Source organism: Siminovitchia fordii DSM 16014 = CIP 108821 (assembly GCF_000374565.1).
GTDB lineage: Bacteria > Bacillota > Bacilli > Bacillales > Bacillaceae_C > Siminovitchia > Siminovitchia fordii.
On record NZ_KB894693.1, the window covers coordinates 88,281 to 145,951 of the forward strand.

The window sequence follows — 57,671 nt, forward strand, 5'->3', positions numbered from 1 at the left end:
CCGCGAAAACGGGCATCTTTAGTCGGTCTTTGTGACCGGATAAGCTTAAAAGTTGGATTTACGGGCACCTTTAGAGGCTATTAGTGACCGAAATGGCGTATATACCGCGAAAACGGGCATCTTTAGTTGTTCATAGTGACTGGTAAAGCTTATAAATTAGATTCACGGGAACCTTTAGAGGCTATTAGTGACCGAAATGGCGTAAATACCGAGAAAACGGGCACCTTCTGTCGGTCTTTGTGACCGTACAAGCTTATTAATTGGATTCACGGGCACCTTTAGCCATTCACGGCACTTGAACAGGCTTAAAAATCGAACATCACTTTTCTATTGTTCGGTATGGGCAGAATATTAAAAAAAATGACAGAAATTAATGCCAAAAAGGCAATGAAGTAAAAGAAAAGAGATTCTTTTGGACAGAATCTCTTTTTTATGGCTTAACAGGGGTAGAAACAAATTTTCTTGTTCCTGAAAATTTCTTCTGAAAAGCCCTATACACTCTACCGTTCCAATAAAAGAAATAACTGATCATTCCTCCGTGTTTCATGATTTTCTTTGCAAGCGCCCTGACACTGGCCTGATTGTTCACCTTTCGATCGGAAAGATAAACTCCGAGCAAACCTCGGTTTATCAGCTTATGGAACTTTCGGTCCGGCAAATGTTTTGTATGCCTGTCGGCTTCCTTAAGAAAATGAATGAAACGGTTCAGCATTTCCTCTTCATTTTTATAATAAAAACAGAAATTCAAGTCTCCGCCTTCCCTGTCCTCATCCTGATCGATAAAATAGTCAAGCAAAATATGGAGACCCTGTATATACGGAAAATACCCTTCACGGATCATTTCAGCATGCTTCTGTTCGAAATCATCCCTTAAAGCATAAGACACGAGACAAAATATGCCGAGTGTCGATCCTGAGCAGGCTGAAAATTCGTGCCAGCCCATCTTTGGCAGGAGGCGTTCATGCTCTGCAAACCACTGTTTGAGACGCTCCTCCCTTTCTTCCTTGCAAACATGTTTATGTATTTGCAAATCACAATAATATGTACAAAGTTCAAGTAGATATGGTTTGATTATTTCATAATGAGGTACTCTCTCGAGAACGGATTGACAAGTCTTCATCAATTCGGCCAAGTATCCTCCATCATCTTTGTCCTCGCGTAAACGATAATAAAGCCTCTCTGAAGCTCCCAACGTCAATGCATCCTCCATGGATTCATGCAAAGCAGCAAAGTCCTTCGGATCCAAAGAAGTGCTCCTATCGCACAGGTTATCCAAATAATCGCTGATTGTTTGATAAGCTACGATAAATTTTATGGCGTCTTTTTTATGTTCCAAAGCGGCCAAGGCCATGATTGATCCACCTTCGCAATGAAAGGTCTTATACTGTATACTTGCCAGAGCCTGCCGTCTTAGCTCTTCGTTTGGAATCTCACCCGCCCGCTCTTTCCAGTAGGATAACTCCATATGAACTGCCGGCATAATTTCCCGGTAAACTTTATTCATGAGTGAAATAGGATGGGTTGGCAGCATAAATAATATCACCTAACTTACTAAATTTTATATGGTAGCAGCCGCAGCCGAAGCTCAGCAAAATTTTTTGCATAATCAAAAATCATTTCTCTTTCAGGCTCGTTGAATATCTCATGATAACACTTCGACCACTCTTTATAAAGCTTTTCGGATATTACAAGCTCGTCAAACCAATTTCGCACATCGGTTTTATTCACAATTTTATCATCTCCGCCCTGCATAACCAAAAGAGGGATATCCGGAAATTTTGAAATATTTGTGAAGGCTTCTTTCATTGCCTTTAATAATTCCCTGTACCAGCGGACCGAAACTTTCGTAATGAGCAGACTGTCATTTAGTGCGCGGTCTATCGCATCAGGATTGCGGGTGGCAAGATCCACATCCAAGTGGCTGTCAACTTTCAACTCAGGAGCAATCCAATTCAAACCAACTGACAAAGCGTTTACCGGCATGGGAGGATAGTTGACTAATCCAAGACATGGTGATGAAAGAATCACCCCTGCTATTTCCTGTTTTTCTTCTTGGAGCAACCTGATCACAGTCAATCCGCCCATACTGTGTCCCAGAAGGAAAACGGGCAAACGATATGTCACCGCTTCCTGTATCCATTTTTTCACTTCCATCACGTACTCATCAAATGAATCAATATGACCTCTGTGTGTTCTGGTCGTCAGTCCTTGACCTGGCAAATCCCCCATCACAACGTGAAAGCCACTCAACACCCACATATCTCTCAACCATCTATACCGTCCGTGATGCTCCATTGCTCCGTGTACAATGACAATGACCCCCCTGGCTTTTCCTTCCGCTCCCCATTTTCGCATTTTCCTGCCCCCTTTTCCCATTCATATATATAAATATTCTACCCTTTTTCCCCTCAAGAATCTCTTTACATATAGAGGCAGGAAGAGTTTTTCGTTATGATAGTGTTAGATGCCTGTTTTCAAAAAGTTGCCAAAATAGTAGAAGGTCAAAGTGGTGAAATTTCGAATAGCTGACTTTTCACAGTATATGAGGACTTCCGTTAGATATATGAGCAGCGCAAAGAAACTGGTCAACGTAGAAAATCGCCGAAGGTTATTTGGTACCTTCTACAAAAGTAAAGAAAGGATGTTTATTATGGCTGTCTACCCATACAAAGGAAAGGCTCCCCAAATCCCTTCATCGGTATTTATTGCCGATTATTCCACTATTACAGGAGATGTCATTATTGGTGAGAATTCCAGTATTTGGTTCAATTGCACGATCAGAGGTGATGTCGCACCAACCATCATTGGAGAAAAAGTAAATATCCAAGATAATTCCGTGCTACATCAAAGCCCAGGAAATTCTCTGATCATTGAAGATGAGGTCACGGTTGGGCACCAGGTGATTCTTCATAGCTGTGTCATTCGGAAAAAAGCATTGATCGGCATGGGGTCCATCATTTTGGACAAAGCAGAAATAGGTGAAGGAGCGTTCATTGGTGCAGGTAGTCTTGTGCCTCAAGGAAAGGTCATTCCCCCAAACACTGTCGCATTCGGACGTCCCGCCAAGGTGATCCGGGAAGTGAATGAGGAAGACCGTGCTGAAATGATCCGTATTTCAAAGGAGTATGCTGAAAGGGGACTCTATTATCAAGCCATGCAAAAAGATAAATAAGGTTCAAAGACTTTTCACAAAAAACAGTGGATATTTATGCTTTTATGTCGATGTAATTGATAACGGAGTATTTTACATAAGTGAAAGCGACCTTTACATTGAGCTGTTGGCTTAGGCGAAACCAGGACAGCCCACCATCTGGCTCATTCTGCGACGTCCTGTCGCTTCGCCTGCCACTAGGACATCCTGTCCGGCGTATCTAGACTAAAAAGGAGATCCAATATGAATGCATGGCCCATTTTCGTAGTTGTCTTTATCGGTTTTATGCTTATTCTTTTTTTGGGGAAGCGCAGCTCGTACAAAGCAGTCTTTGCCTTTTTTATAGCCGCGTGCATATTCACTTTTGTCCTTTTTAACACCATTAATGATTCTGAAGAGCAAAAAGCTACGGCATCTCAAGAAATACAGCAAAACGATGATATCCAGCTGATTAAAATAAAAGATAATGTAAAATTGGATTTCCCTGTAATTGAACAGTTACCAGAGCTTCCTCGCGGTTGTGAAGTCACTTCGCTTGCCATGCTCCTTGAAAGCGCAGGAACAAGCGTAGATAAGATGACGCTTGCTAAAGAAGTCAAACGAGATCCGGCCCCTTACGTTGTAAAAAATGGAAAAACATACTTCGGAAACCCCCATAAGGGATTTGTAGGGGATATGTATGATTTCAATAAACCAGGGCTTGGCGTTTACCATGAGCCGATCATGGAGCTGGGAGAAAAGTATCTTCCTGGAAGATTGATGAATTTGACGGGTGAAACATTTGAGGAATTAAAAATTCCACTGTCTGATGGGAGACCCGTTTGGGTTATTATCAATGCAGAATACCGCGAACTGCCAGATTCTTATTTTGAAACGTGGGAAACAGATTCTGGACCTGTAAAAATTACAAAAAAAGAACATTCTGTCCTGATTACGGGATATGATCAAAAATTTATATACTTCAACGATCCCCTCACAGGGAAGAAAAACAAAAAAGTACCCATTGGTGATTTTGAGAAATCGTGGGTACAAATGGGCAGCCAGGCGCTTACCTATAAGGTTGAGTAGCGGCTGCTTTTTTTCATTAAAAAGGAAAAATAGTCCTTGCGTGGCTTCCATTTAATGTTCGGTATCTCTGACAATCGAATACAGACAATATGATTTAAGCTCTGTTCAAAGGAGAGGTAAATGAAAATGAAGGGCATGATGTTCAACATTGTTGCCATTTGTAAATCTCTTCTCCCGTTAAAATATGACAGGCGCAAATTCATTTTTAGTTTATCGATCTTGATAACCGCCACTCTTCTTGCCTGCTCCAGAGATCAAGCGACTCCCCCTTCTGTGGATACACAACCTACAGAAACCCAAACGGACTCCCGTCCTATCCAAGTGAAACAAGAAAAGAAGCCTGAAATAAAAATAAAAGATAAAGTCTCAATTGATGCTCCTATTATCAATCAGCTTCCCGAGCTGCCTCGGGGCTGCGAAGTGACTTCTTTAGCTATGCTTCTTGAACATGCAGGAATTAAGACAGATAAAATGAAATTGGCCAAAGAATTAAAAAAAGACCCGGCCCGCCGGGTCATAAAAAACGGGAAGGTTCATTTTGGGAATCCGCATAACGGATTTGTAGGTGATATGTACTCATTCAGCAAACCGGGACTTGGTGTCTATCATGAACCGATCCAGGAGCTTGGAGAAAAATACATGCCGGGGAAAATAGTCAATTTGTCCGGCAAAACATTTCAAGATTTGAAAATCACTTTGTCTGAGGGAAAACCCGTATGGGTCATCATTAATGCTGAATACCGTGAACTTCCCGACTCTTACTTTCAAACATGGGAAACAGCTTCAGGGCCGATCAAAATTACCATGGAAGAACATTCAGTTTTAGTCACTGGCTACGATGATCAGCATGTTTATTTTAACGATCCCCTTACAGGAAAGAAAAACAAAAAAGCACCCATCGGCGATTTCGAGAAATCGTGGGTGCAAATGGGCAGCCAAGCGCTCACTTATAATGCTGAGTGAGCGGCTGCCATTTCTTTATCGAAGCTGTACCGTTCTTCTACAAATACTGCATGCCATACCATAAATACAAGCACCGTCCAAATCTTACGGCTGTAATCCATTTTCCCTTGGCAATGGTCTTCCAACAGTTTTAAAACATACTGCTTGTTGATCAAGTGGTCTGTTTCACTGTGCTTGATGATATCCTTTGCCCAGTCATACATTTCATCTTTAAGCCAGTGACGGATCGGCACAGGGAAACCAAGCTTCTTACGATTCAATACATGATCCGGGACAATACCTTCCGCTGCTTTCCGCAAAACATATTTTGTTGTTCCGTCTGCTGTTTTTAAACTCGTCGGAATTGTGGAGGCCAAGTCGAATACCTTCGTATCTAAGAAAGGGACCCTAAGTTCAAGCGAATGAGCCATCGTCATCCGGTCCGCTTTCAGTAAAATATCGCCCCTCATCCAAGTATGAATATCGATAAACTGCATGCGCTCAACAGGGGCGTATCCTGCCGACTCCGCATACAGGGGATTCGTTATATCAAGATGGTTGATATCCGGATGATAATGATTTAACAGATCCTTTTTCTCTTCCTCTAAAAACATTTTTGCGTTTCCGATATAGCGCTCTTCCATCGGTGTTACACCGCGCTCGATAAAGCTTTTACCTTTAACACCTTCAGGCAATGTTTTGGCGAGCGCCCTCAAAAGAGATTTGCCCACTTCCGGAATTTTATCGAACATTTCAAGGGATTGCGGCTCTCTGTATATATTATAACCGCCAAATAGCTCATCTGCGCCTTCTCCAGAAAGAACAACCGTTACATGTTTCCTTGCTTCCCTTGCAACAAAATAGAGCGGAACGCAGGCAGGGTCAGCCAGTGGATCATCCGCATGCCACATGATTTTGGGCAGCTCTTTCATATATTCCTCAGGGCTGATTACATAGCTGATATTTTCAACTCCAAGCCTGTCAGCCGTCTCTTTTGCCACATCGATTTCACTAAAGCCATCACGTTCAAATCCGACCGAGAACGTTTTGATATTCGGATGGAACTGTTTCGCGATTGATACGATGATGGAAGAATCGATTCCTCCTGAAAGGAATGAGCCGACCGGCACATCACTGCGCATATGGATATTGACCGAGTCAAATAAAACGTCCCTGATTTCCTTAATGAAATCTTCCTCAGATTTATTCTGGATCGGCTTAAAGTTTGCCCTCCAATAACGTTTAATGCTCATGGGTTCGCCAGGCTTCTTTGTAAAATAATGCCCTGGCTCGAGCTTTTTGATATGACGCGTCATCGTTTCCGGCTCCGGAACGAATTGATATGTCATATATTGCTGAAGAGCCTCTGTATTCAATTCTTTTTTCTCCAAAGCCAACAGGATGCTTTTCTTCTCTGAAGCAAAAAATGTACGATCATCTTCCTCTATATAAAAGAAAGGCTTGATACCAAAGGGGTCTCTTGCACCGAATAGTTCCTGCTTTTCTTTATCCCATATCAAAAAAGCGAACATTCCGCGAAGTTTTGCCACAGCTTTTTCTTGTAAATCACTATATAAAGCGATAATGACTTCAGTGTCCGAATCAGTTTCAAATGCGTATCCTTTTTTTGTCAGCTCTTCCCGGAGTTCGACAAAGTTATATACTTCTCCGTTAAAAATGATCCAATAGCGCTCATTTTCATAAGAAAGCGGCTGGCTTCCGCTCTCAATATCAATGATGCTCAACCTGCGGAAACCGAACTGGATAGATTCATCCTGAAAATAACCTTCATCATCAGGCCCGCGATGGGTGATTATATTGTTCATTTGTTGAAATAACTGCTGATCAGTTGTTGCTTCTTCTCTTGTATGATTATGCATACACCCGATAAAACCGCACATTATAAGTGTCACCTACTCTAATAAGATTCAAGCGCTGCGAGTAAAATCTGCACACCTTTTTTATATTATCATTAATTTACATGGATTGGCAGTTTTATTACGATAAAATCTTTTAGTTTTCACATGTAAAAGGACGGAGATGCCTTCCACACCCCCGCCCTTTTTATATAGGAATCAAAGTGAAGTAGAACGGATCAGCGCCTCAGCTTTGTCTGTTCTTTCCCATGGCAAGTCGATGTCTGTACGCCCAAAATGTCCATATGCCGCTGTATGGCGGTATATCGGTTTCCTCAGATCAAGCATCAATATGATGCCAGCCGGACGCAGATCGAAATTTTCTCTGATGGCCTTCACAAGTTTTTCTTCCGAAACTTTCCCCGTTCCAAACGTGTCAACCGAAATGGAAACCGGCTGTGCCACACCAATTGCATAGGCAAGCTGTACTTCACACTTATTGGCAAGCCCCGCTGCCACAATGTTTTTTGCGACATATCTGGCAGCATAGGCAGCTGAACGGTCAACTTTAGTGGGATCCTTTCCTGAGAAAGCTCCTCCCCCGTGCCGTGCATATCCACCATAAGTATCGACAATGATTTTTCTTCCAGTCAGTCCAGCATCACTTTGAGGACCACCGATCACAAAGCGCCCTGTCGGATTAATAAAGTATTTCGTAGCATCATCAAGCAATTCAGCAGGAACAACAGGTTTGATGACATGTTCCTTAATATCCGCTTTGATCTGCTCCAGTTCGATTTCAGGGTGATGCTGTGTGGACAAGACAATCGTATCAATTCTTGCTGGCTGATTATTTTCGTCGTATTCTACAGTAACCTGAGTTTTACCATCCGGTCTCAAATAAGGCAGAATAGACTCCTTGCGAACCTGAGCAAGCCTTCTCGAAAGCTTATGAGAGAGTGAAATCGGAAGCGGCATAAGCTCCTCGGTCTCATTACACGCAAAACCGAACATGAGGCCCTGATCGCCTGCGCCAATTGACTCAATCTCCTCTTCAGTCATAGTTCCTTCCCTTGCTTCCAGTGCCGTATCCACTCCTGCTGCAATATCAGGAGACTGCTCGTCGATGGATGTGATAACCGCACACGTTTCAGCATCAAATCCATATTTCGCACGGGTATATCCGATTTCTTTAATTGTGTCACGGACAATTTTGGGAATATCCACGTAAGTTGTCGTCGTAATTTCTCCGGCAACTAGTACCAGCCCTGTAGTCACCGAAGTTTCACAAGCAACCCGGGCATTGGGATCTTCTTTAAGAATCGCATCCAATATCGCATCTGATATTTGATCACAAATTTTATCCGGATGTCCTTCAGTAACAGACTCTGATGTAAACAAATGCCGATTATGAGACATCAAAGCTCCTCCTTTTACCAAAATAAATATTTATAAAAAACAACGGTACTCTGTCCTTTATAGTGCGTGTTCAAAAAGTGCCAAATTCGAAGCAGGAAGTCGAAGCTCATTTTCGAGCAGCGTACTTTCAATGGTTGTCATGACTTCAGTATTGCCCAATGAATGTGGGCGTTTTTAACCGAAATTCCTCTCTGCCTTACTAGAGCAGCAATCCAATGAAAAGTAAAGATTCGCCATTTATCATTTGGGCTTTTTGAACATCCTCTTAAATAGAAGCACATCCTGGAAATCGGACTTGATAAAATAAAAAACCTTTCCTGAAGTTGAGGAAAGGTTAGTTGATGTGTTCCGAGCCTTTCACTCTTATCGCCCAAGGCGGGTCGCCTTGCTACAGGTAAGCACCTTTCCGTCTGAAAAGCCGTTAGCTTCATTAGACAGCAGGTTGCCGGGCTTCAAAGGACCTGTTTCCTCCACCATCTCAGGATAAGAGTATCCGTTCAACTCAAAATCTTAACTTAAATAATAAATCAATGTCAACCGGGAAGGGTAATATTAATGAAATAGCCTACCTTTTTTTTATTGCTAAAAAGATGAAAAAAACAGGCATCTCGACTTATTTTTGGGATTTGTTCAAGTTATTTCATATCCTTCTGAGGATATCTGCATTTAGTCAAATCCTGTTCAAGAAATAATTCAAAATTAGTATAGACTAATGAATTAAATGTGTTATACTATTTCACAAGTAAACTTATAGCTTAAATATATAAACAAAGGAAGGGTAAACATATGAGTTCAGTAGGCATCAAAAGCGAATTAGTGCAATTATTGAATGGACAGAACGTTCATACGCAGTTATCAGTACCACAACTTGTCGAGAAAGTCCTGAGCCGTGAAGAAGGGGTTCTGACAACTTCTGGTGCTGTTCGTGCCGAAACTGGGAAATATACAGGCCGCTCTCCTGAAGACAAATTCATCGTTGATGAACCGTCTGTCACAGACAAGATCGATTGGGGTTCTGTGAACCAGCCGATTTCATCTGAGGTATTTGAAAAATTATATTCAAAAGTTGTTTCCTACCTACAGGAACAGGAAGAAATTTTTGTATTTAAAGGATTTGCAGGTGCAGATGAAAAATACCGCCTGCCCATTCAGGTAATCAACGAATATGCCTGGCATAACCTGTTTGCCCACCAACTGTTCATCCGCCCGAATGGAGAGGAATTGGCAGAACATGACGCAAAATTCACTGTCATTTCTGCACCGGGCTTCAAAGCAGATCCAAAAGTTGACGGTACAAAATCCGAAACTTTCATTATCGTCTCATTTGAACGCCGCATCGTGTTGATCGGCGGTACAGAGTATGCAGGCGAAATGAAAAAATCCATTTTCTCCGTTATGAACTATGAACTTCCGGAAGCTGATATTCTATCCATGCATTGCTCCGCAAACGTAGGCGCTGAAGGCGACGTTGCCCTCTTCTTCGGATTATCCGGAACAGGTAAAACAACACTTTCAGCTGACCCGAACCGCAGATTGATCGGTGATGATGAGCACGGCTGGTCTCCAAACGGCGTATTTAATGTCGAAGGCGGATGCTATGCAAAAACATCAGGACTATCATACGAAAAAGAACCGCAAATTTATAATGCCATTACTTTTGGTTCTGTTTTGGAAAATGTCATGGTTGATCCAGAATCACGCAAGCCTCTTTATGATGATACATCATTGACAGAAAACACAAGGGCTGCGTATCCAATCCAAGCTATCGACAATATCGTGGAACCAAGTATTGCGGGACATCCATCTGTCATTGTATTCTTGACAGCCGACGCATTTGGAGTGTTGCCTCCAATCAGCAAATTGACAAAAGAGCAGGCAATGTACCACTTCCTAAGCGGTTTCACATCCAAGCTTGCCGGAACAGAGCGTGGAGTTACTTCACCAGAAGCAACATTCTCCACATGCTTCGGTGCACCATTCCTGCCTCTTCCTGCAGCACGTTATGCAGAAATGCTCGGTAAGAAAATCGATGAGCATGGCGTTCAAGTCTTCCTTGTAAACACTGGCTGGACCGGCGGCTCATACGGCGTAGGTAAGAGAATGAATCTTGCTTATACTCGTTCTATGGTTCAGGCTGCTTTAAACGGTGAGCTTGATAACGTTGAAACAACGAAAGACGACGTGTTCGGGCTTTCGATCCCGCTTCACGTTCCAGGTGTACCTGACGAAGTATTGCAGCCAATCAAGACTTGGGACGACGAAGATGCCTACAAAACCAAAGCAAAAGAACTTGCAGAGAAGTTCAAAAATAACTTCAAGAAATTTGATCATGTCGATAAATCCATCTCTGAATTGGGTGGACCGACTGTAAAATAAAAAAACCGGGCAATTTGCCCGGTTTTTTTATTTTCATTTCTTACTGAAAAAAATAAGTTCACCCATTATTTTGGGTATTCGAATTATGGAGTGGAAAACATTGCATAACCTGATTTAATTGTGTTGCAAATCAACTGTATTACTACTTGAGCAGCAAGTAATGTTTCATTGACTTTATCTATAGTTAAAATTATAATACACCTATATTAACATAAGGAGGGTTGTTAAAAACTATGGGTGTAATTATTACTTTCCGTGCTTTGAACTGTTAATTTAATAAGTTCGAAGGCTCTGTTTTCGCTTACAGAGTAAACGGGATAAGTGTGCCCATTTTTAACAATCTTCATTAAAATATTTTTTGTTAATGAGAGGAAAGACTGATTATTCAATCTTTCCTTTTATATTGTTATGAGGACTTTCTTTAACTTTTAAGCAAAAAGTCTATTTTGTGCTATTTAGTTTTAATATGCCACAAATTCTTTTTGTCTTACTGTCAAATAACTGATCCTGTTTACTGCAAGCCACAGACGCCTATGTCTGTGGCTTTTTTGCGTTCAGGGCCGAAAGGTCAAATTAAGAAAGGGCTGTTTGAATAGTGACAAAAAGAAGGAAAAAGTATCAAAATAGAAAATTTACCTCTGGAAATCCTCCAAATTTTAGCGGGCAACATTTGATGCATAATAAAGCTTTAGTAAATGATATTGTAAACCTTGCTCACATTTCAGAAAATGATCTTGTATTAGAATTGGGGGCAGGAAAAGGGGCAATTACTAATGTTTTAAGTAATCGAGCTAGAAAGGTTCTCGCTGTTGAATACGATCAAAAGTTTATAAAGAAATTAAAACAACTTGAAATGAAAAATACAGTGATAATCGAGCAAGATATATTAAAAATTTCTTTACCTCGAGAGCATTTTGTAGTTGTTTCCAATATTCCCTATGCCATCACAACACCGATTATGAAAATGCTTCTTAATAATCCGTCAAGCGGGTTTCTAAATGGTGTTATAGTAGTGGAAAAAGGTGCAGCCAAAAGATTCACATCAAATTTTGTGAAAGATCCATACATCATCGCTTGGAAAATGTGGTTTGATATTCAGTATGTTAAAGGGATTTCAAGAAAGAATTTCTCTCCACCGCCAAGAGTTGATTCAGCAATGATTACAATAAACAGAAAAGCAAAACCGATTGTACCTATTAGCGATTATTTAATCTTTTGGGGACTGGCCGAACACGTACTTAAAGACCCACAATTATCTATCGATCTAGCACTAAAAGGTATATTTACACCACCTCAAATTAAGCATTTAAAAAGAAATCTTCGAATAAATAATGAGGTTTCAGTTGCAACTTTATCGGAACAGCAATGGGGTCTCATATTTGAAACAATGGTGAAACATGTTCCATCATTCAGATGGCCAAAAGTAAAAAAAGCGAAATTAAACCATCTTTGAAGATTTAAACAGCATAAACATTAAAATGGGCTTTGTATTTACTCTTAAAAACAAGAAAGGCATTTATATAAATAAATATACTTTTTTCCCCTTAAAGTAATGGACATAAAGGAGTTTGACGATGACTATCGTTTATTGGTGGAGTCAACTACTCCACCACCCTTCCACTGTCTCTTCTGCTTTCTTTAATAAGGTCAACATATCATCCATCTCTCCAAATAATTTTGAACTCAATACATTCATTACTTTCTCTTACAACCGCGTTAACGCAAGGCAAGCAAAAATAACAAATATGACTACAATTGTAGTTCCTACCGTTTTAATACTAACATTTTCTGCCCTTTTTCGTACCTCACTATGAACAATAAAGAATACTCCCACTAAACAGTAAATAATGGAAACATACTTAAAGGCTGTATTTCCAAAAAACGGTTCAAGATTATTTTTTTCAGCGTAAAATGCTAATCCGAGTCCTCCAACAATAATTGTCACAGTAAAAAAATATACGATAAAATTCCAAGTACGATCGCTCATAATACCACTCCTAAAAGAAGCTAGTTTAATAAGGTCTCTACCAAAAGTACTCTTTCTTCCAGTTAAAATAATTCTACCTTAAATTCCATAGAATACCATCCCTTCATTTTTTGGGTAATCGAATTATTGTGTAGCTAAATCTCGAAAAAGGCATGCATTGGATTATCGTTTTGAAAAACAACCAAGCAGCTTTTTTGATGTACTACTTTATTATCTTTAAAAATTTGATAAGAAGTGAAAATATCAAAAAAAGCATGTACATGAAAGAAATCAATATCAATATTAAAACTCTCCCCACTCCAAGCAATTAGCCCCCACATGTTTAAACCTAAGAAGTTTAAATTCTTTTCATCCCTGACATAATGTTGTCAGGGTGCTTCTGTATAATGATCCTTATATTATGGAAGCTTTACAGGAGTGGTTAATATGATTGAAAATCAATTTATTAAACTTATTGGCTTAAAGGAAAATAACTTAAAAAATGTAACTATAAATATTCCAAAAAAGAAAATCACTGTATTTACGGGTGTTTCTGGATCTGGCAAATCATCAATCGTATTTGACACAATAAGTAAGGAAGCCCAACGCCAGTTGAACCAGACTTTTACAACTTATATTCAAAACCGATTACCAACATACAGTCAACCAAATGCATTGTCCATTGAGAATCTTTCCCCCGCTGTGGTGATTGATCAAAGACGCTTAGGAGCAAATATACGTTCAACGCTTGGTACGGTTACAGATATTTACTCATTAATGCGATTACTATTTTCTCGTATTGGAAAGCCCTTTATTGGCGAATCTGATGTTTTTTCTTTTAACAATCCAAAAGGAATGTGTCCGAGGTGTCAGGGAATTGGACGGAGAATTGAGCCAAATATAGAGAAGTTATTCGATAAGATGAAATCGCTTAATGAAGGAGCGGTTTTGTTTTCCACTTTCGCTGTGGGAACTTGGTATTGGCATAAACATTTAATCTCAGGCATTTTTGATCCAGATAAAACGTTAAATAATTTTACCGATGAGGAGTGGCAGACGTTATTATATGGAAAGAACAAGAAAATCGTACTGCCTTTGAAAAATGAACCTATCAAGTATTTTGAAGGAGTTGTCGATCGGTTTAATCGTTTATACTTAAAAAAAGAAATTAACCAAATACCAAGTAATGTGAAGAATTATATAACCTTAAAACATTGTTCAGAATGTAATGGAACTAGATTAAGTAAAGGAGTATTAAATTGTAAAATCAATGGCTATAACATTGCTCAATTGGCCGCTATGGAAGTAACGGAGTTGATAAAATTAATAGAAATGATCAAGGATCCAATCGCAAAACCAATCGTTTCTAATCTTGAGAATCGATTACAATCACTTGTGAACATGGGGCTCGATTATCTCACGCTGGACCGTGAAACCTCGACTTTGTCCGGGGGTGAATCGCAGCGTGTAAAGATGATACGGCATCTTAATAGCAGCCTAACGGATATGATGTATATTTTTGATGAACCGAGTATCGGACTACACCCCCATGACGTGAAACGACTCAATCGGATGCTGCAAAAACTCCGAGACAAAGGAAATACTGTAATAGTGGTTGAACATGACAAGGATGTTATTGAAATCGCTGATCATGTTGTGGATGTTGGACCGGGCGCAGGTACAAACGGTGGCAGAATTGTCTATGAAGGACATCTTCTTGGACTATACGACGCTGATACACTAACCGGAAGATATATGAGGACTAAACAATCTTTTAAAAAAGAAACCCGTAAATTTAACGGATATCTTTCCATTGTCGACGCCTCAAAACACAACCTAAAGAACATTGCTGCTCATATTCCTTGTGGTGTTCTCACTGTCATTACTGGCGTAGCTGGTTCGGGGAAAAGTACATTGATTTTTGATGAGTTTTTAGACCAGCATCCAGATGCCATTGTTATCAACCAAAAGTCAGTGAGTACCTCGATTCGGTCAACCCCGGCGACTTATACAGGTATGATGGATGCCATTCGAGATTCCTTTGCCTCTGCTAACAAAGTAAGTAAGTCACTTTTTAGTTTTAACTCAGAAGGTGCATGCTCAGAATGCCAAGGAAACGGCTTTATTAATACGGACCTTGCATTCCTTGAGATTATTAGAACAACTTGTGAAACATGTGATGGGAAACGGTTCAAGGATGAAGTTCTTCAGTATAAGTTAAATGGGAAATCTATTTCAGATGTATTAGACATGACAGTATCCGAGGCATTTCAATTTTTTCAGGGGGAAGAATTGGTGTCCACTTTAAAAACATTATCAGAAGTAGGACTGGACTATATGACATTAGGTCAGCCTTTGAACACATTATCGGGTGGAGAATGTCAAAGAATTAAATTAGCTGGCGAGCTGCACAAATCTGGTAACATTTACGTTCTGGACGAGCCAACAACTGGACTGCATATGTCCGATATAAGACATTTAGTAAATATTCTTGACCGTTTAGTTGATAACGGGAGTACCGTTATTGTAATTGAACACAATCTAGACATGATGAAACAAGCAGACTGGATTATTGATCTTGGACCTAGTGGCGGAAAAAGAGGTGGAGAAATCATGTTCGCAGGTACACCACATGAATTTATAATAAGGAGTAACTCCCTAACCGCACAATATCTAAGAAACGATATACAGGAGGATTAACCTTGAAAATCGATCGGTTATTAGGAATCATTGTGTTATTGATTTATAGGAAAAAAATAAAGGCTGCAGAATTATCGAGGTACTTTGAAGTATCAGAGAGAACGATATATAGAGATATTGATTCCCTTAATCGTGCAGGGATTCCCATCGTATCGCTTCCTGGGCAAGAAGGCGGTTATGAATTAATGGATAGATTTAAATTGGATAAAAAATATCTAACTTTAGATGAATTACTTTCAATACAGTGGGCATTGAAAAGCATTGAAAAAGCTACTGGATTTGAAGATATCAATGAGTTGATTTCAAAAATTAATCAATTAATTGACTCAGTACCCATACAAGATAAAAACATCCAATTACAAATCTCACATTCGAATTATAGTACCCAACATATACAAACCATATATAAATCCATTCAAAATTGTCGTGTAATAAAGATTCGCTATGTAGACCATAAAGGAAATGAAACAGAGCGAGACATTGAATCGATGGGCATTTTTTTAAAAGATACCCACTGGTATACATGGGCTTATTGCTTGTTGCGAAATGAACTCAGAGTATTTAAATTAACAAGGATAATGGAAATAGATAACACAAATCGCTTCTTTACCAGGCGCCCATATACGATTGAAGATCTATACGAAAAAGAAGATGAGAAATTGGAAAGCAGCATAAGGCCATTCACGGTTTGCCTCCAATTTAGCCAAGAGATGAGGGCGCAAGTATTAGATAACTTTCAGGAAAATGAAATAGTTAATAATCCAGATGGGACAATTATCGTTGAAAAAAATTATTACACCATTGATCAAGCTATAACACAAATTATAAATTTTAGAAATAAAGTCCGTATTATCTATCCTAAAGAGTTAATTTTAAAGTTTATTAAGTGTTTAGATGACACAATAAAATTATACAAAGATTTATGAACAAAATACCGACTTATTTTGAGGCTATGTATAATTGGAGCTTTTATTTTCAGCGTATATTCATAAGCTTTTATGACTATCATTCTTTAATTTATGTGGCAATGTTTTTCAGTTTATGAGTGTTTTTTCAGTCCTTCAAGAACCTCATATTCTAGCTGGGCAGAATCATTTTTCGTTAAAAAGGATGAATAGAAAGCCCTCCATTCACCCTTAAAATATATTTTTATACTTCCTGTTTCTTATGAATGCTCCTCTAATTCAGATAAATGAACGTTTTGCTCATTAGCAGGATCATCAAGCGGGTACACTCTTGCTGTTTCGTTGTCTCCATCTACGTGTTGGATATACACCCTCTCTCCGTTCAATGTTACATGAGCCATCACTGGAGAATCAGCAATTTCTTGTGCACGCATAGTGTTCATCACATTACCACCTTTTAGTATGATGGTAATAACTTTCGCCAATTGCCAAATAATATACGCTTGGACGATCCTAGCCTTCTTACATTCGCCAAATAAGATAACCTGCTTAAAGTAATAAGAAAATGATCTTATTGGAGACCGTTTTAACGGCTTAAAATCGTCATTGCCGATCTGAACAATACGTCAACTGCTATAGATAGAACTTCCTCATCATAATCGAACCTTTCATGATGATGCCCGGCCGCTAACGTGGTTCCGATGATCATATATGTTGCCTGCCCATTTTTGGACTGAACCCTCTCCATGAAAAAAGTAGCATCCTCCGAACCAAATGGGTTTTCACTGAACCTTGTCACCTTTTTAACATATGGAGAGTGTTCTGCAATTTCAGCTAACACTTCAACCAATTCTGGGCTCGGAGTACCGCTTTTGGCAGACCCTACAATTTCTATATCTACATCCACTTGATACATGGCAGCAGCACCCTTCATCACGGCTATCGCCTTTTCTTCCATATATTCGTTGATTTCCGAGGTGGCTCCCCGTGTTTCAATTTTTAATAATGCTTGGTTAGGAATAACATTTCGACCGCTACCAGCCTGTAAAACTCCAACGTTCACCCTAGATGCCCCCGCACTGTGACGCGGTATTCCATATAATCCAAGCACTGCTGATGATGCTGCCATCAATGCATTCCTTCCTTTCTCGGGGTTCCCTCCCGCATGAGCAGCCTTTCCTCGGTAAACAACATCAAGTTTTGTTGTGGCCAAAAATCCGGTTTGACCTGTTACAACCTCTCCTAAAGCTACCCCTGCTCCAAGATGTGTTGCAATAAAATAGTCCGTATCATCAACAATCCCCGCTTCAACCATTGATTTTGCACCTCGTGTACCTTCCTCTGCAGGCTGAAAAATAAGTTTAATTGTTCCAGCCAAGGATTCTTTATTCTCCTGCAATAGAGTGGCCAGTCCCAAGCCGATCGAAGTATGCCCATCGTGTCCACAGGCATGCATCATCCCATCATTGACGGAGGAAAACCCCTCTCTGAACGGCCGATGTTTTTCAGTAAGATCCTCTTGTATCTCCAATGCATCCATATCAAATCGATAAGCTATCACAGGCCCCGGCTTATGGGTATGTAAAATGCCTACAACCCCAGTAAATCCATCTGCCACCTTTTCAAGCCATTTTTTATTCGCACCGTTTTGAAGAGCCCACTCCTTATGGCTATGCAATATCTTAACATCGGGAACACCCATACGGTATTCTTTTTTCATTACTTCTTTTCCTGCCGACACTTCATAACCAAGCTTCTCCAAATATGCAGCCACTAATGAGGCGGTACGTATTTCCCTAAACCCAGATTCAGCATATCTATGGAAATCTCTTCTCCATGAAATCAGCTGATCGCGTATTCCTTCTACTGACGTTTTTATTCTCATCTTCCCATTCCTTTAAATATTTTTTAACATATCAATTCAATAAGAAAAAAAGTTATCTTATCCGTCACTTTATCTCTAAATTTTAATTTTCAGAATAATTCTGTACCATTAAGCTCATAACTACTCTTCGAAATGATATTGAGGTGGTCTCTTGGAGAATCCTTTTGTTAAAAATAATAGGTATACAATACCCAAGAATGTCCATATTCCACCAACGACCAACGCATTGGTACTGAGGTTAAGCCAAATACCGAAAGAAAGACATGCACCAATCATAGGTATGAGGAGGTATAATAAAGTCCCCATTAAACCACGTTGTTTATTCTTAATATAAAAATGTGCAATCACCGACAAGTTCACAAATGTGAAAGCAAAAAGCGCACCAAAATTAACTAGTGAAAATCCCAGGTCAAGATCTATAAAGAAAGCACCAGCACAAATTAGTGCAACGATCAGTATATTATTAACGGGTGTTTTATATTTTGGGTGTAAATAGGCAAAAAACTTAGAGGGGAGAACAGAGTCTCTTCCCATTGCATAGAGTAGTCTAGCTCCACTTGATTGAGCAGCCAAAATTCCACCAATTCCCCCCACTGAAAGCGCAGCAATAAAAAACGAAGTCAAAAATGTGCCTCCTAATGCTCCTATAATCTCCTCGCTTGCAGCATCTGTATTTTTGTATGCTGTAAAGTCCGGAAAGACTGAAGCCAACATATATGAGACAATGATAAATATCGAACCGCCAATAACAGCTACAAGAAAAATTGCTTTGGGAACCGTCCTCTTTGGATCTTTTGTTTCTTCAGCAAAAGTAGTAACAGCATCAAACCCTAGAAAGCTCGTTGCAACAATTGATGCACCTGTTATAACAGGAAAGAATGCAAGTTCTGGATTATAAAAAGACCTCAAAGAAAAGCCCATTCCTATATTTTGAGTAGATATTTGATAAATAGCTAACGCAACAAAAGTTACAACGAACATTACCTGAAATAGAATAAAAAGTGTATTAAGTCTAGCACTCAGCTTAACTCCCAGTATACTGCAAATGGTAATTGGAACTATAAATATCAAGGCCCATACCCAAAATGGGACAGATGGGATTGCAGCGTTCAAAAATATACCTCCAGCCAATACATTGAGCATAGGCAAAAATAAATAATCCATCATGACTACCCAGCCTACAATAAAACCGGGATAGACCCCAATCGACTGCTGGGTATAAGTATAAGCCGAACCAGTAGAGGGGTAGGCTTTTATCATTCTTCCATAGCTGTACGCAGTAAACGCTATCATAATTAAAGCCGTTAAATATGCTGCCGGAACCCTCCCTTCTGTAATAACAGACACAATTCCGTACGGCGAAAATACAGCCATTGGAATCATATACGCCAAACCCATGAAAACAAGTGGAAAAAGTGTTAAAGAACGGTTTAATTGAGTTGGTTTAGATTTTTTTATTTCTACCTGTTTTGATACCCCCATAAAAATAGACCTCCTTACCCCGCTTTATTTAATGGCCTTTTATTTATTTGAACTTTTAATAAAGAAACATATAAACAGAAAGAGACAACGATTCCAACAATCCAGGCTAAATCCAATCCCTCCATCATTACTGATATAGGACCTTGGTATATCTCGGTATTGATAAAAGGTATTTGAAATAAGACTGTTAGAAGATATGCCAATAAAGTAGATTTATTTAGTTTGCCAAAAGCTCCATCCTTTTTCATAAATTCTTCATGGTGATAGTCATTATGCTTAAGCAGATAAAAATCAGTTAAATTAATCACACTCCAAGGTATGATAAAGAATAAAATAAATCCTAGGTATAACTGAAAGTTACTCATAAAATTCCCAGCGCCTACTGTAGCAGCCAAAGCAATAAAAATCCCGATGGTAACGGAAGTAATTATACGAAGTTTTATTGTTGTTTTAAATGCAATGAAATTACTAGCAATCGATAAGGCGATAATCCCAGCCCCATAAATATTTAGTGAATTAATAACCAGGACTCCTAGAGAAAGCAGAAGAACTATAAAAAAGCCAAGCCCTCCCATAGTTTTTATTTGTGCCATTACGTTTCCATTAACAACCATAGTTGCAATTGCTGCGCCTAAAAGCATTAGCCAGGCAGAGCTAAGAAAACTCCCTAAATATGAATATAAAAAGGTCTTTTTGGCGTGGGTCGGATCCATATATCTGGAATGGTCTGATACATAAGGTCCATAAGTAATTTGCCAAGTAACACATATAGATGTTGCCAATAAAAATTGTGAAAAGGAAAATTCACCTTTGTTCAAAAGATTCATGGATAATTGGCTAATAACAAGAATAGTTAAAATCAGGAAAATCACTGAATAAACAACGGTATATATTCTCATTGACCTTTGAATCAACCCTTGCCCATAAATAGCTAACAACACCATAGGAATTAGACTGATGACTACTGTTAAATTAAGATTGACTCCTAGAGTTTCCTTGATTCCTTGTCCTACCAAAACAGTATTTGTTGCACCATAACCCAAATACATTATAAAGACGATTATCATTGGCAGAATGACACCGTAATAGCCAAATTGAGCTCTGCTCTGAATTAATTGCGGGATTCCTAGCTTTGGACCCTGTGCCGAATGAAGAGCCATGATTGCAGCACCAATAGCATGTCCAAGAATGATAGACAGGCCCGCCCACCAAAAATTCAACCCAATTACTATTGCCAAAGCCCCTGTGACCAACGTTGTAGAAACTGTACTAGCTGCAAACCAAGTAAAAAATAATTCTTTGGGATTTCCTTTCCTTTCAGATAAAGAGATATATTCATAACTCTTTTTTTCTATTGAACCGGCACTATTATTTTCCCTCATGTATTCCTCCCCCAATATTATTGATTTTTCATTAAGCTTTAGTGACATAAACTTATTAAAGTATTCAATTCAGGATTCTGAATGGCCTTTTATCTCCAGATGTTTAGTCTTTCTTCGTTTACTGGCCAACCTTAGGCAGTAGATTTTGCCAGAATTCCGATTGGACTTTAATTACTTTATTAATTGCATCCTGCTCGTGTTCATATACCTTATCAGGATATCCGTTCGTCCCAGGTGCAAAAGGATCTTCTACATCTGTTTGTTTTTCACATAATACTTCCATAATCCTTAACGTACAAAATGGGACATACGCATTACTGTAGCCGCCTTCATGACAAAAAACGAGTTTCCCATTACAATGCTTTTGGGCGATTTCTTTTATAATCTCTGTCATTTTTCCGAAACCTTCTGCTGAAACTCTCATTCTTCCCAACGGATCAAACATCCCCGGATCCTGACCGGCAGAAACAATGATTAGTTGGGGTTGGAATTCGTCCGCCATCGGCTTTACGATTGTTTCTAGAGTTTGTAAATATGCTGCGTTGCCGGACCCAGGCGGCAATGGAATATTTACATTGTAACCTTCCCCATTTCCCTCTCCCGTATCAGTTGCATAGCCAGAGTTGTTTGGAAAATTTAAATGTTCATGAATAGAGATAAATAAAACTTCATCATCATCATAGAATGCCTTTTCCGTTCCATTCCCATGATGGACATCCCAATCCAATATCATGATCCTTTCTAAGCCGTATTTCTTTTTGGCATATTTTGCGGAAATAGCCACATTATTAAATAGGCAAAACCCTATTCCCTTGTCCGACTCGGCATGATGTCCAGGCGGTCTTGTGAGAGCATAAACATTATCTACTTTCCCTTTCATGACACTATCCACAGCTGTTAATGCCCCACCAGTAGATAGTAATGCAATTTCATACGAACCTTTTCCGACAATTGCATGGTCACCAGCATCTCCCCCTGTAGTATCACTCAAGTATTTCACCCTTTTGATATATTCAGGTGTATGATAGTACTGAATTTCCTCCAAAGTAGCTTTACGCGGCCGAATATGATGCAGTTCCCTCATTAACCCGCATCTTTCTAATAGATTATTTACTCTTCTTTTCGTTGCAGGGTGTTCAGCAAAAACATCTGTTTCTAAATAGCCTCCCGAGGGGAGAAATAAAGTCCCCGTGCCTGTGTCATGCCAAAAGTAACTCTCATCATAAATATATCCGGTTCTCACTACAATCCCCCCATGTTATATAGATTTAAATGAATCATCCTAAATAAGAACTATGAACCAGTTCACTGCTTTTCAATTCGCTTTTCGTACCTTCACCGACTAAACGGCCTGCCATCAGAACGTACCCTCGTATACAAAAGTCTATAGCCATTTCTGCGTTTTGATCTACAAGCAGAATTGTTGTACCTAGTTGGTGTAATTCTGATATTTTTTCATAGACTTCATATACAAGTTTTGGTGAAAGCCCCATGGATGGTTCATCCAACAATAAGATCTTCGGACTTGTCATCATAGCACGAGCTATCGCCAACATTTGCTGCTCTCCTCCTGATAACAGCCCCGCCATTTGATTCTTCCTTTCACGCAGTATCGGAAAAGGTTCTGTCACTTCTTCAGCCATTTGTTGTCGTTTTGTATATGGCAGCGTATATCCTCCGAGCAGTAGATTATCCCACACGGAAAGATAAGGGAATACCTGTCTCCCTTCAGGTACAAGTGTCATCCCCCGACTTACGAGCTGAAAGGTTTTCGCACTGTTAATTAATTTTCCGGATAATAGAATAGTTCCATTCCTTGGTCGGATTTCTCCCATAATACTTTTTAACAATGTGCTTTTTCCGGCACCATTTGCTCCGATAACCGAAACAGCTTCTTTTTCATTAACATGCAAACTTACACCGTCCAAAGCACATATTTGCCCATAAAAAGTACTGATATTTTGTACGTTAAGCATTTGCTTCAGCCCTCCCCATATAGGCCTCGAGCACCTCAGGATGGCGCTGTATTTCTGCAGGTGGTCCTTCTACAAGTTTTTTACCAAAGTTGATTACCGTGACCTGATTAGATAACGTATTAACCAGATGCATATCATGGGCAATAATCAATATTGTTATGCCCTGGCTATTCACTAATGAAAATAAATCCATTAGTTCCTTTGTTTCTTTTGGATTCATACCTGCTGTAGGCTCATCCAGTAATAGAAGCTGCGGATCCATTGCTAAGGCTCTGGCCATTTCTACTCGACGCTGATTACCATATGACAACTTGGCGGCATACTCATTTCTCACATCCCATAAACCTGCAAAATTAAGGATGTCTTCTACTTTTTCCTTTGCGAGACGTTCTTTTCTCCGAAATTCCTTAGATAAAAATAGAGCCGGTAGAATTTTACCTCCTGTTAACAGATAGGTACCTATTAATACCGTTTCAAAGACTGTCATATCCGGGAACAGTCTTATATTTTGGAATGTTCTGGATATTCCTTTTTCAGATATTTTGTCTGGTCTTAAAGAAGTAATATCTTCACCTAAAAATTTAATTCTGCCCTTATCTGATGAAATAACTCCTGTTATAAGATTAAATAACGTGCTCTTTCCCGCTCCATTGGGACCAATAACAGCATGAATATGATGCCCTTCAACTGAAAAGGAGAGATCACTCACGGCTTTAATTCCGCCAAATGATTTTGAAAGGTTATCCACTTTCAAAATTTCTTTCCCTTCCATGTTATTCATACCTTAACCCCTCCTTCTTGGCAGCTCCATTTACCTGTACACCGCTTCTTGACAATCTCTTTCGAAAGAGATGAGTTAACCCCATAATACCCCTTGGGAAAAACATGATCATGATAACAATAAGAAAACCGTAAACTACCATTCTTAATTCCGGAGTAGCCCGCAACGCTTCAGAAAACACGGTTAATAGAGAAGCTCCGATAATCGCTCCGGTAATGGTTCCTTGTCCGCCTATCATTACCATCGTTAATATAGTTACAGACATCGAGAAGCCAAATGTTTCTGGACTTACTACATGAAGAAAATGCGCGTATAAGGATCCCGCTGCCCCACAAAAAGCAGTAGAGATGGTAAAAACCATTACCTTGGTTTTAAATACCGGTATTCCCATGGCCTGAGCAGCAAGCTCATCATCTCTAATAGCATTACACGCACGTCCAAATCCGGATTCCATTAACAATCGTGAGACGAAAATGGCTAGAAGTACAAAAATTAGGAATAACGGATAATAGTTCCCATATTCCTCAAATGTTAACTTGAAAGTTCCAAATCCAATTGGTGGCGGTGATGGTATCCCTGATATCCCCATAGGCCCCCCCGTCATGTCTGACCAATTAAGAAATATTAACCATAAGATGGTTCCAAATGCCAGAGTAGCCATGACCAAATACTCTTCAACCAGCTTTAATCCAATATATCCAATGATCAGCCCGACTATAGCGGTAAAGATAATGGAGAGTGGAAGGGTCAACCAGAACGAGTACCCTAGTTTTGTTGATAACACGGCAGATAAGTACGCACCTACACCAAAAAAGGCACCATGACCGACGGATACCTGTCCTGTATAGCCGACTATTAAATCAAGTCCTAAAGCGAGAATAATATAAATTAAAATCAAGTTAAGTACATACATGAAATAGGGATTCGTGATTGCAAGAGGTACAAGAAATAATAATATTCCTCCAAATAGAATCCCATATTTTCGGATATTAATCTTTTTCATTACTTTTACCCCTTTATACTTTTTCCTGTACAATTTTTCCAAAAATCCCCTGTGGTCGAGCCAATAAAATAACAAGCAAAATAATCATAGCTACCGCATCTCTGTATCCGGACGATATGAATCCGGCAGCAAAGCTTTCCACAATTCCTAATATTATGCCTGCTATCATTGCTCCCGGGACATTGCCCATCCCCCCCATCACCGAAGCAGTAAAGCCTTTTAATCCGGCAAATACCCCCATGGTAGGATATACAAGAAAGACTGGTCCTACTAAAATACCAGCAAGCGCTCCAACACCGGAACCGATTGCAAAAGTGATTGAAATAACTTTATTTGCATTAATTCCCATTAGTTCGGTTGCGTTAATATTTTGGGCAGCTGCCTGGACGGCTTTTCCCATTAAAGTTCTATTTATAAACAATTCCAGAGCAAACATTACTATTATCGTAACGATAATGATATAAATATAATGTTGATTGATCAGCATACCTCCAACAATGATATTTTTATCCAAGAAAGGCGAGGCTAATCTTTCTGGACTGGCCCCCCAAATCAATTGAGCTAGATTTTGTAAAAGTATAGCTATGCCGATTGCAGCAATTAACAAGTTCAATTTAGGTGCGCTTCTCATTTTTTTGTAGACAAGCTTTTCCATAAGATATCCAATTAAAGCACCGGCTACAACACCGCCCACATAAGCTATCCAAACAGGAACATCAAGTATAATGAGATATAGAGAGACAAACGCTCCTCCCATATATACTTCACCATGTGCAAAGTTAATAAAACGAAGAACATTCCAAACCATAGTGTAACCAATGGCCATAAGGGCATAAATACTTCCCAATACAATACCATTTATCAATTGATCTAATATCATCTTATATCACCTATTCTTGTTCTTGAATTACAATAAACTCTCCATTCTTAACTTGCATGATCATTGGCTTGTTAGATCGGTCTCCATTTTCATCGAACTCAATCGGACCGGTCACCCCATTATATTTAATAGTGGCAAATGCTTCTCGAACTTTCTCAGGTGAATCGCCGCCTTCTTCAAATGCTTTCGCGATAGTCATAGCAGCATCGTACGCAATTGCTGTGTTGGCCTCAACTTTCACATTATTTGCATCAGCCAATTTTTTAAATTCATTCATTTCCTCAGTTTCCATATTTAAATTAAGCATAGAAGCAAAAATATGATTTTCCACAGCTTCTCCACCAAGTTCAATTAGCTGTTCGGAATACATGGAATCGTCAGGGGAAAAGAATTGAACATCCAGTCCTGCTTGTTTAGCTTGTTGAGATATTAAGGCCACTTCATTGTAAAGCCCTACGATCATCACTGCATCTGGATTAAGCTTCTTAATCTTTGAAAGTTGTGCAGAGAAATTCTTATCTCCCGGGTTGTAAGTCTCATTAGCAATGAACTCTACCCCCAAAGATTCAGCAGATTCCTTAGCCGCCTCAAACATCGTTACGCCGTAATCAGTGTTTTCGTATAATGAAACAACCTTTTTTATCCCTTTTTCTTCTGCCATATATTCCATTACAGCTGGAACATAAACAGAGCCAGTGAGAATAATTCTAAACAAATAAGGATTCGATAGCTTCGAAAGTTCCGGGCTTGCACCCATGTTCACATGAAGAACTTCTGCCTTGCCCGATACTTCCTGAGAAGCAATCGTAGGTGATGAATTATATCCACCAATAATAGCTTTTGCCTTATCATTCATTATCATTTTGTTTACTACTGCGACCGCTTCGGAAGGTGTAGCTTTATCATCACCAACAAGTAACTCTAACTTTTTACCATTAATTCCGCCATTGTCGTTAATATTTTTAAAAGCCAACTCTACTCCATTTTTCATCTCATCCCCATATTGTGCGTTATCGCCACTCATAGGAGCTTGTAATCCCACTCTGATAACATCATTATCTTTTGAAGATGAGCCACTACTTCCTGATGAGGCACCATCTGTTCCGCAACCGACTACCAATGTTGACAGAATTAAGAAAAGTACTATACCCAACAATTTGGTTTTAAATGCCATTTTAATCCCCCTTTTAGGTTGATGCACTCAAAAATCATATTTGAATGAAATTTCTGTATAATCCGACCAGAAAAATTGACGTAATGGTTCACTATAGGATTTTACCCCTAAAATTCTTGAATAATAATTCTAGTTACCATCGCCAAGAGAAAGAAGATTAAAAACCTCCCATCCCTTGTAAAATTTTTTATATTTACCAGATAGGAGGTATTTCCAATGCTTAATTTATCCCAAATTAATCCATACACTCTTAACTTCTGTATAGTTTTGCAATGCATAAGATCCCATTTCACGACCAAACCCGGATTGCTTGAATCCCCCAAAAGGTGAAGCCGGATCTACCATGCTGTAGCAATTCACCCATACTGTCCCCGCTTTTAGGCGGCTGGCTATGTAGTGAGCATTTTTCACGTTCTCAGTCCATACACCTGCAGCCAATCCAAAGTCTGAGTTATTTGCTCTGGCAATTATTTCATCCATGTCGTCATAAGGCATGGCAACTACCACCGGGCCAAAAATTTCTTCTTTTGCTATTCTCATATCATCACTGACGTCTGAGAAAATAGTTGGTTCAACAAAGTATCCCTTTTCCGAGCTTCCACCACCAGCGGCGACAGTCGCTCCCTCTTCCTGACCGATATTAATATAGTTGACAACACGATCTTGTTGCTCTTTTGAAACAAGTGGTCCCATTTCAGTGGTTGTATCCAACCCATGGCCTTGCTTTACATTTTTGGCATAGTTGACAAGTTCGGACATAACATTGTCAAATTGCTTTTTCTGGATAAAGACGCGCGAGCCGGCGCTGCAAATCTCTCCTTGATTGGCCATGATTCCAGTAAAGACCCCAGGTGCCGCTTTTGAGAGATCAGCATCGGGAAGGATGATATTTGGCGATTTGCCTCCAAGTTCCAATGTTACGCGCTTCATAGTATCGGCTGCATTTTTCATGATCATTTTTCCTACTGTAGTTGAACCAGTAAATGCAATCTTGTTTACATCCGGATGTTTTACGAGAGCATCGCCTGCTGTCTCCCCGAAACCCGGGATAATATTCACCACTCCAGGCGGGAACCCTGCCTCTTCAATCAGCTCCGCTAGATATAATGCAGTTAACGGCGTCTGTTCAGCTGGCTTTAGAACGACCGTACATCCTGTGGCCAATGCCGGGGCTATTTTCCATGCAGCCATCATAAGCGGGAAATTCCATGGAATAATCTGTCCAGCAACCCCGACCGGCTCATGCCTCGTATAATTAAGGAAAGGCCCTGAAACAGGGATTGTTTGTCCCATTACTTTGGTCGCCCATCCTCCAAAATAACGGAACTGCTCAATAGTATTTGGAAGGTCAGCCATCTTGGCTTCATTAACTGGTTTACCATTGTCCAAGGATTCCAATTGTGCAAGCTCTTCTTGATTTTCTTCAATCAGATCAGCAAGTTTAAACATCAATTTGGCTCTTTCAGCCGCACTCATTTTAGACCATGGACCATCTTCAAATGCATTTTTTGCCGCTTTTGCCGCTTTATCAACATCTGCTGTATCCGCTTCACTTACTATTGCCAGCACTTTTCCTGTTGCCGGATTATAAGATTCAAAAGTTTTTCCGGAAGCTGCCTCGACAAATTCTCCATTGATATACAATTTCTTTGTTCCCTTTAAAAACTCTTCCACTCTCGGGTTTAAGCTAACGGTTGCGGTATCCATTTATTTAATCCTCCTGAAAATAAAGGTTTGCTTAAAAGAGAGCAGCTTGCTCTCTTTTAAAGTGTTTTTTCAAAAGATGTTAAAGCATCATCAACAATGTTGATAATTTCTTCCACTTCTTGCTTATTAATGATCAACGGTGGAGCGATGGCTACAATATTTACTTGATGCTCAAAATCAGCAGCTCTCAAAATCAATTTATTATCAAAGCAATGATCTACTACGTAGCGTGCCGCTCTAATCGATTGTTCGAACGGAGTTTCAGTATCCGGATCCTGCATCAATTCAAATCCGGCCAATAATCCAACCGCTCTTGTTTTTGCGAGATGACGGTGGTTTTCCTCCAGGTATTTGAATCCTTTTTTCAATTCCTTTTCCATCTCGTTTACATTCTGTAAAATGTTGTTCTTTTCAAGGAAATCCAATGTTGCCAATCCGACAGCACAAGCTGTGGGGTGTCCACTGTAAGTAAATCCGTGTCCAAGTATTTGATCATATTGGACCAGTGTATCTCTAATTTCTTTATTTAACAGAACTGCTCCCAATTGTGCATAACCGCTTGTGATTCCTTTGGCAACACACATTACATCAGGTACAACATCCCAATTTTCGACACCAAACATTTTTCCGGTTCTGCCGAATCCGCAAATCACTTCATCCGCAATAAAGAGGATATTGTTTTCTTCACACAACTTTTTGACTGCTTGCAAATAGCCTTCTGGCGGAACATGAACTCCACCTGCCCCCTGAACAGGTTCCATTATTACGGCTGCAATCTGATCCGCGCCCGTTTTTTCTATCATACTTCTAATACTTTCATCATAATCAGGGGCAGTTTTGTCACCAAGCTCACAATTCGTCAAATGCGGTTTAGCATGAAGGATATCCATATCCTTTGAGCCGGAGAAGTTATGGAATCCTATGATTCCGGTCGCAGACCCGGTGGAAATCGTAGCACCATGATAGCCGCGTTTTAAAGAGATGATCTTTTTCTTATCAGACAAGCCTTTCATGTCCCAGTAATGCCTTACCAGCTTAAATGCAGTTTCATTGGACTCGGATCCGCCTGATGTGAAGAACACTGCACTTAAATCCCCTGGAGCCACAGAAACAACCTTTTCTGCTAATCGGATAGCGTTTTCATTTGAATAGCCGTAAAAAGAAGAACAGTATGGAAGTCTATTCAATTGCTCATATGCGGCGTCCGCAAGTTCTTTTTGACCATATCCCAGATTTACATTCCATAACATGGATACCCCGTCTATATATTCATTTCCATTTACATCTTTTACCCGGATTCCTTTACCTTCAGAGAAGATAATCTTCGGTCCGTTTTCTATGAAGTCCTTGGGAACGGTTGTTGGATGGATAAAATATTCTTTATCTATTTTGCTGAGGTTATCAATATTGGTATTTTGTTTTACGATATTTGTCATTTAGTACTACCTCCTAAAGATCAAGTAATTGATTTTTTCAGGTCTGAAATTTTGCTGACTCTAAAAAATTTCACCTCCTTAAAAAGGTTACAAGGCTATCAAACTATGTTACTTACATTTTCACTATCTTCATCCAATTCCGCCGTCAACTCTTCAAGCGGGGTTGTTTCAAAGAGAGGTTTTTTCATTACAAACTTGACCCAGATGGCAGAATAAATAATAGTCAACGCTAAAAACAACAACGAATATTTATAAATTTCCCCTTGTATAACAGGGTCAGGGTGCATATTAAACAGTACGTAGATCATCCCCATAATTCCTATCACTTGAAAGGTTATACCCAATGGGGATTTAAATGACCTTCTGGCATTTGGATACTTGATACGCAAAATGATTACATCCACATGGGCAATAATATAGGTAACTACCCAGCAGAAGCATCCTGCCAAAATAAATGTCACGATCGTTTCACCAGTGGTTATTCCCATCAGCAAAAATATAACGAAAAGCATGCACAGTGTGATAATAGCAGCATATGGAGTACCGAAACGGCTTGTCTTCCCAAATATTTTTGGCAGCTGTCCATTTAACCCCATTCCGTAAAGCATCCGAGAGATAGAACAAATCAAGGTGTTTAGTGTACTTGTGGTCGCAATGATAGCAACAAGTCCCATCCATGTTTGTCCAGGCCTTCCCAGCATGGCGCTTGCAAAGTCAACATGTGGTGATGCAGACTCTGCCAAAGTTCCCAATGGAACGTATTTAACTGAAGCAAGTCCAAAAAGGATATCTGCGATCAATATTACAAATAGACTTAACCCCATTGCCAATGGTATATAAATTTTTGGTTTTTTAATTTCTTCAGCAAGAGGTGTAACAAATTCAACCCCTATAAATAACCAAATGGCCAAGGCTGTCAATCCAAATACTCCCCATCCCATTTCATTGAATTTAAAGGATGTTTCCACCGGTTCTCCGGATACTCCTGTGCCGGTCAATCCCATAATTCCAAGGACAATTGTTGAACCTATTAAAATCATTGTCAGTACAATTTGGGTCCAACTGTAGGCTCTGATTCCCAAAATATTGATTACACCTAACAGTGCCGTAATTGCGATGGATACCACTGTTGGATGCAGCCACGGAGCAAATACATCAGTAAATATTATCCCTGCAATCCCGGCTTCTGCACTTCCGGAAAAAATTGTTACAAGCACGTAGCCGCTGATGACAGATATCATACCTATAAACCGCCCCATGGCTGGAAGTGTGTAATGGTTTATTCCTCCGGCAACAGGAATCATGCCTGATAACTCAGCAAAAGAAAAGACCACAAAAAGATTTAAAATCAAAGCTGCAAACATCGCTATGATAAAACCTTTTCCACCAGCACCAAACCCTTGTCCCAAGGAAACAAGTGCACTCGAGCTGACTACAATTCCCACACCAGTTGCTACTGCAGCTCCAAGTCCTAATGTTCTATTTAACTGTTGACTCATAAATAACGGTACCCCCCGTTTTTCTCAAATAGCAAAACTGCTCTCTCATGGAATTTATCGCCGATTCTCTTATGGTGGGTACATTTTTATGCCTGCTGGCCATTCCATTTAAACCATTTGATATCGCTTCCAAATCCGAACAAAGGTGCACTTTACTTTTGATTTGAATGTTTTCCCTTTTTATCACCACTCATTTCGGAAATTATCCATATGTATTCTTAAATAGAATCTAAATCATCGTCATTTATTTGTCAATATTTAAAATAGTTTTTCTTTTTAAATTTCTACATTTTTATTCTTTTATCATTACAGGTTTGTTTTTTCTGCAAAAATCTTGTCGATATTTATAATCCCATGCAACAGAAGGTTGGCAGCTTTCTCTATATCTTCTGGCGTGCTATATTCCTCCGGACAATGGCTTTTTCCATCAATACTTTTTACAAAAATCATGCATGCTTTGGAGATGGAGGCCATATGTGCTGCATCATGGACAGCCATGCTTGGAAATCTTATAAATGGCTCTGACATATCTCTGGCTGTTTTCTCTAATATCGATACGATCTCTCCATCCATCCTTAACGGGGCTTGTTTAACCATCAGATCCTTCTCAAACCTTACTTTTCTTTTTTCAACAATTTGATTCCATTTGTTATCTATCAGTTGAATCACTTTATCCATGCGCCACTGGTTTTCACTTCTGATTTCCAAGACAAAATTCACTTCGCCTGGAACAATGTTCACAGCGTTGGGATAAACGAATAATTGACCAATTGTTCCAACCAGGTCTGTCTCGTCTTCATTACAAATTGATTCTGCTGCTAAAATCATTTCTGATGCTGCACTTAGGGCATCGAACCGATGATTCATCATCGTTGTTCCCGAATGGTTCGCCTCTCCTTTTACTTGCACCATCGTCCGGTAAACCCCTACCATATCTTCAACAATTCCGACAGCAAGGTTCTTTGCTTCCAACCTTTTTCCCTGTTCTATATGAACTTCAACATAAGCTTTTTTTTCTTTCCGGGCTTTACTTAATTTATTTAATTCTCCTATTTCACCGCCGGCCAACTTGACGGCATCCCTCAAAAAAACTCCCTGGGAATCACTGACTTGATTTAAATCCTCTACCCCCAGCTTTCCCGCGAATGTTTTACTTCCCAAGGTTGATAAACCAAAATCGTTCGACTCTTCCGCTGTAAATGAAACTATTTCAAGGTCATGCGCAAGAGTAACTTTGTTTTCTATCAATGTTTGAATAACTTCTTTCGCTATGAGTACCCCCACAGCACCATCGTATTTTCCACCATTAGGTACTGTGTCCAAATGTGACCCAATGACGATGCTCCCACTCTCATTAGAGTGACCTTCCCATTTTCCCCATATGTTTGCTATCGGATCTATTGTAACTGTTAGACCCATCTTTTCTAATTCATTTGTAAACAACTTCCGTACTTCTATATCCGCCTTAGAAAAACTTGGTCTTGTAATCCCACCCATAATATCTTTTCCATATTGGCCGTATCTTTCAATATCATCTAACAGTCTTTGACGGTTAATCTTCATTCTCAAACCTCCGCCCAAAAGATCTTGTAACTTCAATAAGATGGGTTTACTGATCCCCTAAAACTCCATAGGATGGGGCTGCCTCTGGAGTAACTGCCCTGATCCTGTAATCTTCAGCTTGTGGTCCATATATCTCCCAAAGCTTTTTCAAATCTTCAAGAGGATTGTCGCTGTAATCTACTCTAAGATCGACATAAGGGAATGAATCATCCTTATAGATTAAAAGACCAATGGATCGTTCCTGATCTAATTCGCCGCCCATTTGAAAGCCTTTTTCAATCGCTAAAATCAGTCTTTCAGTAAAAGGAAGCCCTTCCGTCTCTAGAAACTTCCGCCCCATTTTCTCAGGAATACTCGGATCACTCAGAAGGTTTCCAATACTTGCAACGTTATGATCTCTGAATTCCCCATGAACCCCCAGTGCCTTTTTTCCGGTAAAAACCGCTGAATTGCCTTCTGCATCAACGATAGCCAACTGACGGTACTCTGGAAATGGTGTAGACTCCTTCATTGCTTGTAAAGCATTTTGGGCGCCTAATCCATGCTCCAAAACTGTCAAGCCAATATTTGCTAATCTTGGATCCGTTACATTTTGAGTTAAAATAGCCCCAACGCCTTGTTTTGCCCAAGGACAACGGGCACCAACAGATGGGCTGCTTGACGTTACAACAACTCCCAACGCTCCTGTTTCTGAACACCTTCCGGCTACAGAGAATGTATTGGTGATCTTCATTTGATATCTCCCTTCCCTTTGTTGATTAATCAGACGGGAACCTCCCGCCTGATCCGATTATTTTTTACTCACTTACTACTGCCTCAACATCAATCTCCATTAACATTTCCGGCAATGCAAACCCGCTTACAATCAACCCAGTACTGCAAGGATAGACATCCTTAAAATGTTTGGCGATGACCGGGTAAACTTTACTGCGATCTTCCCGGTTCAGTATATAAACAGTGATCTTACATATATCCTTCACCGATCCGCCTGCTTCTTCCAACAATTGCTTAACGCATTTACAGGCCATTTCTGCCTGTGTCTCAACATCCCCTTCTCCGTGGAAGTTTCCATCCAGATCAAATCCTGTCTGCCCGCGTAAGAATATTCTATTCCCGGCACGAACAGCCATACTGAATTCATTATCGATATGATGTTCCGGTTCTCCTAATTCTGATGGATAAAAATTTTTCGTTTTAAATTTTCTGAACCTCTTAATATCAACCTTTTTAATTTCTCCAAATACTGACATTACGACTTCTCCTCCTAATAAATAGTTAGTTTTATATATTTATTGAGCGGATGAAAAAGAAGTTTCCTTCAACCAGCTCCAGTTTAAAAGGTTATATGCTTCATGTATCTTTCCTTGTGCAAATAAATTACGGATCCTCGTTGATGATATGACTTTTCCTTCTGTACACTTGACAGGTTCCAAAATGGATACCTTAAAATGCTTTCCCAAAGTATTAATATCTCCCTCTCTATTTCTGCCAAACCGAAAGTCATGACCTTCAAAGATCTCCCGAGGATTCAACTTTGTCAACTCCTCTAGAAAAGCTTCTGTACCTTGTGTCATGAATTTTGCATTGAATGGGGTGATAATCGTATGGTCAACCCCCATTCTTTCTAACATGGTTAATTTCTCATCCAATGGTGTTAATAACATTGCACGTTGAAAAAATACTTTTGGGGGCGGGTCAAATGTATAGACTACCAATGGAACTTCCATCTCCCTGGCTCTTCTCCTGGCATGAAGGATAAGTGTTTGGTGACCTTTATGCAGTCCGTCAAGAGCCCCAATAGTAAGGATGCACTCAGGCAGTTGCAAGCTGTTCAATTTATGAGTCTGCATAGAAAAGCCCCCTATCATGTATTTCAAGTATCACATTCCCTGAATGTATCCATTTAGCTTTTAACCAGGTCCGAACTTAAGTTAGCTGCTTTAATGACCAGTTCGCGATGTGGCGTCAAGTCATAGTTTTTGAATGCTGCTGCTGACTGTGCAAATGGCGGGCTTTGAGCAAAGAGTTCAAATGTTATCTGGTGGCCAGCCAATGAGGAATTTAATAAATCTCTAGCGAAGTATAGTAGTTTTGCTCTTTCTTCAGCGCTCCATTTACCTACCGAGTAATATCTGTAGATGTGATCCTTGATTTTTGGATCTCGCATTGTTGCCATATCAGGTGTTACTGCCAATTGCCCCCCCACTAATTCACGAGCTAAATGCGCCATTGCCGGGAAGTGCTTCAAGGCATAAATCCTTCCCGTATATAATAGAGATTGATTCGGCATCATTAGACCTCCGGCCGTTTCCTGTGCCTCTGCAACAGCAGCAGTTAGATGTGCATTGATTGTTTCACGGTAACTTATCAGCTCAGTGAGTTTTTCCTGAACAGAAGGAATTTTAGTTAAACCGGTCTGCTCTACATTCAACAACGCTACTCCTATTAGGTAATCGGCTCTTTTCAATATACGTAATACATAATTAAATGCAGAATAACGATGAACCGTTTCCCTAATATACTTGGCAGACTCCAAGGATCGATGAAACAGCACGTTTTCCCAAGGAATTAAAACATCATCGAAAATGAGCAGAGTATCAATCTCTTCAAATTTCGAGGAAATCGGGTAGTTTTCCGGGTCTTTTCCTGCCCCGACAGGAGAACGGCAAATATGTTTCAGACCGGGCGCTCCCATATCGCAAATGAAACCAACAGCATAGTTTTCCATATTGACACTAGAATTAGACCAATTGGAGATGGTTGGTTTGACAAAAGCCTGATTGGCATATGCTGCCGCTGTTTCAAATTTTGCCCCCCTTACCACAATCCCTTTCTCATTTTCATCAACAATATGAAGAAGTGTTCCACCATCTTCTCCGTTGATTAATTTGCTTCTGTCTCCTTTAGGATCAGTGTTTGCCGAAACGTGGAACAGATCCAATCTTGCAATGCGGTCAATATGGTTTCTAATATTCTCAGCATACGTAGGGTCAATTTCGTTCAGTCGATCTTGTGCATCATATAAAGACCACATTTCCCCAATTGTCTCGTCTCCTACACGATAAAACACTCCGCCAAGATCTTCTAAAACTGTGTCCACGTATTTACGAATTGCAGCAAGATCTTCTTTTGATTTCGGCATATGATAACCTCGATTTATCTCATCTCCATCCGGCAGTGTTACGGTGCAAATTTCTTTATATTTTTCCTCATGATTTATGTCATACATTCGTGCCTTTACATCGATGATTGGTTTGAAAGCGGGATGCTCCGTTATGTTGTAAACCCTTTCTCCATCAATATACACCTCTCTTCCATCATTGATTGATTCCTTATAGTCCTTACCTGTACGCAAAGCCATCTGATTGCCTCCTCTTACTATTAAAATTTATTTAAATACTTCCTCCTGCATTTCCGATCAAATATTTGCCTAGCTTTTTCGCTTCTTCGGTATGCTGTTGGATGATTTTTTTGGCTTCTTCTTTATCTCCGGCTTCATAAGCAGCCAATAAAAATATGTGATCTTGAGCCAGCTTGTTCAACTCATCATATGCCTCTCTGTTGTTAGTCTCCAGCGCCGCTCTTAAAGCACTGAACATAACAGCTTCGGCAGTCAGTCGACGGTATGATTCCAGCAGTGCTGCGTTTTGGGCCAAGGCGACAGTATAGTCATGTAAAGCTATATTGGCTTCGATATATTTATCCGGTTTCAGTTGAGAAGCGGTTTTTGGAATTGTCTCTTGTACCCGTTTTCTCAATTCTTCAAGTTCTTCTTCGGATAGTTTTCCAACTGTCTTCTCGATTGCTGCGACTTCTAAGACATTTCGTGTTTCCAGTGCATCATAGAGCATTTCTACAGTAAGCGGAGTAACAGTATAGTCACCATCCTTAGTTCGGTTCAATAATTGTTCTCCTTCTAGCTTTGCAAGTGCATAAAGAACTGGCTGGTTGGTCATATCAAGCAAGTCGACCAAAGAATTTACAGTAATACTTTCACCGGCTGTAAACTCCCGTTCCAGAACCTTTCTTTTAATTTCACGGTAGGCCCTCTCATTGTCATATGGTTGAAAGTGTCCAAACTTTCCGCGATAGTATGCCAATGGATGTTTATCTTCTGCACCGGCATGAACTACTTCAGCCAGAAAAACTGAGTGGGTTCCTCCTGTTACCTCCTTTACTACACGACATTCTAAATGGGCTAGTGCATCATTCAGTATTGGTGCCCCCAATTTTCCGTAGGTGATTTCAACGCCCTCAAACTTATTTGTGTTGGAGCGGGCAAATTGCAGTGCCAATTCTCCTTGTTCTGCATGAAGTATATGAACCCCAAAAACCTTTGACTTAGAAATCGCATGACATGTACCGGTGCTTTGATTTACGCAAACCAAAAGCATTGGAGGCTCCATTGATAACGAGGTTACCGCACTGGCCGTAATACCATAATCAACTCCTTCATGTTTAGTCGTGATAATTGTGACACCGCTTGCAAAATGACCAATCACATCCCTGAATAAGACATTGTCAACAGTTGGTATCCTGTTTTTTTCAGATATCATTGTATGCGTATTCCTCCTTTACTCAATTAAGGAAATATTCCATTTCTATTCCTTAAATACTAAAATAAAATGCAAATTTATCATTTGCTTGTTTGTACTTTTACCATATTCATATTTACGGTAAAAGTCTGTAAGTATTCTTTAAATAGACTATAAAATTGATTCTGATAATTGTCAAGGTTTTTTATTGTGTTTTTTTGCAGAATATAAAAATAGACGCTTTTCTTTAAAAACGCCTATTAACTATACGTTAGATTCAATTGAATCTAAGTTCTTCAATCTTGAATTGATGCAGAATCTAATCCGACCCTATATATTTTCCTTGGACGCCCCCTTGATGAAGGGGCCTCTTCACCAATGATTCTGGCAAAGCCTGTTTTAGTTAGATCATTTAGAATGCGCCTGGCATTCCTTTCAGTCATTTTTAACCAAACTGCCACATCGTTCGCTGTTACTGCATGCCTGCCTGTGTTTTTTTGAATGGAGATAATTTTATTAAATGTTGTAATAGACACTCCACTTTCTTTTAATTTTACACCAACTTCTTTGTTCTCATTCCGATAGCCAAAGCTGATGCTATGCTTATCACTTAAGGGCCCTTCGATTTTCCCGTTAAATTCAACAGCGAATGCACAGTATCCATCATAATTCTGTGCATGTGCTAACGCGAGGCGGGCATTTTCTTCAGCGGCAAGGGTTGTATCTCCATATCCAATTCCTATATTTGCAGGCAAATCCGTTATTAAAGCTAATTTTTCAAGTAATGAACTGCTTTGTTTGCCTATATTATCAAATGAACCCCTTGTTGAAAATATTATAAAAGAACCGCTTCCCAAAGGAACAAATGACCCTGATATTTCCTCAGTAAAAGTTAAAATAGCTGATTGTAATTCAAGATCCAGTCTATGAACATCGTAAGACATTAAATTTGATTGTTCGGATTTGTCCGCGTTTTTCACTTTGACCAAAAGAACAGTAATCTGTGATTGTTTAAAATGAAAGGCCGTCCAATACTGCAATGCCAATTTTATTGTTGAACGTATGTTTGCTCGTGTAGGTGAAATCCGGTAAACCGGAATCATTTTAGCCTTTAATTGAGCATATACGTCACTCAAACACGTAAAACATACTGATGCTACACCATCTTTATAATTCTTTTCGTGAAAATCTACAATTTCTTTTATTGGCGTATACCCTTTATATTCATAAAGTTGAACATCTACAGTAGGTATTTTTAAATCAGTGAAAGTTTCGGTAATATCCCGCCATTCAAGCATGTCTACACTTATATTCCCTAAACTTCTCTGATCTTTGTATCCACTCTCTAACAGCACTTTCATTAAACTAGAACTATTTAAATTTAAATAGAAGAATGGTTGTCTAGAAGAGCTTTTTTTTGCCAAAGTATATGGCGTAAGGCCTGAAAACACCCATAAATCCACCAAATGCTGATTCGTTTCTACTATTTCCCCCGTTTCAGAGGCATGGTTATACATAAAGTAGACAGGATCCAGTTCATCTTTATGTTCATCAGCAATCTGGCTGATAATGTTTAATGAGTCTTTTGGTCCGACAAATCCTATTCTCGTCTTCAATCCAACGACCCCCAAATCATAATATCTAAACCATTTTCCACTAAGAAACAAAATGTTTAGCCCATTGTGCAGTTTTAATTATATCACGAATCTATCCAGACACTGATTGCAAGCCTTCTAGTCTGATGTACATATGAATTGCGAAGTGATTCCAGTGTTTGAGACCTACAATCAACTTTCCGCTTGTTTAACCCCGTAGGGCCTGGTTAAAGAAATAATCCCGCATATTAAAGCTATCACGACAACTCCGGCACCAACATGCGCTGTACTAATGACTGAATGTGTATGCTCCAATACCACACCGCCAATTGCTGATCCCAACGATATTCCAATTTGCAGAGCTGAGTTGTTAATACTTTGTTGAATATCAGAAGCATCAGGATCAATTTGTATAATGTAGTTCTGTTGAGGAGGAGCAAGACTCCAGCTTAGCGCTCCCCATAGCAGCATGGCTACTAAGAATATTGGAAAAGAGAACGTTGAATATGGAAGCAAAAATAATACAATGGCAAAGGAACTAATGACTAGTAAAATACTTTTTTGAGACCCGATTCGATCAGCTAGCGTACCCCCAAATGCACCACCGAATACAGCTGAAAGACCAAACAAGAAATAGCAAATACTAATCCAGTATTGCCCCATGTTCAAGGTAGTTTCCAAAAAAGGGGTAAAGTATGCATAAAACGTGTAATGTCCGGCAAGCATAAACATGGTGGCCAAGTGTGCACTTGCCATCTTAACGCTGCCAAGAGATTTTATTTGCACAGATATGGGTTGAACTTCTTCAGTAGGAATGTTCTCTAAAAATACATAGATTAAAATAATAGATATGATTGAAAGAAAAGCAATCCCCAAAAACACAGTTCGCCATCCAAAATGATCCGTGATCAAGATTCCTATAGGCACGCCTAAGACAAGTGATGAGCTGATCCCCATATAAATAAACCCCAAAGCTTTCGCTCTATGGGCCGGATCAACGATTTTTGCAGCAATCGTTAAAGAAAGGACAACTACTAGGGCAGTACTCATAGCTGTTATAACTCTCGCAACCATCACTATAAAAAAGTTAGGGCTGAAGTATGTCATTACATTCCCAAGGAAAAATATAAATAAAGCCAAAAGATATAATTTTTTCCTTTCAATTTTTGCCGTCAATGATAAAAGGACAGGGCCGGAAATGGCATAAATAAGAGCAAACACAGTAATAAGCTGCCCGGCTGTGCCAAGAGAGACATTCAAGTCATCAGCAATAACAGGTAAAATTCCACCTACAATTAATTCGACCAGCCCTACTGCAATCGTAGATGCAGCAAGTATAAATACTTTAAAATTCATGAAAGCTCCTCCTTATACTTTTCGCCGCATATTTTTAAAAAAACAAAAAACCCCTGCCCACAAAAATAAGATTGCCATTTTTGTAGTCAGGAGTTATGGTTCCTGGTAGAGACCCTCAAACCAGATTATTGAGGTTATACATATTTGCGGTTATAAAAATTTTTCCTTTAATAATTTACCATATCTGTTCACATTTTTTCAAGTATGAGTTTACACTAAATTGCAAGTGCTGTACATTTTTGGTGGAGTTACCGGTTGTTTAAGTAAATATAATCGTTTTATTACCATGCACAATCACTTTGTTCTCCACGTGCCACGCAACAGCATGGGCGAGGACATGTTTTTCTACGTGACGGCCGGCAACTTTTAAATCATTTGCTGTATAGCGATGTGTAACCCGCAGTACGTCCTGCTCAATAATCGGGCCTTCATCAAGGTCGTTTGTTACATAATGGGCGGTTGCTCCAATTAGTTTTACTCCGCGGTTAAAAGCCCGTACATATGGGTTGGCTCCCACAAATGCCGGTAAAAATGAATGGTGGATATTGATGATTCGATTCGGGAACTTGGAGATAAATTCAGGTGAGAGAATTTGCATGTACCTTGCAAGGACAATAAAATCAACTTTTCCTTCCAATAGCTCCAACGTCCTCGCTTCTGCTTCATCCTTCGTTTCTACACTAACCGGTATATAATGATAAGGAATTCCTTCTCTTTCTACGATTTCTCTCAGGTCATTATGATTGCTGATAACCATTGGTATGTCCGCGTCTATTTCTCCTGATTTGACTCTCCATATCAATTCCATCAAACAGGAGTCCTGCTTTGTCACAAAAATGGCCATGCGCTTTTTTTCTCTTTTATTGTTTAACTGCCACTTCATATGATATTCTTCCGCAAGTCCATCCAAATCTTCCTGCAACTTGATATAAGAGGAATCAAAATCCGATAAATCAAATTCGATTCTCATAAAGACCATACCCGCTTTCGGGTCTGTTGTATGCTGATCAAATTGTACGATATTCGCCTGGTGCTCCAACAAAAAGTTTGATACAGTTGAAATAATTCCCGGCTTTTCTGGGCAGGAAATCAATAAGGTGGTCCTGTTTCTATTCTGTTCTGACTGCATTGCTTTTCCTCCGTTTATTTTTAAATTAATCCGTTTTGCCTATGCGTGAATCTCCATTCCGGTAACTGCCAGAGCAGCTTCGGCCATGGCTTCGGACAAGGTCGGATGCGGGTGTATGGCCTCAGCAATATCCATTGCTGTCAAATTGAAGACTTGTGCCAAACCCGCACCGGAGATCATTTCCGTTACATTTGGCCCAACCATATGTACGCCTAAAACTTGTCCTGATCCCTCTTCCACTACAAACTTGACAAATCCGTCTGAATTGCCAAATACAAGTGCTTTTCCAACAGCACGGAATGAGAATTTGCTTGTTTTTACATAGAAGCCTTCAGCTTTCGCCTGATCTTCCGTTAATCCTACACTTGCGGCTTCAGGATTGCTGTATACACATTTTGGAACAAGAATGGGGTCGAGCTTGGCCGGATAGACTCCCGCCATATGCTCAACGGCAATCATCCCTTCATGAGAAGCCACATGAGCCAACTGCAGTCCCCCAATGACGTCACCGATGGCATAGACGTTAGGCACATTTGTCTGGTAAAACTCATTCGCTTTGATAAATGCCCGGTCCATTTCAACATCCAAAATATCCAATCCAATATTTTCTGTATTGGGGATACGGCCGACCGATACGAGAATTTTTTCAGCCACAAAAGACTTTATCTCACCTTTATGTTCAGCACTAATGAAAACTCCGTCCCCTTTTTCCAATGTTTCTGGAAGAACTTTGGCATGTGTTACGATTTTGACTTTCTTCTTTTTCAATAGACGCTGTATTTCTTTTGAAATGTCCCGGTCTTCCGTTGGCAGAATGCGGTCTTCATATTCAATAATCGTAACATCCAATCCAAAATCCGAAAACATGGATGCCCACTCAATGCCAATTACACCGCCGCCCACAATGATAATAGATTTTGGAAGATCTGTCATTTGCAACGCTTCATCTGAAGTCATCACATATTTCCCATCCGGTTCTAGACCCGGCAGGCTTCTTGGGCGGGATCCTGTTGCTACTAAAATATTTTCGGCTCCTAAAGTTAGCGTTCCATCCCCTGGCCTCTCAACTACGACAGAGCGCGGTCCTGCAATCCTCCCCATCCCTTCATAAACATCAATTTTTCCTTTTTTCATTAAATGCTGGACACCTTTAAAAAGCTGTTCCGTAATTTGTTCCTTCCTTGATTGGGCTTTTGAAAAATCGATGCCACATTCCGGGACAACAACTCCAAACTTTTCCGCGTTTTTCGTATTGGCATAAACTTCCGCGCTTCTTAATAATGCCTTGCTAGGTATACAGCCCGCATGTAAACAAGTTCCTCCTAATTTTGCTTTTTCCACAACGGCTGCCTGCAGGCCCAATTTGGAGGCCCGAATAGCCGCTACATATCCTCCAGGCCCTCCGCCGATAATAACTACATCGTATATCTTTTTCACTTCCCATCTTCCCCTCTTATCTAATATTTATTATTTGATCTCGATCGCACAGGCACCTGAGGAAAAACTGTCTCCAATAATAAAACCATTTTCCTCTGTGTAATCTATTTGTGTTTCATCGTCCAGGTTACGCATAGTAAATCGGTCCATTCCGATTTGAATGCCGTTATACTCAATCATATGATCGTTTCTCCTCGGCTCATCCACTATGAACTTGTAGGACATCGACATACCGCAGCCTCCGGTAATATCCACATCTATCCGCGGAATTTGCCCTGCTTTTATATCCATTATTTCTAATTTCTTCAGAGCTGCCTCCGTCAACGTAATAACCATTGTTATCCCTCCTGCCTTTCATATGAAAGCGAAAGCTCTCCTAACAAAGCCTCGTTCGTTTGCTGGAATTGAATTTATCGTTCTGCCTTTTATTTAATCCGCGAAAATAGGATTAATTGCGAAGATGCTGGCCCTCCGTCTACCTATGTTTCATAAAAAAACAGAAAAGGGTGTTGTTCCCTTCTCTGTCCTTGTACCTGAGAGTTTAACCCTGATTTTCGAGGTTTTCTCCTTTGGTGGCGTTTAACAGATCACGCTCTCCAGAGTTGCGTCCGAATGTGGTTCTTCTGCCTGAGAGATTTGTTCCAAGGGGTTTTTTGGACCTTGCTCCTTCGGCGGCTTATTAAAAAGCGCTCTCCCACAATCTTCACCCGCTATTTTTTCCATTGAAGGCATTAAGCTCTTTTTAGACATGGTTTTCCTAAAATCTTTTTCTTCATTTCCTCACCAGTAGGGGTAGCAGCCAAACCACCAAGCGCAGTCTCCTTCAGCGATCTGGGCATGCTTTTTCCGATATCGTACATCGCTCCAATGACCTCATCAAATGGAATACGGCTTTCCAATCCGGCAAGAGCCATTTCAGCTGATGTAAAGGCAATCGATGTACCGATCACATTCCTCTTTATGCAAGGCACCTCTACGAGTCCTGCCACCGGATCGCACACTAGCCCAAGAAGGGATTTGAGAGCCATGGCTCCTGCATGTACCGCTTGTTCCGGTGTTCCTCCCCTCATTTCCACAATTGCCGCTGATGCCATAGCTGTCGCAGATCCCACCTCTGCCTGACAACCGCCGGCAGCTCCGGAAATAAAAGCACGGTTGGCAATCACATACCCTATTGCGCTGGCTGTGAACAACCCCATCACAAGCTGATCAAAAGGAATATCGGTATTTTCCTTCAGGGCAAAGATACAGCCTGGCAGTACTCCTGCCGACCCTGCGGTAGGAGTAGCCACAATGACCCCCATCCGTGCATTCATTTCAGAGGTGGCAAATGAATACTTCATTGCATCGATCATCAGACCCCCTACCATGTAATTCCCTTTTTCTCTATACTTTTGCATTAAATACGCATCACCGCCTGAAATACCGCTCGGAGTTGGCGATGGGTCTGTAATTCCATTTTCTACTGCCTCTTTCATTTTATGGAGTCGTTCTTTCATCATTGCAAAAATTTCATTGCTGCTCTTCCCTGTCTTTTGTTTTTCAGTCTCGATCATCAGCTCGCCTATCGTCATTTCTTTTTCCTGACAAAGCTGAAGAAGTTCTTTAATAGTCTGAAAATCCATCCCTATCATCTCCGCTCCTGAAGAAGATACCTCTGTCTTATAGACTCAATATCAATCTTGGAATTTAATAATATATCCGCTGACTGTCCATTGATCAGGAAAATTTTCGAGACTCCTCCTCCCAGGGAAACGCCTCCAATTTCTATCGTATTGGCCTCATTTTTCATATCTATTAAAAGCGTATTAGGATGTTCATAGTATGGACAGTTCTCTTCAAGTTGAAAAGACACATTCATTCTCTGCTTATCTGCCAGCTCGAATGCATGCTTGATTCTGGGGTTATCTGTTTCAAGCCCCAACAGTCCTCCCACGATGGCCTTATCCGTTCCGTGGCCCTGATATGTTTCGGAGAAGGAATCGAAAAATGTTATATTCACAGAATCCGGAATCCCGCCAAAGAGATCGTGTCCGAACTTCCCGATCGATACAACCCCTGCAGTATGGGAGCTGGAAGGACCAACCATAATGGGTCCAATTATATCGAAGCAACTGTTAAAAACCATATGAATGCCTCCATATCTACCTAACCAGTATTTTTTGATAAAGAGGATACGAATCACATAACTTACTGATATTTTCCTGCACTCTCTCTTTGACTTCAGGTTCACCTTTGCTTTTTAAGATATCTGCAATATTTCCAGCAATAATTTCCATATCCCTTTCATTCATTCCACGCGAAGTAAGAGCAGCTGTTCCGATCCGGATGCCGCTTGTGACAAAAGGGCTTTCGGGATCATACGGGATCGTATTTTTATTGACGGTCATGCCCGCTTCTTCCAACAGGTGCTCAGCTTCCTTTCCAGTGAGTCCCCATGGTCTGACGTCCACTAAAAGTAGATGGTTATCTGTTCCGCCGGAAACAATGGCAGCCCCCGCTTTTTTCAACGATTCCGCGAGTGTTGATGCATTGCTTACCACTTGAGATGCATAGGTTGTAAAACTCGGGTCAAGGGCTTCCTTGAATGCTACAGCCTTCGCCGCAATCACATGCATCAGCGGTCCGCCTTGAATACCGGGGAAAATGGCCTTATTGACCCCTTTCATGATTTCTTCACTGTTTGTCAGAATTATTCCTCCGCGTGGCCCCCGAAGTGTTTTATGGGTGGTACTTGTAACAACATCCGCATAAGGGACCGGAGATGGGTGAAGTCCTGCTGCAACAAGGCCGGCAATATGTGCCATATCAACCATGAAAAAGGCCCCGACTTTATCAGCAATTTCCCTGAATTTTGCAAAATTGATGATTCTTGGATAGGCACTCGCCCCGGCTATAATCAACTTGGGACGTTCCTGAAGAGCGATTCTTTCCACTTCCTCATAATCAATCAAATGATTATCCTCTCTCACCCCATAAGACACTACTTTAAACCATTTCCCAGACATGTTGACTGGGCTGCCATGCGTCAAATGGCCACCATGGGACAAATTCATTCCCATAATCGTATCACCTGGTTCAAGCAGCGAGAAAAAGACTGCCGTATTTGCCTGGGCTCCTGAATGGGGCTGAACATTTGCATATTGAGCACCAAATAGTGCTTTTAAACGGTCGATAGCCAAATTCTCCACAAGATCAACATGCTCGCAGCCGCCGTAATAGCGTCTCCCGGGATATCCTTCCGCATATTTGTTCGTTAGGACTGACCCCATTGCTTCCATTACATCTTCACTGACAAAGTTTTCAGATGCTATCAGTTCAAGTGACTGATCCTGTCTTTTCCGTTCTTCCTCGATGGCTTGAAAAACTTCAATATCTGAACTCACCAAACTCATTGTTTCATCCTCCTTTTTTTCCTACCCGCCCCTGCCATAAAAGAAAACACAAAAAGGACAGGGGAAAGATAGATATCCATCTACCTTCCTCTGTCCTGTTACCTGAGAGTTTAACTTCATAAAGAAGTATTCCCCTTGGGTGGCCTGAATAGGCTCTCTCCAGAGACGCGTCCAAACGCGGTGCTTTTACCTGAGAGATTGGATCCCATGGTCTTTTTGGGACTTGCTCCTTCGGTGCTAAACTAATTGTTTAGTCTCTCCCGCGATTATCATTCGCAAATATTCTGCTTTTTCTAATATATCTCAACTCTAAATTTATGTCAACACTGTGAACGAAATAATGAGTAAAACTTTTTAGCTTGACACCTTCATAATGGACGGGATTCTTTTCAAGAGACGCTTGATTGACTTATTTGATTCATGTAAAACAAGGTCTTTATCGACTGTTTTAACAGTCCCGCTTTCCATTACGATCCTTCCATTAATAATCGTAGCATCCACATCCGCCCTTGTGGCAGAGTAGACGATTCTGGAAATCGGATCAACCTCAGCAGATGGGAACGTATGGAATTTGTTCAGGTCGAGAATAGCGATATCCGCTTTTTTTCCGATCTCAATGCTTCCTATTTGATCTTCAAGTCCAACAGCTTTTGCACCGCCAATAGTTGCCATTCTGAATATCGTCTTTGCGTCCATGATCGTTGGTCCATGAATCGGCTTTTGAATGAGTGATGCCATTCTCATTTCATTAAACATATCAAGATTATTATTGCAAGGTGCACCATCTGCTCCAAGACTAACATGAGCTTGAAGGTCGAGCATATCGGGTACATCTGCAATTCCCGAAGCGAGCTTCATGTTGGAATTCGGGCAATGGCTCATTTTAATACCGCGTTCTTTGATGATCCGTTTTTCTTCATCATCCAGCCATACACAATGCGCCAAAATCAGATTCTCATTTGCAAGGCCGATATGATCAAGATAAACGATATTCCTCATCCCTCTTTGCTGTTCAACAATTTCGATTTCCTTTCTATTTTCCGATGCATGAGTATGGACTTTGACATTATAGTGATTGGACAGATCCCGTACTTCTATCAACAGTTCTTCTGTACAGGAAACAACAAATCTTGGGCAAAAAGCATATTGGATGCGTCCGTTATCATATTGATTCCATTTTTCCAAGAGGTCAACACTTTGCTGGATGGACTTCGCCGTATCCTCCAGCAAAAGGTCAGGGACATCGTCCCCCATATCCATCATCACTTTCCCAGCAAGGCAGCGGATACCACTTTCAGCCATTGCCTGGAAGGCGGAATCTGTATGGTTAACGGTTTCCATATCTACGATGGTCGTTGTACCGCTTTGAATCAATTCCCCTACACCAAGCATGGCTGAATAATAGCTTGATTCTTCGTCATGTGAAGCTTCCAGCGGCCAAATTCTTTTTTGCAGCCAATCCATCAACTCCAAATCATCGGCCTGACCTCGGAACAATGTTTGGCAAAGGTGGATATGCGTCTGGATAAAGCCTGGGATAACTGTCTTACTCGTAGCATCAATCACCCGATCAGCCTGATCCCCGAGATCTTTCCCTATTTTTTTTATTTTATCATCCACAATAAACAAATCCCCTTGGATAATCTCCTCCTGGGCGTTCATCGTGATGATCTGCGCATTTTTAATCAGAATGCTGGGCATACCGCTTACCTCTCTCTTTTTATAGATTAATTGACGCTTTGCTTTTATCTTTAGAGAATCTCACCGCTAACTCCTTATAAAAATCGATGGACCTTAAGTAAGCTTGGATATCAACGTTTTCATTGGGCTGGTGGGCAAGACTTTCATCACCGGGTCCGTAAATCAACGTTGGAATCCTGCTCTCGGGATTTAATACAGCGGCATCCGTATAATAAGAAACACCATATAACGAATCTTGCTTTTTCAGTTCTAATGCCAAACTGATCAGTTTGCTGGATTTATCAGTTAGGATAGCCGGCCGATCCAATTGCATGTTGACAGAATAATCCGGGGAGCCTTCTGTAGAAAATAATTCGTTCAAACTATTTTTGATTTCCATGAGTAATCGTTCGTGGGATTGAGGAGGAACCGATCTGATATCCACAGAGATGCTGCACCGGTCCGGAATGACATTCGTTTGGACTCCCCCATTTATTTTGGTTATAGCGAGACTGCTTTCACCCAGTGGTTCAGCGGAATTCTTCCACTTTTCCTTTAATGAACTCAATACATCTATAACCTTGTTCATCCATTCAACCGCATTGATTCCCTTATCCGGCATGGAACCGTGCGCTGTTTTACCAAGTGTGACAATCTCAATCCACAAGGCACCTTTATGCCCAACGACGACTTTCTCTTTGGTCGGCTCACCAATCACCAAAGCTTCGACATTTTCCATCGTCTGATCTGCTAGGTATTTCCTTGCACCGCAGCTATCGACTTCTTCTCCCGCGGTAGCCAAGAATACAACTTCCTTTGGAAGCCTTTTGCCTTCTTTGATTAATGACTCAACAGCCAAAAACATTGCCGCAAGACCGCTTTTCATATCAGAAGCTCCGCGGCCGTACATCTTGTCTCCGACAACCTTACCGGAGAACGGAGAGTACTTCCATTGCTGTTCACCTGGAAGTACTGTATCCATATGGCCGCAAAAGACCAGCTTCCCGTCTGTTTCTCCTTCTAAGCGGATTTCAAAATTGCTCCTGCCGGGTTCAACTTGGGTAATTTGATAGGGAATGCCGGCTGATTTACATCTTTCAGCCAGCATTTTTGATACTTTATCTTCATTACCAGGAGGGTTGGAGCTGTCAATTTGAATCATTTCCTGTAAGAAACGGACAGCATCCATCTAAATCTTCTCCACAATTTGCATTTTAAGAGAGGTCACTTTAAAACCGTTCACTGGGGCCATATCCTGTGAGCACGTTGAGCAGGCAATGACCACTTCTTCCAATGCTTTCAACCTGACGTAATCTCCAGGCTTTGACAACGGTTCTTGAATCTTATAATCCCCCTGGTCGTCCAATACATTATTCATGAAGAAGTTGATCGGATCCGGAACAGGCTCATTTCCCAACCCAAATGACTCCAACGCTTTCTTCAAATTGTCATGACAATTGGGGTGATCTTCCATGTCAAAATCAATTTTATAGCGATAGTAGTCACATGCAGGGAAAAAGAAATCATGCTTTCCGACTGTATCTTCGACAAAAGTCATCAATGGGCGGCGCCTGTTGCTGTATAAGGCATCTCCCGGCTTCAAGCGGATGCTGCTGAGGGAAGCCCTCATATGAACAGGCGAAACAAACTCTTTTGGATCATTTCTATTGAAACAAACAAAATCACCGACTTGTTTTCCGTCCATATCAATAATGATCAGTTCTTCACCTGGTTTTAGCAATGCGCTCCTTCCCTCATACGGGGGTATGATAATCTCTTCCCTGATTCGCTCCCGTGCTGAATTCACCATCATTCCACACCTCTTTTTCGCATTCAGTTAATCAATAAATAAAGCAACGGCTCTGATTGGCGAGCCAGACCCCTTCCTGATTTTCAACGGCAAACCAAAGTAAAGGAAACGCATTCCGGCAACCTGATCCAGGTTGATCAGGTTTTCGGTATTGGATATTCCGTATTCTCTGCAGACTAAATGGCCTGAGTACCGGTCATCTTTGGGATTATCCACTGAAGGGGAGTCGATTCCAATATTGACCACGCCTTTTTCAGCAAGCCATTTTGCCCCTTCGTAATTTAGACCTGTGTAACGCGTCAGCCACTCATCCGTTCCAAACTTTCGGTTATAATGGCCGGTGTATAGAAGGACGATATCCCCTTTTTCCAAGACCTGCTGCGATTTTTGTAAAGCCAACTCCAAATCCCTAGGTGTGATGTAGTCATCCGGAGAAACGTGGGAAACATCCAAACAAACAGCAGGACCATAATAATACTCAAGCGGCATATCATTGATATATTTACCATTTGGATCGAATTCGTAAGTCGCGTCGGTATGTGTACCGCCGTGTTCGTTTATCAGGATATTGTTTGTAGCGAATTCGAATCCGATTTTTTTCAAACTTTCTTCATGGGAAATGTTCTGCCAAATATGTGTAGGCTGATGCAGGGGAAACACCGGCATGCCTTGATAGATTTCCTGTGAAAGATCAACCAGTCTGATACCCATTTAAACTGTCTCCCTCCTATTCCACAACCGGGGAAAGTACTTCGAATTTATCTACATCAATTAATCCCATATCTGTAATCTTCCATTCAGGGCTTGTGACAAGCGACCAGAAGGATAAGTGCATAAATGGTACAGGTATACCGCAGCCAAGCTCGGACTCTGCCAATCTCGTCAGTTCAGCGATTTTTTCACTTACTTCCTGTCCGCTCAGTTCATCCGTAATCAGACCTCCGACCCTCAATGGGAGATCACCGACGACCTTGCCGTCTTTAATCATGGCAATTCCGCCATCCATTGAAATGACCCGGTTTACAGCTGTTACCATGTCTTCATAGTTGGTACCTGTAACAATAATGTTATGTGTATCATGCGCTACACTTTCCGCAATAGCCCCGCTTTGCAGTTTAAAGCCATTCAAAAATGCCTTTCCGATATTCCCTGTCCTACCATGTCTCTCAACCACTATAAGTGGAAGGACATCCTGTTGAAGGCACGGCTGGACTACACCGCCGGAAACATTTAAATTAAATTCCTGCGCACCTGTAAGGTTCTGGAACGGAATGGCTACAATTGATCTAACACGAGCACGGCTTCCATTTGCGGTAATGTGAAGATCTTCCGCTTTGACAGGTCCTCTTTTAACTGACTTTTTGACGCTCTCCGGATAAGTGTAGGAGCCGAGGTCAATTGTCAATTGTCCCCTTTCCGCGGCAAGGCTTCCATTCAGGTATACCTGATCGATGGCCATTTCATTCAAATTGCTGATAACTGCAATATTGGCTCGCTTGCCTGGTGCAAGAATCCCGACATCCTTGAATCCAAAGTGTGTTGCCGGATTGATGGTCCCCATTTGAATCGCTTCTACCGGGTCAACCCCTTGAGCGATCGTCCGTCTAATAATGTCATTCATATGTCCGTCTTTTAATAGATCTTCCGGCACCATGTCGTCTGATACGAGGATGGCACGCCTAGAGTCCATGCCTTCTTCGGTAATCGCACGGATGCATTCCGCCATATTTCTTTGGGAAGATCCTTCCCTCATAAACACACTCACTCCGTAGCGAAGCTTTTCCATCATTTCTTCTTTGGTAGTAGTCTCATGACACGATACATGTCCGCCACCACTGATGATATGCGCAGCTAGTTCTTTTCCGAATAAAGCTGGAGCATTCCCTTCAACGGTTTTCCCTATGCTTTCCGCATAGGAAACTGCTGCAACAAGATCATCAATCAGTTCGGGGGCATTTTCATAAACTGGACCTATATTACTAAAGCTTTGAATTTCCCCGATTCCCTGAACATAAGGGTCGTTCAAAAGTTCCTCCATATGGGATGAATTCACATCAAAGCCTGCCGTTTCAAGCCCAGGAGCATCTGGTACTGCACAAGGTACAGTAAAATAAATTTGATTCGGCAAAGTCTTGGCTTCCTTTATCATTTCCTGCATTCCGTGAACTCCCAAAACATTTCCGATCTCATGCGGATCAGCTACGATTGTAGTTGTACCTGTAGGGATCGATAGTCTTGAAAACTCGGTGCAAGTCAACATCGCGCTCTCAAAGTGCATATGTGAGTCGATAAAACCGGGCGATACAAATTTGCCTTTGACGTTTTCAACTTTTGTCTTGCTGCCGATCAGGCCGCTCGCATCTCCTACCATTAGTATGTATTCGCCTTTAATCGCCACATCCGCTTCATAAATTTCCCTTGTCACCGTATTGATGACATATCCATCCTTCAGTACGATATCAGCATACTGATTGGAGTCTAGTAGGACGTCGATTAACTTTCGGTACTGAACGGCCTTCTTTATATTCTCAGCCTGCATATCTCACTCGCCACCCTTTCTCCTCTCTCATTCCAAACTGTCTATTATTCCTACTATCGCTGCATCTACAGGGGCATCCTTGTTTTGCATAGCTCTTGAGGCCATGCTACCCTTGACAAAGATGACCTTTTCGCCAATTCCTGCACCGACCGTATCAACGGTAATAACGGGCTGAGAATCCAGGGGGACACCGTCCAGGCCGATTGGCTGGGTAACCAGTAATTTTGTTCCTACTAATCTTTCATCTTTCCTGGTTGCCGTTACTCTTCCAACTACGATTCCCATTTCCATAGATTTCCCCCGCCCTTTTCTCGTTAAATAAGAAAGTATAAAGTTACACTAAGTTTTCTATTAAAATAATATGCGCTATGTCTAGCTTCGACGGACAGGAAGTCCTAGTGCCACCGACGCACAGGAAGTGCTAGTGCAAGCGAAGCGACAGGACGTCGCGCCCTAGCCTGCCGACGCAACAAGATGTGGCGTTCTGAGGCGACTAGGCGCCATCGGCTCGAGATCACAAGTCAAATTGCTGTGGTGGCTGAGGAACTGCCTTATCAAAATTCGCCTTGTGCTTGTCGCCGATAATCGGGCTCCTTGCGCTTTTAGTACAGATTTCGATTTGATATTCTTGCGCAACGTCCCGCGCCAACGGCGTTATGATCATTCCTTGTCCAACCTCAATAAGCCGGTTACCCGCATCGGCATGCCTTTTTATCGACTCTGCCGTAACTATCTGTTTCTCTTTTTGCAAAACGGCCGGCTTGAAATATGATTGAAGCTGTGCGTCGTCTTTTAACAATTGAATTCCAAACCCCCCCAGCTTCTGAAGCTGTTTTTTCATCTCATGTTTTAAAAAAGGGGTTCCATTGTTCAATCCTGCCGCTTCCCAAATCGAATGGTAAGGATCTGCCCCCGCAGCATATGCGCTGACTTTCCTCCCGCTCATCAATGCCCATAATAGAAGTCTGATAGGTCTATGTTTATCATTGAAGCGCAATAAATCTGAAACTGCGGAAAAAGGCAATACCGGAATAAAAAAATGGTCCACTTTTTCTTTCAGATATTCCGCATCCTCCAATGAAATCCAATCATCAACTCCGGCCATACAGGCAAGTTCTGTCATACTCAAATGATCCAGAACTGACTGATCGGGACATATCCGGATTCTAATATGCTTGCCATACCACCCATTTAATTCTTTCAATCTTTGTAATCCTTCTTCCATCCCATTCATATGATAGAAAAGGAGAGCAAGCACTGTTCTGGGGCGTGCATTTTCAATGCTGCTCTTATTCCTATAAAACAGCTCCCGCAAAATTGACTCTGCCAGAGCACTATTACGGTTGAGATTCACTCTTATTCACCTTTTGTCAAAAGGGCACGCTCGACCTCGCTGTGCGGTCTAGGAATGACATGGACGCTTATCAGTTCCCCTACACGGCTTGCTGCATCAGCACCCGCATCAGTCGCGGCTTTTACTGCACCCACATCTCCGCGTACCATGACTGTTACAAGACCAAAACCCACTTTTTCATATCCGCAAATTTCCACGTTTGCGGCCTTTACCATCGCATCTGCAGCTTCAACCGCTCCTACTAGTCCTTTTGTCTCAACCAATCCTAAAGCTTCTCCACCCATATTAAGACCCTCCTTGTAAGTTTCAGATTATTTAAGCTTTCTTCTCTCCGTCTCCGTTTTCGGTGACATTTTTCGCTTCCGTATTTTCAGTAGCTGTATCTTTTGTTTTAGACTGCCCCTTGCTTGATTTTGGGGATCCTGCCGATTTACTTGTTTTCTTTTTGGGATTTATACTCTCTGTTCCTGGTTTTGATGCCGTTGGAGATATATTTTGTGATTTCTTTTCCGCAGATTCTTTAATAAGGAATTTGCTCAACAGCTTTTGGCTAACCTCTGAGTGAGCCCTTGGAATCACATCTGTTGAAATGATTTCTCCGATCAGCTCCCCCTGCTTCCTTCCTGCTTCCACTGCTGAAGTAACGGCTGCAACATCACCGGAAAGATGTATGGTTACCCCGACGTATCCACTGACTCCAATTACCTTTTCCATTCCGATGATTTCCACATCTGCCGCCTTCACCGCAGCATCTGCCGCCGAAACTGCTGTTGTATAACCAACAGTCTCAATTAATCCCAGTGCAAACAATCACCCCATCCTCCTTTCCGGACTATATCGTTATCTTGTCTGCGCTTGTCAGCCTGCCCGATTCCTTTTTAAGCTCCGTGACAAGCTCGGAAATGACATGATAATTTCCTTTCAAAAGCAAATATTTTTCCTCTATTTCATAGTCTATGCCAGTATTCTTAAAGTTTTTCAGTAATGAATCCATCAACACAATGCTTGTGTAATACGGAACCCCTTCAAGAATTGCGATTGCATCCACTGACAGACTGATATTAAGTTGTTTCGTCAGCCAAGGACTTGGGGAAATGGCTGTATATGCTTCGAAGTGCTTCAAAGAGCGCCTGTTAAGTTTTTGATAGACTTCATTCATGATTTTTTCAAGTCTGTCGACATCATCATCGTAAAATTCAGCAGTAAACGGTGCATCACCACCTCTTTCCCATGATATGTAAAACTTGATGTCCTGATTGTCACGAATGATTTCATTGACTAGCAAAAGATAGCTGGGCAGACATTCCGGCATTCTCACCGTTCCTACCGCCGCCCTGTTTAACGGCCTGTGGAAGCTTCCCATCAGTTCCTGTGGAAGGTCCGGAAAAAACCAGACACAGCCCCCATTTCGGGTATGTCCAATAATTTTTGCGGATTTTGTCTGCCGGTGATCACCGTGTGCAGGCGTATTGCTTTTTCTTGATACTTTCCCCTGTGCCAGAGAAATCGATCTAAGTCTCGACATGGCCTCCTCGTTGAATTGTTTAGCAGATAATCCATTCGGGCGGCCTTGTGCTGCAGGCTTTTTATAGCCAGCAGGTGACGATCTTTGGTTTTCCAGTACCGAAAGCCGCTGCTCCTTTTTTAACCGCTGATAGTTCGGTCTTTTAATATCATTGAGAGATTTACTTGCAGACGGTTTACTCGTATTCTCTACTCTGTTGGAAATAATTGTTTTATTTCCCTTGAGGACTTCCTGTACTACCTGCTTCATCACATCCGACAACTTTTACACCTCCCATTAAAGAATTTTTTTCAGCTCAGCATGCGGCCGTGGAATGACATTTGATGAAATCAGCTCTCCGCCGGCAACTTCAGGAGCAAGTCTTCCAATTTCCACGGCAGATTTTACATCCGCAACATCTCCTTCTACGATGACAGTCACCAGGCCTGAGCCGACCCTTTTCATGTCAACCAAAGAAATATTCGCTGCTTTTGCCATCGAATCCAAAGCCTCTATCGCTGCCGTCAGCCCTCTTGTTTCCACTAATCCTATTGCACTCATTCAATCTTCACCCGCCTTCGCCTTATAGCTTATAAGTAATCATTCAAATCAATCTCAACAGGGACAGACGTTCTTCTGAACATCTCTTTTTCGGAGAGCGGGTATGTTGCATCTATCCCCATTTTGGCAGATACGCCTCTTAAATTATGTGATGATTCCAAGGGAGATCCCTTTGTACCCGGGATAATAAAAACATCAAGATCAGCCTGACAGCGAGTGGCAATCGCCCATTCGACATCCTCGGGATTAAAAATATCTACATCTGTATCTACTACGACTACATGCTTCAAATCTTTATCACTGGCAAAAGCGGCCATCGCAGCCTGTTTAGCATCGCCTTCCGTTTGCTTGTCAATTTGAATAATGGCATGGAGTCTTGCCGCAGCAGCCATTGTAACGTGGACTGCTTTTACATTTTCAACTGTTTGTCTAACCGTACTTAATAGAGTCATCTCACGAACAAGACACATCGGAAGTCTTTCTTCCGAACTTGAGGGGAAAATGGTTTGGGAAATTGGATTATTGCGGTAGGTGATGGCTGTCATTTCGACAATAGGTTGAGGCTCGTTTCCGCCATAATAACCGCCGAGCTCACCGAAAGCTCCTTCCGGGTCCCTTTCATGCGGAAGTATTTTTCCTTCCAAAACGATTTCGGCTTCTGCAAGCACTTCAATGTCCACGGTCTTGCATTGAACCACATCAAGCGGCTGTCCAAGAAGCGCTCCGGACACATCCAATTTATCAGCATGGAATAAATGGGTGCTGACCTGCGATGCCAACACGACTGCGGGGACCACTCCGAACATGACGGCAATTTCCATTGGCTCCCCTCTTTCTTCAAAATGCGCAAATTGCCGATTGAGTTCAGGGGAAGTTATGACGATATTCGTTTTGTTTCCACCGATAAACTTCATCCTCCGAATGGATGTATACCTCTTCTTTCCTTCAGGATCTTTTACAACCAAAACTCCTGAAACATAGTAAGCACCGCAGTCTTCTGCATGAAAGGTCGGTATTGGAAAAAAATCATCCAAATCGAACGGCGGCAAAACGACATTTTCATGAACGGGACCGGTTGGAACGAGCTTTGTAGGAAGCGGATTCACAATGGCGTCAACCATTTTGGGAATCAATTCGGTTTCATCCACACCAATACTGTCGGCCATGAACTTCCGGTTTCCACCCAAGCCTGCGGCCATGGGAACGGAATAGCCCTGTACATTTTCAAACAGAACAGGCTGCTCCCCTTTCATTGCTCTTACTACCGCGCCTAGTTCGTATTCGGGACTGACCTCTTTTTTGACATGATGCAATAATCCACGCTTGTCCCAATCAGCAAGCAGTTCTCTCATATTAAGGGGATTCATTCTTCTCACCCCATCTTTCCATCAATTCATGTTCAATACCTAACTCATCCAGTATCCGGGCTACAATGAAGTTCACCAGCTCCCATATTTCCGTCGGGCGGTGGTAAAAGCCCGGGCTCGCCGGTAAAATTGAAACCCCCGCTTCGGCCAAAGTTGTCATGTTTCGCAAATGGATCACATGGAAAGGAGCCTCCCTGGGTACAACCACAAGATTGCGTCTTTCCTTCATAACCACGCTTGCCGCCCGGCTCAACAGCG

Annotated in this window: 52 protein-coding genes and 6 riboswitches (1 of these 58 only partly in view); of the genes, 7 read left to right on the plus strand and 45 right to left on the minus strand. The window is 41.0% G+C overall.

The annotated features are described in order from the left end of the window. Nucleotides 1–430: 430 nt before the first annotated feature. On the minus strand, nucleotides 431–1,531 hold the full coding sequence (locus tag C509_RS0113175) for a tetraprenyl-beta-curcumene synthase family protein (RefSeq protein WP_018707410.1): 1,101 nt from the start codon (nucleotides 1,529–1,531) through the stop codon (nucleotides 431–433). A gap of 20 nt (nucleotides 1,532–1,551) precedes the next feature. Next, nucleotides 1,552–2,355 carry an alpha/beta hydrolase gene (locus tag C509_RS0113180; RefSeq protein WP_018707411.1) on the minus strand — a complete coding sequence of 268 codons (804 nt, stop codon included), beginning with the start codon at nucleotides 2,353–2,355 and terminating at the stop codon, nucleotides 1,552–1,554. A 295-nt stretch (nucleotides 2,356–2,650) separates the two neighbouring features. Between C509_RS0113180 and C509_RS0113185 the strand changes: the two genes are divergently transcribed. The 3 genes from C509_RS0113185 (at nucleotide 2,651) to C509_RS0113195 (ending at nucleotide 5,182) form a co-directional block, all read left to right on the plus strand. Beyond that, entirely contained in the window at nucleotides 2,651–3,172 is a 522-nt protein-coding gene (locus tag C509_RS0113185; RefSeq protein ID WP_018707412.1) for a gamma carbonic anhydrase, read from the plus strand. A gap of 222 nt (nucleotides 3,173–3,394) precedes the next feature. Continuing rightward, nucleotides 3,395–4,219, plus strand: a complete 825-nt coding sequence (locus C509_RS0113190; RefSeq protein WP_018707413.1) for a C39 family peptidase — start codon at nucleotides 3,395–3,397, stop codon at nucleotides 4,217–4,219. A gap of 120 nt (nucleotides 4,220–4,339) precedes the next feature. Beyond that, nucleotides 4,340–5,182 (plus strand): C39 family peptidase, encoded by an 843-nt coding sequence (locus C509_RS0113195; RefSeq protein ID WP_018707414.1) that lies wholly within the window; start codon nucleotides 4,340–4,342, stop codon nucleotides 5,180–5,182. Here C509_RS0113195 and asnB read toward each other — a convergent pair. Together asnB and metK are read right to left on the minus strand one after the other, a co-directional pair. Next, a complete protein-coding gene (asnB, locus tag C509_RS0113200) occupies nucleotides 5,167–7,062 on the minus strand; it encodes an asparagine synthase (glutamine-hydrolyzing) (RefSeq protein ID WP_018707415.1) in 1,896 nt (631 codons plus the stop codon). The two genes, C509_RS0113195 and asnB, sit on opposite strands and share 16 nt — an antisense overlap. Before the next feature lie 174 nt (nucleotides 7,063–7,236). Beyond that, nucleotides 7,237–8,436 (minus strand): methionine adenosyltransferase, encoded by a 1,200-nt coding sequence (gene metK, locus C509_RS0113205; protein ID WP_018707416.1) that lies wholly within the window; start codon nucleotides 8,434–8,436, stop codon nucleotides 7,237–7,239. A gap of 360 nt (nucleotides 8,437–8,796) precedes the next feature. After that, a riboswitch (SAM riboswitch) is annotated at nucleotides 8,797–8,926 on the minus strand. A 296-nt stretch (nucleotides 8,927–9,222) separates the two neighbouring features. On the opposite strand from metK, the gene pckA reads away from it, so the two are divergent. Together pckA and erm are read left to right on the plus strand one after the other, a co-directional pair. Beyond that, nucleotides 9,223–10,812, plus strand: a complete 1,590-nt coding sequence (gene pckA / locus C509_RS0113210) for a phosphoenolpyruvate carboxykinase (ATP) (RefSeq protein ID WP_018707417.1) — start codon at nucleotides 9,223–9,225, stop codon at nucleotides 10,810–10,812. A 595-nt stretch (nucleotides 10,813–11,407) separates the two neighbouring features. After that, entirely contained in the window at nucleotides 11,408–12,265 is an 858-nt protein-coding gene (erm, locus tag C509_RS0113215; protein ID WP_026319845.1) for a 23S ribosomal RNA methyltransferase Erm, read from the plus strand. Nucleotides 12,266–12,517: 252 nt separating this feature from the next. On the opposite strand, the gene C509_RS0113220 is transcribed toward erm, so the two are convergent. After that, nucleotides 12,518–12,799, minus strand: coding sequence for a hypothetical protein (locus C509_RS0113220; protein WP_018707419.1), 282 nt, complete (start codon nucleotides 12,797–12,799; stop codon nucleotides 12,518–12,520). Nucleotides 12,800–13,225: 426 nt separating this feature from the next. Here C509_RS0113220 and C509_RS0113230 point away from each other — a divergent pair, with 426 nt between their 5' ends. Together C509_RS0113230 and C509_RS0113235 are read left to right on the plus strand one after the other, a co-directional pair. After that, a complete protein-coding gene (locus C509_RS0113230) occupies nucleotides 13,226–15,478 on the plus strand; it encodes an ATP-binding cassette domain-containing protein (RefSeq protein ID WP_018707421.1) in 2,253 nt (750 codons plus the stop codon). 2 nt (nucleotides 15,479–15,480) lie between these two features. After that, entirely contained in the window at nucleotides 15,481–16,404 is a 924-nt protein-coding gene (locus C509_RS0113235) for a helix-turn-helix transcriptional regulator (RefSeq protein ID WP_018707422.1), read from the plus strand. Nucleotides 16,405–16,643: 239 nt separating this feature from the next. Here C509_RS0113235 and C509_RS0113240 read toward each other — a convergent pair whose 3' ends face one another. The 40 genes from C509_RS0113240 to C509_RS0113450 all read right to left on the minus strand — a co-directional run. After that, nucleotides 16,644–16,826: a small acid-soluble spore protein H gene (locus C509_RS0113240; RefSeq protein WP_018707423.1), complete on the minus strand. Its 183-nt coding sequence runs from the start codon at nucleotides 16,824–16,826 to the stop codon at nucleotides 16,644–16,646. A gap of 143 nt (nucleotides 16,827–16,969) precedes the next feature. Next, entirely contained in the window at nucleotides 16,970–18,268 is a 1,299-nt protein-coding gene (locus C509_RS0113245) for a M20 family metallo-hydrolase (protein ID WP_018707424.1), read from the minus strand. A 120-nt stretch (nucleotides 18,269–18,388) separates the two neighbouring features. Further along, nucleotides 18,389–19,750, minus strand: coding sequence for an APC family permease (locus C509_RS0113250; RefSeq protein WP_018707425.1), 1,362 nt, complete (start codon nucleotides 19,748–19,750; stop codon nucleotides 18,389–18,391). Between the two features lie 14 nt (nucleotides 19,751–19,764). Further along, nucleotides 19,765–21,132 carry a purine-cytosine permease family protein gene (locus C509_RS0113255; RefSeq protein ID WP_018707426.1) on the minus strand — a complete coding sequence of 456 codons (1,368 nt, stop codon included), beginning with the start codon at nucleotides 21,130–21,132 and terminating at the stop codon, nucleotides 19,765–19,767. A 118-nt stretch (nucleotides 21,133–21,250) separates the two neighbouring features. After that, the gene (locus C509_RS0113260; RefSeq protein WP_018707427.1) at nucleotides 21,251–22,375 is read right to left on the minus strand and encodes an arginase family protein; all 1,125 of its coding nucleotides are present in this window, start codon (nucleotides 22,373–22,375) and stop codon (nucleotides 21,251–21,253) included. 34 nt (nucleotides 22,376–22,409) lie between these two features. Then, complete coding sequence (locus C509_RS0113265) at nucleotides 22,410–23,108, minus strand: ABC transporter ATP-binding protein (protein ID WP_018707428.1); 699 nt, start codon at nucleotides 23,106–23,108, stop codon at nucleotides 22,410–22,412. Further along, nucleotides 23,101–23,880, minus strand: a complete 780-nt coding sequence (locus C509_RS0113270) for an ABC transporter ATP-binding protein (RefSeq protein WP_169509212.1) — start codon at nucleotides 23,878–23,880, stop codon at nucleotides 23,101–23,103. Before C509_RS0113270 ends, C509_RS0113265 begins: the two co-directional genes overlap by 8 nt. Before the next feature lies 1 nt (nucleotide 23,881). Further along, entirely contained in the window at nucleotides 23,882–24,892 is a 1,011-nt protein-coding gene (locus C509_RS0113275; protein WP_144519537.1) for a branched-chain amino acid ABC transporter permease, read from the minus strand. Nucleotides 24,893–24,905: 13 nt separating this feature from the next. Continuing rightward, nucleotides 24,906–25,772, minus strand: coding sequence for a branched-chain amino acid ABC transporter permease (locus tag C509_RS0113280; protein ID WP_018707431.1), 867 nt, complete (start codon nucleotides 25,770–25,772; stop codon nucleotides 24,906–24,908). A 10-nt stretch (nucleotides 25,773–25,782) separates the two neighbouring features. Beyond that, complete coding sequence (locus C509_RS0113285; RefSeq protein WP_018707432.1) at nucleotides 25,783–26,946, minus strand: ABC transporter substrate-binding protein; 1,164 nt, start codon at nucleotides 26,944–26,946, stop codon at nucleotides 25,783–25,785. A gap of 225 nt (nucleotides 26,947–27,171) precedes the next feature. Beyond that, on the minus strand, nucleotides 27,172–28,653 hold the full coding sequence (locus tag C509_RS0113290) for an aldehyde dehydrogenase family protein (RefSeq protein ID WP_018707433.1): 1,482 nt from the start codon (nucleotides 28,651–28,653) through the stop codon (nucleotides 27,172–27,174). 56 nt (nucleotides 28,654–28,709) lie between these two features. Further along, complete coding sequence (locus C509_RS0113295) at nucleotides 28,710–30,089, minus strand: aminotransferase family protein (protein ID WP_018707434.1); 1,380 nt, start codon at nucleotides 30,087–30,089, stop codon at nucleotides 28,710–28,712. Nucleotides 30,090–30,187: 98 nt separating this feature from the next. Then, nucleotides 30,188–31,588, minus strand: coding sequence for an APC family permease (locus C509_RS23955; RefSeq protein ID WP_018707435.1), 1,401 nt, complete (start codon nucleotides 31,586–31,588; stop codon nucleotides 30,188–30,190). A gap of 306 nt (nucleotides 31,589–31,894) precedes the next feature. Next, entirely contained in the window at nucleotides 31,895–33,151 is a 1,257-nt protein-coding gene (locus C509_RS0113305; protein ID WP_018707436.1) for a Zn-dependent hydrolase, read from the minus strand. 46 nt (nucleotides 33,152–33,197) lie between these two features. After that, nucleotides 33,198–33,884, minus strand: a complete 687-nt coding sequence (locus tag C509_RS0113310) for a DUF1028 domain-containing protein (RefSeq protein ID WP_018707437.1) — start codon at nucleotides 33,882–33,884, stop codon at nucleotides 33,198–33,200. A 64-nt stretch (nucleotides 33,885–33,948) separates the two neighbouring features. Next, on the minus strand, nucleotides 33,949–34,401 hold the full coding sequence (locus tag C509_RS0113315; RefSeq protein WP_018707438.1) for a RidA family protein: 453 nt from the start codon (nucleotides 34,399–34,401) through the stop codon (nucleotides 33,949–33,951). A gap of 39 nt (nucleotides 34,402–34,440) precedes the next feature. Next, nucleotides 34,441–35,001: an FAD synthetase family protein gene (locus C509_RS0113320; protein ID WP_018707439.1), complete on the minus strand. Its 561-nt coding sequence runs from the start codon at nucleotides 34,999–35,001 to the stop codon at nucleotides 34,441–34,443. A gap of 53 nt (nucleotides 35,002–35,054) precedes the next feature. Continuing rightward, entirely contained in the window at nucleotides 35,055–36,512 is a 1,458-nt protein-coding gene (locus C509_RS0113325; protein WP_018707440.1) for a 4-hydroxyphenylacetate 3-hydroxylase family protein, read from the minus strand. Nucleotides 36,513–36,543: 31 nt separating this feature from the next. Further along, nucleotides 36,544–37,707: a flavin reductase gene (locus tag C509_RS0113330; protein ID WP_018707441.1), complete on the minus strand. Its 1,164-nt coding sequence runs from the start codon at nucleotides 37,705–37,707 to the stop codon at nucleotides 36,544–36,546. Nucleotides 37,708–37,982: 275 nt separating this feature from the next. Then, nucleotides 37,983–39,302, minus strand: a complete 1,320-nt coding sequence (locus C509_RS0113335) for a helix-turn-helix domain-containing protein (RefSeq protein WP_018707442.1) — start codon at nucleotides 39,300–39,302, stop codon at nucleotides 37,983–37,985. A 171-nt stretch (nucleotides 39,303–39,473) separates the two neighbouring features. Then, a complete protein-coding gene (locus tag C509_RS0113340) occupies nucleotides 39,474–40,637 on the minus strand; it encodes an MFS transporter (RefSeq protein WP_018707443.1) in 1,164 nt (387 codons plus the stop codon). Between the two features lie 63 nt (nucleotides 40,638–40,700). Next, a riboswitch (purine riboswitch) is annotated at nucleotides 40,701–40,799 on the minus strand. A 97-nt stretch (nucleotides 40,800–40,896) separates the two neighbouring features. Then, on the minus strand, nucleotides 40,897–41,766 hold the full coding sequence (purU, locus tag C509_RS0113345; RefSeq protein WP_018707444.1) for a formyltetrahydrofolate deformylase: 870 nt from the start codon (nucleotides 41,764–41,766) through the stop codon (nucleotides 40,897–40,899). A 39-nt stretch (nucleotides 41,767–41,805) separates the two neighbouring features. After that, nucleotides 41,806–43,203 (minus strand): dihydrolipoyl dehydrogenase, encoded by a 1,398-nt coding sequence (lpdA, locus tag C509_RS0113350; protein WP_018707445.1) that lies wholly within the window; start codon nucleotides 43,201–43,203, stop codon nucleotides 41,806–41,808. Nucleotides 43,204–43,233: 30 nt separating this feature from the next. Then, nucleotides 43,234–43,539, minus strand: a complete 306-nt coding sequence (locus C509_RS0113355; protein WP_018707446.1) for a HesB/IscA family protein — start codon at nucleotides 43,537–43,539, stop codon at nucleotides 43,234–43,236. 176 nt (nucleotides 43,540–43,715) lie between these two features. Then, a riboswitch (glycine riboswitch) is annotated at nucleotides 43,716–43,808 on the minus strand. Then, nucleotides 43,809–43,910: riboswitch (glycine riboswitch) on the minus strand. A 24-nt stretch (nucleotides 43,911–43,934) separates the two neighbouring features. After that, nucleotides 43,935–44,828 (minus strand): L-serine ammonia-lyase, iron-sulfur-dependent, subunit alpha, encoded by an 894-nt coding sequence (gene sdaAA / locus C509_RS0113370; RefSeq protein ID WP_026319851.1) that lies wholly within the window; start codon nucleotides 44,826–44,828, stop codon nucleotides 43,935–43,937. 5 nt (nucleotides 44,829–44,833) lie between these two features. Then, the gene (locus C509_RS0113375) at nucleotides 44,834–45,331 is read right to left on the minus strand and encodes a serine dehydratase beta chain (RefSeq protein ID WP_018707450.1); all 498 of its coding nucleotides are present in this window, start codon (nucleotides 45,329–45,331) and stop codon (nucleotides 44,834–44,836) included. Nucleotides 45,332–45,347: 16 nt separating this feature from the next. Beyond that, nucleotides 45,348–46,598, minus strand: a complete 1,251-nt coding sequence (gene glyA / locus C509_RS0113380) for a serine hydroxymethyltransferase (RefSeq protein WP_018707451.1) — start codon at nucleotides 46,596–46,598, stop codon at nucleotides 45,348–45,350. Between the two features lie 88 nt (nucleotides 46,599–46,686). Then, nucleotides 46,687–46,763, minus strand: a riboswitch (glycine riboswitch). Nucleotides 46,764–46,766: 3 nt separating this feature from the next. Then, nucleotides 46,767–46,871: riboswitch (glycine riboswitch) on the minus strand. A gap of 81 nt (nucleotides 46,872–46,952) precedes the next feature. Continuing rightward, nucleotides 46,953–48,299, minus strand: a complete 1,347-nt coding sequence (locus tag C509_RS0113390) for a 5'-deoxyadenosine deaminase (protein WP_018707452.1) — start codon at nucleotides 48,297–48,299, stop codon at nucleotides 46,953–46,955. Between the two features lie 19 nt (nucleotides 48,300–48,318). Then, nucleotides 48,319–49,467, minus strand: coding sequence for a M20 family metallopeptidase (locus C509_RS0113395; protein ID WP_018707453.1), 1,149 nt, complete (start codon nucleotides 49,465–49,467; stop codon nucleotides 48,319–48,321). Then, on the minus strand, nucleotides 49,468–50,091 hold the full coding sequence (locus C509_RS0113400) for a DUF1989 domain-containing protein (protein WP_018707454.1): 624 nt from the start codon (nucleotides 50,089–50,091) through the stop codon (nucleotides 49,468–49,470). Nucleotides 50,092–50,115: 24 nt separating this feature from the next. Beyond that, nucleotides 50,116–50,799, minus strand: a complete 684-nt coding sequence (locus C509_RS0113405) for a cyclase family protein (RefSeq protein ID WP_018707455.1) — start codon at nucleotides 50,797–50,799, stop codon at nucleotides 50,116–50,118. Nucleotides 50,800–50,815: 16 nt separating this feature from the next. After that, nucleotides 50,816–52,627: an adenine deaminase gene (locus C509_RS0113410; RefSeq protein ID WP_018707456.1), complete on the minus strand. Its 1,812-nt coding sequence runs from the start codon at nucleotides 52,625–52,627 to the stop codon at nucleotides 50,816–50,818. Between the two features lie 27 nt (nucleotides 52,628–52,654). Further along, nucleotides 52,655–52,918 carry a EutN/CcmL family microcompartment protein gene (locus C509_RS0113415; RefSeq protein ID WP_018707457.1) on the minus strand — a complete coding sequence of 88 codons (264 nt, stop codon included), beginning with the start codon at nucleotides 52,916–52,918 and terminating at the stop codon, nucleotides 52,655–52,657. Nucleotides 52,919–53,141: 223 nt separating this feature from the next. Continuing rightward, the gene (locus tag C509_RS0113420) at nucleotides 53,142–53,981 is read right to left on the minus strand and encodes a hypothetical protein (protein WP_018707458.1); all 840 of its coding nucleotides are present in this window, start codon (nucleotides 53,979–53,981) and stop codon (nucleotides 53,142–53,144) included. A gap of 2 nt (nucleotides 53,982–53,983) precedes the next feature. Next, nucleotides 53,984–54,265, minus strand: coding sequence for a BMC domain-containing protein (locus C509_RS0113425; RefSeq protein WP_018707459.1), 282 nt, complete (start codon nucleotides 54,263–54,265; stop codon nucleotides 53,984–53,986). 31 nt (nucleotides 54,266–54,296) lie between these two features. Continuing rightward, on the minus strand, nucleotides 54,297–54,791 hold the full coding sequence (locus C509_RS0113430) for a BMC domain-containing protein (RefSeq protein WP_018707460.1): 495 nt from the start codon (nucleotides 54,789–54,791) through the stop codon (nucleotides 54,297–54,299). Between the two features lie 22 nt (nucleotides 54,792–54,813). After that, nucleotides 54,814–55,767, minus strand: a complete 954-nt coding sequence (locus tag C509_RS0113435) for a hypothetical protein (RefSeq protein ID WP_018707461.1) — start codon at nucleotides 55,765–55,767, stop codon at nucleotides 54,814–54,816. Nucleotides 55,768–55,782: 15 nt separating this feature from the next. After that, the gene (locus C509_RS0113440; RefSeq protein ID WP_018707462.1) at nucleotides 55,783–56,046 is read right to left on the minus strand and encodes a BMC domain-containing protein; all 264 of its coding nucleotides are present in this window, start codon (nucleotides 56,044–56,046) and stop codon (nucleotides 55,783–55,785) included. Between the two features lie 29 nt (nucleotides 56,047–56,075). After that, a complete protein-coding gene (locus C509_RS0113445) occupies nucleotides 56,076–57,413 on the minus strand; it encodes a UbiD family decarboxylase (RefSeq protein WP_018707463.1) in 1,338 nt (445 codons plus the stop codon). After that, nucleotides 57,400–57,671: the end of a UbiX family flavin prenyltransferase gene (locus C509_RS0113450; protein WP_018707464.1), read on the minus strand. It continues 295 nt past the right edge of the window; 272 of the gene's 567 nt are visible here — the last part of the coding sequence; the start codon falls outside the window, past its right edge; its stop codon occupies nucleotides 57,400–57,402. Before C509_RS0113450 ends, C509_RS0113445 begins: the two co-directional genes overlap by 14 nt.

Bases quoted from the DNA above. Each gene is read 5' to 3' on its own strand.
- C509_RS0113175 (WP_018707410.1), bottom strand. From the start codon at position 1,531: ATGCTGCCAACCCATCCTATTTCACTCATGAATAAAGTTTACCGGGAA.
- C509_RS0113180 (WP_018707411.1), bottom strand. From the start codon at position 2,355: ATGCGAAAATGGGGAGCGGAAGGAAAAGCCAGGGGGGTCATTGTCATT.
- C509_RS0113185 (WP_018707412.1), top strand. From the start codon at position 2,651: ATGGCTGTCTACCCATACAAAGGAAAGGCTCCCCAAATCCCTTCATCG.
- C509_RS0113190 (WP_018707413.1), top strand. From the start codon at position 3,395: ATGAATGCATGGCCCATTTTCGTAGTTGTCTTTATCGGTTTTATGCTT.
- C509_RS0113195 (WP_018707414.1), top strand. From the start codon at position 4,340: ATGAAAATGAAGGGCATGATGTTCAACATTGTTGCCATTTGTAAATCT.
- asnB (WP_018707415.1), bottom strand. From the start codon at position 7,062: ATGTGCGGTTTTATCGGGTGTATGCATAATCATACAAGAGAAGAAGCA.
- metK (WP_018707416.1), bottom strand. From the start codon at position 8,436: ATGTCTCATAATCGGCATTTGTTTACATCAGAGTCTGTTACTGAAGGA.
- pckA (WP_018707417.1), top strand. From the start codon at position 9,223: ATGAGTTCAGTAGGCATCAAAAGCGAATTAGTGCAATTATTGAATGGA.
- C509_RS0113220 (WP_018707419.1), bottom strand. From the start codon at position 12,799: ATGAGCGATCGTACTTGGAATTTTATCGTATATTTTTTTACTGTGACA.
- C509_RS0113230 (WP_018707421.1), top strand. From the start codon at position 13,226: ATGATTGAAAATCAATTTATTAAACTTATTGGCTTAAAGGAAAATAAC.
- C509_RS0113240 (WP_018707423.1), bottom strand. From the start codon at position 16,826: ATGAACACTATGCGTGCACAAGAAATTGCTGATTCTCCAGTGATGGCT.
- C509_RS0113245 (WP_018707424.1), bottom strand. From the start codon at position 18,268: ATGAGAATAAAAACGTCAGTAGAAGGAATACGCGATCAGCTGATTTCA.
- C509_RS0113250 (WP_018707425.1), bottom strand. From the start codon at position 19,750: ATGGGGGTATCAAAACAGGTAGAAATAAAAAAATCTAAACCAACTCAA.
- C509_RS0113255 (WP_018707426.1), bottom strand. From the start codon at position 21,132: ATGAGGGAAAATAATAGTGCCGGTTCAATAGAAAAAAAGAGTTATGAA.
- C509_RS0113265 (WP_018707428.1), bottom strand. From the start codon at position 23,108: ATGCTTAACGTACAAAATATCAGTACTTTTTATGGGCAAATATGTGCT.
- C509_RS0113270 (WP_169509212.1), bottom strand. From the start codon at position 23,880: ATGGAAGGGAAAGAAATTTTGAAAGTGGATAACCTTTCAAAATCATTT.
- C509_RS0113275 (WP_144519537.1), bottom strand. From the start codon at position 24,892: ATGAAAAAGATTAATATCCGAAAATATGGGATTCTATTTGGAGGAATA.
- C509_RS0113280 (WP_018707431.1), bottom strand. From the start codon at position 25,772: ATGATATTAGATCAATTGATAAATGGTATTGTATTGGGAAGTATTTAT.
- C509_RS0113285 (WP_018707432.1), bottom strand. From the start codon at position 26,946: ATGGCATTTAAAACCAAATTGTTGGGTATAGTACTTTTCTTAATTCTG.
- C509_RS0113290 (WP_018707433.1), bottom strand. From the start codon at position 28,653: ATGGATACCGCAACCGTTAGCTTAAACCCGAGAGTGGAAGAGTTTTTA.
- C509_RS0113295 (WP_018707434.1), bottom strand. From the start codon at position 30,089: ATGACAAATATCGTAAAACAAAATACCAATATTGATAACCTCAGCAAA.
- C509_RS23955 (WP_018707435.1), bottom strand. From the start codon at position 31,588: ATGAGTCAACAGTTAAATAGAACATTAGGACTTGGAGCTGCAGTAGCA.
- C509_RS0113305 (WP_018707436.1), bottom strand. From the start codon at position 33,151: ATGAAGATTAACCGTCAAAGACTGTTAGATGATATTGAAAGATACGGC.
- C509_RS0113310 (WP_018707437.1), bottom strand. From the start codon at position 33,884: ATGAAGATCACCAATACATTCTCTGTAGCCGGAAGGTGTTCAGAAACA.
- C509_RS0113315 (WP_018707438.1), bottom strand. From the start codon at position 34,401: ATGTCAGTATTTGGAGAAATTAAAAAGGTTGATATTAAGAGGTTCAGA.
- C509_RS0113320 (WP_018707439.1), bottom strand. From the start codon at position 35,001: ATGCAGACTCATAAATTGAACAGCTTGCAACTGCCTGAGTGCATCCTT.
- C509_RS0113325 (WP_018707440.1), bottom strand. From the start codon at position 36,512: ATGGCTTTGCGTACAGGTAAGGACTATAAGGAATCAATCAATGATGGA.
- C509_RS0113330 (WP_018707441.1), bottom strand. From the start codon at position 37,707: ATGATATCTGAAAAAAACAGGATACCAACTGTTGACAATGTCTTATTC.
- C509_RS0113340 (WP_018707443.1), bottom strand. From the start codon at position 40,637: ATGAATTTTAAAGTATTTATACTTGCTGCATCTACGATTGCAGTAGGG.
- purU (WP_018707444.1), bottom strand. From the start codon at position 41,766: ATGCAGTCAGAACAGAATAGAAACAGGACCACCTTATTGATTTCCTGC.
- C509_RS0113355 (WP_018707446.1), bottom strand. From the start codon at position 43,539: ATGGTTATTACGTTGACGGAGGCAGCTCTGAAGAAATTAGAAATAATG.
- sdaAA (WP_026319851.1), bottom strand. From the start codon at position 44,828: ATGGATTTTCAGACTATTAAAGAACTTCTTCAGCTTTGTCAGGAAAAA.
- C509_RS0113375 (WP_018707450.1), bottom strand. From the start codon at position 45,331: ATGGTTTTTAACAGTTGCTTCGATATAATTGGACCCATTATGGTTGGT.
- glyA (WP_018707451.1), bottom strand. From the start codon at position 46,598: ATGAGTTTGGTGAGTTCAGATATTGAAGTTTTTCAAGCCATCGAGGAA.
- C509_RS0113390 (WP_018707452.1), bottom strand. From the start codon at position 48,299: ATGCCCAGCATTCTGATTAAAAATGCGCAGATCATCACGATGAACGCC.
- C509_RS0113395 (WP_018707453.1), bottom strand. From the start codon at position 49,467: ATGGATGCTGTCCGTTTCTTACAGGAAATGATTCAAATTGACAGCTCC.
- C509_RS0113400 (WP_018707454.1), bottom strand. From the start codon at position 50,091: ATGATGGTGAATTCAGCACGGGAGCGAATCAGGGAAGAGATTATCATA.
- C509_RS0113405 (WP_018707455.1), bottom strand. From the start codon at position 50,799: ATGGGTATCAGACTGGTTGATCTTTCACAGGAAATCTATCAAGGCATG.
- C509_RS0113410 (WP_018707456.1), bottom strand. From the start codon at position 52,627: ATGCAGGCTGAGAATATAAAGAAGGCCGTTCAGTACCGAAAGTTAATC.
- C509_RS0113415 (WP_018707457.1), bottom strand. From the start codon at position 52,918: ATGGAAATGGGAATCGTAGTTGGAAGAGTAACGGCAACCAGGAAAGAT.
- C509_RS0113425 (WP_018707459.1), bottom strand. From the start codon at position 54,265: ATGGGTGGAGAAGCTTTAGGATTGGTTGAGACAAAAGGACTAGTAGGA.
- C509_RS0113440 (WP_018707462.1), bottom strand. From the start codon at position 56,046: ATGAGTGCAATAGGATTAGTGGAAACAAGAGGGCTGACGGCAGCGATA.
- C509_RS0113445 (WP_018707463.1), bottom strand. From the start codon at position 57,413: ATGAATCCCCTTAATATGAGAGAACTGCTTGCTGATTGGGACAAGCGT.